The sequence below is a fragment of the Geobacillus sp. YF-1 genome (assembly GCF_052692335.1).
Map to the genome: position 1 here is coordinate 2,797,785 of NZ_CP199850.1, position 54,716 is coordinate 2,852,500.

General features: G+C 51.8%; 50 protein-coding genes, 15 tRNA genes, 1 rRNA gene and 4 pseudogenes (2 of these 70 cut by a window edge). 23 read left to right on the forward strand and 47 right to left on the reverse strand.

What is annotated here, in order from left to right; all coding sequences use genetic code 11:
* A protein-coding gene (locus ACTVIM_RS13850) for an MFS transporter (RefSeq protein ID WP_033018136.1) crosses the window boundary here: on the forward strand, positions 1 to 686 show its 3' portion. It extends 562 nt beyond the left edge of the window; the window shows 686 of its 1,248 coding nt (coding positions 563-1,248); its start codon lies off the left edge, out of view; its stop codon occupies positions 684 to 686.
* 272 nt (positions 687 to 958) lie between these two features.
* Here the strand turns inward: ACTVIM_RS13850 and ACTVIM_RS13855 are convergent, their stop codons facing one another.
* The 3 genes from ACTVIM_RS13855 to ACTVIM_RS13865 form a co-directional block, all read right to left on the reverse strand.
* Positions 959 to 1,861, reverse strand: a complete 903-nt coding sequence (locus tag ACTVIM_RS13855) for an Rpn family recombination-promoting nuclease/putative transposase (RefSeq protein ID WP_445612933.1) — start codon at positions 1,859 to 1,861, stop codon at positions 959 to 961.
* 265 nt (positions 1,862 to 2,126) lie between these two features.
* Positions 2,127 to 2,369, reverse strand: coding sequence for a DUF2584 domain-containing protein (locus ACTVIM_RS13860; RefSeq protein WP_033018138.1), 243 nt, complete (start codon positions 2,367 to 2,369; stop codon positions 2,127 to 2,129).
* 214 nt (positions 2,370 to 2,583) lie between these two features.
* Entirely contained in the window at positions 2,584 to 3,372 is a 789-nt protein-coding gene (locus ACTVIM_RS13865) for an alpha/beta hydrolase family protein (protein WP_445612934.1), read from the reverse strand.
* A gap of 324 nt (positions 3,373 to 3,696) precedes the next feature.
* On the opposite strand from ACTVIM_RS13865, the gene ACTVIM_RS13870 reads away from it, so the two are divergent.
* The 3 genes from ACTVIM_RS13870 to ACTVIM_RS13880 are packed head-to-tail and all read left to right on the forward strand — an operon-like array spanning position 3,697 to position 6,334.
* A complete protein-coding gene (locus tag ACTVIM_RS13870; protein ID WP_445612935.1) occupies positions 3,697 to 4,701 on the forward strand; it encodes an ABC transporter substrate-binding protein in 1,005 nt (334 codons plus the stop codon).
* An 18-nt stretch (positions 4,702 to 4,719) separates the two neighbouring features.
* Positions 4,720 to 5,541 carry an ABC transporter ATP-binding protein gene (locus ACTVIM_RS13875; protein ID WP_445614367.1) on the forward strand — a complete coding sequence of 274 codons (822 nt, stop codon included), beginning with the start codon at positions 4,720 to 4,722 and terminating at the stop codon, positions 5,539 to 5,541.
* A complete protein-coding gene (locus ACTVIM_RS13880) occupies positions 5,525 to 6,334 on the forward strand; it encodes an ABC transporter permease (protein WP_445612936.1) in 810 nt (269 codons plus the stop codon). Before ACTVIM_RS13875 ends, ACTVIM_RS13880 begins: the two co-directional genes overlap by 17 nt.
* A gap of 224 nt (positions 6,335 to 6,558) precedes the next feature.
* Here the strand turns inward: ACTVIM_RS13880 and ACTVIM_RS13885 are convergent, their stop codons facing one another.
* From ACTVIM_RS13885 to ACTVIM_RS13905, 5 genes are all read right to left on the reverse strand, one after another.
* Positions 6,559 to 6,705, reverse strand: a complete 147-nt coding sequence (locus tag ACTVIM_RS13885; protein ID WP_165570904.1) for a hypothetical protein — start codon at positions 6,703 to 6,705, stop codon at positions 6,559 to 6,561.
* On the reverse strand, positions 6,702 to 7,169 hold the full coding sequence (ytkD, locus tag ACTVIM_RS13890) for an RNA deprotection pyrophosphohydrolase (RefSeq protein ID WP_033018287.1): 468 nt from the start codon (positions 7,167 to 7,169) through the stop codon (positions 6,702 to 6,704). Before ytkD ends, ACTVIM_RS13885 begins: the two co-directional genes overlap by 4 nt.
* A gap of 60 nt (positions 7,170 to 7,229) precedes the next feature.
* The gene (locus ACTVIM_RS13895; RefSeq protein WP_445612937.1) at positions 7,230 to 7,568 is read right to left on the reverse strand and encodes a hydrolase; all 339 of its coding nucleotides are present in this window, start codon (positions 7,566 to 7,568) and stop codon (positions 7,230 to 7,232) included.
* A gap of 302 nt (positions 7,569 to 7,870) precedes the next feature.
* Positions 7,871 to 8,266, reverse strand: a complete 396-nt coding sequence (locus ACTVIM_RS13900; protein ID WP_033018291.1) for a phage holin family protein — start codon at positions 8,264 to 8,266, stop codon at positions 7,871 to 7,873.
* Between the two features lie 566 nt (positions 8,267 to 8,832).
* A complete protein-coding gene (locus tag ACTVIM_RS13905; protein ID WP_144976022.1) occupies positions 8,833 to 9,273 on the reverse strand; it encodes a Dps family protein in 441 nt (146 codons plus the stop codon).
* Between the two features lie 149 nt (positions 9,274 to 9,422).
* On the opposite strand from ACTVIM_RS13905, the gene ytzI reads away from it, so the two are divergent.
* Positions 9,423 to 9,581 carry a YtzI protein gene (gene ytzI / locus ACTVIM_RS13910; RefSeq protein ID WP_445612938.1) on the forward strand — a complete coding sequence of 53 codons (159 nt, stop codon included), beginning with the start codon at positions 9,423 to 9,425 and terminating at the stop codon, positions 9,579 to 9,581.
* A gap of 21 nt (positions 9,582 to 9,602) precedes the next feature.
* Here the strand turns inward: ytzI and ACTVIM_RS13915 are convergent, their stop codons facing one another.
* Entirely contained in the window at positions 9,603 to 10,079 is a 477-nt protein-coding gene (locus ACTVIM_RS13915) for an S-ribosylhomocysteine lyase (RefSeq protein WP_033018295.1), read from the reverse strand.
* A 259-nt stretch (positions 10,080 to 10,338) separates the two neighbouring features.
* Here ACTVIM_RS13915 and yidD point away from each other — a divergent pair, with 259 nt between their 5' ends.
* From yidD to ACTVIM_RS13940, 5 genes and pseudogenes are all read left to right on the forward strand, one after another.
* Positions 10,339 to 10,560 carry a membrane protein insertion efficiency factor YidD gene (gene yidD / locus ACTVIM_RS13920; RefSeq protein ID WP_407652269.1) on the forward strand — a complete coding sequence of 74 codons (222 nt, stop codon included), beginning with the start codon at positions 10,339 to 10,341 and terminating at the stop codon, positions 10,558 to 10,560.
* 273 nt (positions 10,561 to 10,833) lie between these two features.
* Positions 10,834 to 10,878, forward strand: a pseudogene (locus ACTVIM_RS13925) (hypothetical protein); the annotation flags it as partial.
* Positions 10,879 to 11,012: 134 nt separating this feature from the next.
* On the forward strand, positions 11,013 to 12,035 hold the full coding sequence (locus ACTVIM_RS13930; RefSeq protein ID WP_445612939.1) for a metal ABC transporter substrate-binding protein: 1,023 nt from the start codon (positions 11,013 to 11,015) through the stop codon (positions 12,033 to 12,035).
* A gap of 418 nt (positions 12,036 to 12,453) precedes the next feature.
* Entirely contained in the window at positions 12,454 to 13,803 is a 1,350-nt protein-coding gene (locus tag ACTVIM_RS13935) for a cytochrome ubiquinol oxidase subunit I (protein ID WP_445612940.1), read from the forward strand.
* A 269-nt stretch (positions 13,804 to 14,072) separates the two neighbouring features.
* Positions 14,073 to 15,104, forward strand: coding sequence for a cytochrome d ubiquinol oxidase subunit II (locus ACTVIM_RS13940; protein ID WP_445612941.1), 1,032 nt, complete (start codon positions 14,073 to 14,075; stop codon positions 15,102 to 15,104).
* 342 nt (positions 15,105 to 15,446) lie between these two features.
* Here ACTVIM_RS13940 and ACTVIM_RS13945 read toward each other — a convergent pair whose 3' ends face one another.
* From ACTVIM_RS13945 to ACTVIM_RS13965, 5 genes are all read right to left on the reverse strand, one after another.
* Positions 15,447 to 17,405, reverse strand: a complete 1,959-nt coding sequence (locus tag ACTVIM_RS13945) for a beta-propeller fold lactonase family protein (protein WP_445612942.1) — start codon at positions 17,403 to 17,405, stop codon at positions 15,447 to 15,449.
* Between the two features lie 96 nt (positions 17,406 to 17,501).
* Positions 17,502 to 19,580 carry a hypothetical protein gene (locus ACTVIM_RS13950; protein WP_445612943.1) on the reverse strand — a complete coding sequence of 693 codons (2,079 nt, stop codon included), beginning with the start codon at positions 19,578 to 19,580 and terminating at the stop codon, positions 17,502 to 17,504.
* 32 nt (positions 19,581 to 19,612) lie between these two features.
* Positions 19,613 to 19,882 carry a hypothetical protein gene (locus ACTVIM_RS13955; RefSeq protein WP_445612944.1) on the reverse strand — a complete coding sequence of 90 codons (270 nt, stop codon included), beginning with the start codon at positions 19,880 to 19,882 and terminating at the stop codon, positions 19,613 to 19,615.
* Between the two features lie 187 nt (positions 19,883 to 20,069).
* Entirely contained in the window at positions 20,070 to 20,543 is a 474-nt protein-coding gene (locus ACTVIM_RS13960) for a hypothetical protein (RefSeq protein ID WP_033018306.1), read from the reverse strand.
* Between the two features lie 273 nt (positions 20,544 to 20,816).
* Positions 20,817 to 21,107, reverse strand: a complete 291-nt coding sequence (locus tag ACTVIM_RS13965; protein ID WP_033018307.1) for a DUF2325 domain-containing protein — start codon at positions 21,105 to 21,107, stop codon at positions 20,817 to 20,819.
* A 165-nt stretch (positions 21,108 to 21,272) separates the two neighbouring features.
* Between ACTVIM_RS13965 and ACTVIM_RS13970 the strand changes: the two genes are divergently transcribed.
* On the forward strand, positions 21,273 to 21,434 hold the full coding sequence (locus ACTVIM_RS13970; RefSeq protein ID WP_081897246.1) for a DUF1540 domain-containing protein: 162 nt from the start codon (positions 21,273 to 21,275) through the stop codon (positions 21,432 to 21,434).
* A gap of 66 nt (positions 21,435 to 21,500) precedes the next feature.
* Positions 21,501 to 21,695 carry a hypothetical protein gene (locus ACTVIM_RS13975; protein ID WP_033018309.1) on the forward strand — a complete coding sequence of 65 codons (195 nt, stop codon included), beginning with the start codon at positions 21,501 to 21,503 and terminating at the stop codon, positions 21,693 to 21,695.
* A 239-nt stretch (positions 21,696 to 21,934) separates the two neighbouring features.
* Here the strand turns inward: ACTVIM_RS13975 and ACTVIM_RS13980 are convergent, their stop codons facing one another.
* From ACTVIM_RS13980 to ACTVIM_RS14000, 5 genes are all read right to left on the reverse strand, one after another.
* Entirely contained in the window at positions 21,935 to 23,416 is a 1,482-nt protein-coding gene (locus tag ACTVIM_RS13980) for an o-succinylbenzoate--CoA ligase (RefSeq protein WP_033018310.1), read from the reverse strand.
* A gap of 95 nt (positions 23,417 to 23,511) precedes the next feature.
* On the reverse strand, positions 23,512 to 24,330 hold the full coding sequence (gene menB, locus ACTVIM_RS13985; protein ID WP_033018311.1) for a 1,4-dihydroxy-2-naphthoyl-CoA synthase: 819 nt from the start codon (positions 24,328 to 24,330) through the stop codon (positions 23,512 to 23,514).
* Entirely contained in the window at positions 24,312 to 25,142 is an 831-nt protein-coding gene (gene menH / locus ACTVIM_RS13990) for a 2-succinyl-6-hydroxy-2,4-cyclohexadiene-1-carboxylate synthase (RefSeq protein WP_445614368.1), read from the reverse strand. The genes menB and menH overlap by 19 nt, the downstream gene beginning before the upstream one ends.
* Positions 25,133 to 26,887: a 2-succinyl-5-enolpyruvyl-6-hydroxy-3-cyclohexene-1-carboxylic-acid synthase gene (gene menD, locus ACTVIM_RS13995; RefSeq protein ID WP_445612945.1), complete on the reverse strand. Its 1,755-nt coding sequence runs from the start codon at positions 26,885 to 26,887 to the stop codon at positions 25,133 to 25,135. Before menD ends, menH begins: the two co-directional genes overlap by 10 nt.
* Positions 26,880 to 28,259, reverse strand: a complete 1,380-nt coding sequence (locus ACTVIM_RS14000) for an isochorismate synthase (RefSeq protein ID WP_445612946.1) — start codon at positions 28,257 to 28,259, stop codon at positions 26,880 to 26,882. Before ACTVIM_RS14000 ends, menD begins: the two co-directional genes overlap by 8 nt.
* Positions 28,260 to 28,428: 169 nt before the next feature.
* Here ACTVIM_RS14000 and ACTVIM_RS14005 point away from each other — a divergent pair, with 169 nt between their 5' ends.
* Together ACTVIM_RS14005 and ACTVIM_RS14010 are read left to right on the forward strand one after the other, a co-directional pair.
* A complete protein-coding gene (locus ACTVIM_RS14005) occupies positions 28,429 to 29,355 on the forward strand; it encodes a 1,4-dihydroxy-2-naphthoate polyprenyltransferase (RefSeq protein ID WP_445612947.1) in 927 nt (308 codons plus the stop codon).
* Between the two features lie 331 nt (positions 29,356 to 29,686).
* Positions 29,687 to 30,496, forward strand: coding sequence for a yteA family sporulation protein (locus ACTVIM_RS14010; protein WP_445612948.1), 810 nt, complete (start codon positions 29,687 to 29,689; stop codon positions 30,494 to 30,496).
* 440 nt (positions 30,497 to 30,936) lie between these two features.
* Here the strand turns inward: ACTVIM_RS14010 and ACTVIM_RS14015 are convergent, their stop codons facing one another.
* Together ACTVIM_RS14015 and ACTVIM_RS14020 are read right to left on the reverse strand one after the other, a co-directional pair.
* The gene (locus tag ACTVIM_RS14015; protein WP_445612949.1) at positions 30,937 to 31,176 is read right to left on the reverse strand and encodes a hypothetical protein; all 240 of its coding nucleotides are present in this window, start codon (positions 31,174 to 31,176) and stop codon (positions 30,937 to 30,939) included.
* Positions 31,177 to 31,411: 235 nt separating this feature from the next.
* Complete coding sequence (locus ACTVIM_RS14020; RefSeq protein ID WP_445612950.1) at positions 31,412 to 31,594, reverse strand: hypothetical protein; 183 nt, start codon at positions 31,592 to 31,594, stop codon at positions 31,412 to 31,414.
* Between the two features lie 63 nt (positions 31,595 to 31,657).
* On the opposite strand from ACTVIM_RS14020, the gene ACTVIM_RS14025 reads away from it, so the two are divergent.
* Positions 31,658 to 32,608 carry a cation diffusion facilitator family transporter gene (locus ACTVIM_RS14025; RefSeq protein ID WP_445612951.1) on the forward strand — a complete coding sequence of 317 codons (951 nt, stop codon included), beginning with the start codon at positions 31,658 to 31,660 and terminating at the stop codon, positions 32,606 to 32,608.
* A gap of 140 nt (positions 32,609 to 32,748) precedes the next feature.
* Positions 32,749 to 33,375 carry a LysE family translocator gene (locus tag ACTVIM_RS14030; protein WP_445612952.1) on the forward strand — a complete coding sequence of 209 codons (627 nt, stop codon included), beginning with the start codon at positions 32,749 to 32,751 and terminating at the stop codon, positions 33,373 to 33,375.
* Between the two features lie 65 nt (positions 33,376 to 33,440).
* On the opposite strand, the gene ACTVIM_RS14035 is transcribed toward ACTVIM_RS14030, so the two are convergent.
* Positions 33,441 to 33,686, reverse strand: coding sequence for a GNAT family N-acetyltransferase (locus tag ACTVIM_RS14035; RefSeq protein ID WP_445612953.1), 246 nt, complete (start codon positions 33,684 to 33,686; stop codon positions 33,441 to 33,443).
* 152 nt (positions 33,687 to 33,838) lie between these two features.
* Between ACTVIM_RS14035 and ACTVIM_RS14040 the strand changes: the two genes are divergently transcribed.
* Positions 33,839 to 35,065, forward strand: a complete 1,227-nt coding sequence (locus tag ACTVIM_RS14040; protein ID WP_445612954.1) for an NAD(P)/FAD-dependent oxidoreductase — start codon at positions 33,839 to 33,841, stop codon at positions 35,063 to 35,065.
* A 786-nt stretch (positions 35,066 to 35,851) separates the two neighbouring features.
* Here ACTVIM_RS14040 and ACTVIM_RS14045 read toward each other — a convergent pair.
* The 3 genes and pseudogenes from ACTVIM_RS14045 to ACTVIM_RS14055 all read right to left on the reverse strand — a co-directional run bounded on the left by ACTVIM_RS14045 (position 35,852) and on the right by ACTVIM_RS14055 (position 37,697).
* A pseudogene (locus ACTVIM_RS14045) lies at positions 35,852 to 36,434 on the reverse strand (nucleotidyltransferase family protein).
* A 188-nt stretch (positions 36,435 to 36,622) separates the two neighbouring features.
* Positions 36,623 to 37,324: an IS256 family transposase gene (locus tag ACTVIM_RS14050; RefSeq protein ID WP_445614369.1), complete on the reverse strand. Its 702-nt coding sequence runs from the start codon at positions 37,322 to 37,324 to the stop codon at positions 36,623 to 36,625.
* On the reverse strand, positions 37,305 to 37,697 hold the full coding sequence (locus tag ACTVIM_RS14055) for a transposase (protein WP_445612955.1): 393 nt from the start codon (positions 37,695 to 37,697) through the stop codon (positions 37,305 to 37,307). The genes ACTVIM_RS14050 and ACTVIM_RS14055 overlap by 20 nt, the downstream gene beginning before the upstream one ends.
* 104 nt (positions 37,698 to 37,801) lie before the next feature.
* On the opposite strand from ACTVIM_RS14055, the pseudogene ACTVIM_RS14060 reads away from it, so the two are divergent.
* Positions 37,802 to 39,152 (forward strand): annotated as a pseudogene (locus ACTVIM_RS14060) (transposase); the annotation flags it as partial.
* Between the two features lie 416 nt (positions 39,153 to 39,568).
* On the opposite strand, the gene ACTVIM_RS14065 reads toward ACTVIM_RS14060, so the two are convergent.
* Positions 39,569 to 41,005, reverse strand: a complete 1,437-nt coding sequence (locus ACTVIM_RS14065; protein WP_445612449.1) for a DDE-type integrase/transposase/recombinase — start codon at positions 41,003 to 41,005, stop codon at positions 39,569 to 39,571.
* Positions 41,006 to 41,172: 167 nt separating this feature from the next.
* Here ACTVIM_RS14065 and ACTVIM_RS14070 point away from each other — a divergent pair, with 167 nt between their 5' ends.
* From ACTVIM_RS14070 to ACTVIM_RS14090, 5 genes and pseudogenes are all read left to right on the forward strand, one after another.
* A complete protein-coding gene (locus tag ACTVIM_RS14070) occupies positions 41,173 to 41,592 on the forward strand; it encodes a GNAT family N-acetyltransferase (RefSeq protein ID WP_445612956.1) in 420 nt (139 codons plus the stop codon).
* Positions 41,593 to 41,756: 164 nt separating this feature from the next.
* On the forward strand, positions 41,757 to 42,902 hold the full coding sequence (locus ACTVIM_RS14075; protein ID WP_445612957.1) for an IS701 family transposase: 1,146 nt from the start codon (positions 41,757 to 41,759) through the stop codon (positions 42,900 to 42,902).
* A gap of 71 nt (positions 42,903 to 42,973) precedes the next feature.
* Positions 42,974 to 43,090, forward strand: a pseudogene (locus ACTVIM_RS14080) (GNAT family N-acetyltransferase); the annotation flags it as partial.
* 637 nt (positions 43,091 to 43,727) lie between these two features.
* A complete protein-coding gene (locus ACTVIM_RS14085) occupies positions 43,728 to 45,011 on the forward strand; it encodes an IS110 family transposase (protein ID WP_445612958.1) in 1,284 nt (427 codons plus the stop codon).
* 469 nt (positions 45,012 to 45,480) lie between these two features.
* Positions 45,481 to 46,515, forward strand: a complete 1,035-nt coding sequence (locus ACTVIM_RS14090; protein ID WP_445612959.1) for a DUF262 domain-containing protein — start codon at positions 45,481 to 45,483, stop codon at positions 46,513 to 46,515.
* Here ACTVIM_RS14090 and ACTVIM_RS14095 read toward each other — a convergent pair whose 3' ends face one another.
* The 21 genes from ACTVIM_RS14095 to ACTVIM_RS14195 all read right to left on the reverse strand — a co-directional run.
* On the reverse strand, positions 46,516 to 47,649 hold the full coding sequence (locus ACTVIM_RS14095; RefSeq protein ID WP_445612960.1) for an IS4-like element IS5377 family transposase: 1,134 nt from the start codon (positions 47,647 to 47,649) through the stop codon (positions 46,516 to 46,518).
* Positions 47,650 to 48,131: 482 nt separating this feature from the next.
* Positions 48,132 to 48,281 (reverse strand): hypothetical protein, encoded by a 150-nt coding sequence (locus ACTVIM_RS14100; protein WP_285755348.1) that lies wholly within the window; start codon positions 48,279 to 48,281, stop codon positions 48,132 to 48,134.
* 23 nt (positions 48,282 to 48,304) lie between these two features.
* Entirely contained in the window at positions 48,305 to 48,499 is a 195-nt protein-coding gene (locus ACTVIM_RS14105; RefSeq protein ID WP_445612961.1) for a hypothetical protein, read from the reverse strand.
* A gap of 284 nt (positions 48,500 to 48,783) precedes the next feature.
* Positions 48,784 to 49,662: an IS982 family transposase gene (locus tag ACTVIM_RS14110; protein ID WP_445612932.1), complete on the reverse strand. Its 879-nt coding sequence runs from the start codon at positions 49,660 to 49,662 to the stop codon at positions 48,784 to 48,786.
* 181 nt (positions 49,663 to 49,843) lie between these two features.
* Complete coding sequence (locus ACTVIM_RS14115) at positions 49,844 to 50,857, reverse strand: tyrosine-type recombinase/integrase (RefSeq protein ID WP_050772229.1); 1,014 nt, start codon at positions 50,855 to 50,857, stop codon at positions 49,844 to 49,846.
* 134 nt (positions 50,858 to 50,991) lie between these two features.
* Positions 50,992 to 51,076, reverse strand: a tRNA-Leu gene (locus ACTVIM_RS14120).
* Positions 51,077 to 51,136: 60 nt separating this feature from the next.
* A tRNA-Cys gene (locus ACTVIM_RS14125) sits at positions 51,137 to 51,210 on the reverse strand.
* Positions 51,211 to 51,219: 9 nt separating this feature from the next.
* Positions 51,220 to 51,291, reverse strand: a tRNA-Gly gene (locus ACTVIM_RS14130).
* A 5-nt stretch (positions 51,292 to 51,296) separates the two neighbouring features.
* Positions 51,297 to 51,371 (reverse strand) — tRNA-Gln (locus ACTVIM_RS14135).
* A 15-nt stretch (positions 51,372 to 51,386) separates the two neighbouring features.
* Positions 51,387 to 51,459: transfer RNA gene (locus ACTVIM_RS14140), tRNA-His, on the reverse strand.
* An 11-nt stretch (positions 51,460 to 51,470) separates the two neighbouring features.
* A tRNA-Trp gene (locus ACTVIM_RS14145) sits at positions 51,471 to 51,544 on the reverse strand.
* A gap of 9 nt (positions 51,545 to 51,553) precedes the next feature.
* Positions 51,554 to 51,638, reverse strand: a tRNA-Tyr gene (locus ACTVIM_RS14150).
* Between the two features lie 5 nt (positions 51,639 to 51,643).
* A tRNA-Thr gene (locus ACTVIM_RS14155) sits at positions 51,644 to 51,719 on the reverse strand.
* Between the two features lie 44 nt (positions 51,720 to 51,763).
* Positions 51,764 to 51,839: transfer RNA gene (locus ACTVIM_RS14160), tRNA-Phe, on the reverse strand.
* A gap of 163 nt (positions 51,840 to 52,002) precedes the next feature.
* Positions 52,003 to 52,078: transfer RNA gene (locus ACTVIM_RS14165), tRNA-Asp, on the reverse strand.
* 4 nt (positions 52,079 to 52,082) lie between these two features.
* Positions 52,083 to 52,159: transfer RNA gene (locus tag ACTVIM_RS14170), tRNA-Met, on the reverse strand.
* A 191-nt stretch (positions 52,160 to 52,350) separates the two neighbouring features.
* Positions 52,351 to 52,426, reverse strand: a tRNA-Val gene (locus ACTVIM_RS14175).
* 9 nt (positions 52,427 to 52,435) lie between these two features.
* Positions 52,436 to 52,507: transfer RNA gene (locus tag ACTVIM_RS14180), tRNA-Glu, on the reverse strand.
* A gap of 14 nt (positions 52,508 to 52,521) precedes the next feature.
* Positions 52,522 to 52,612 (reverse strand) — tRNA-Ser (locus tag ACTVIM_RS14185).
* Positions 52,613 to 52,616: 4 nt separating this feature from the next.
* Positions 52,617 to 52,691, reverse strand: a tRNA-Asn gene (locus tag ACTVIM_RS14190).
* 288 nt (positions 52,692 to 52,979) lie between these two features.
* Positions 52,980 to 54,716 (reverse strand): 23S ribosomal RNA (locus ACTVIM_RS14195); it runs 1,190 nt beyond the window's last position.

A 54,716-nucleotide genomic window follows, 5' to 3' on the forward strand; every position in this document is an offset into this window, starting at 1 on the left:
AACATACAAAGAAGAATACGGTCCAAGACAAAGGCCTAAAGAACTTTCTCCTTTCGATCCGTCTAGGATGGGAATACACGTGGAGAAATGTGCACGCAAAATCGATTAGCTTCATGTCATTTTTTGAAGGAATCGGAAATGGCGTCTGGATTTCGGCCATCCTTTATATGTATGTGAAAGAACAATTACATGTAGGAGAGGAATGGTGGGGATATATTAACTCTGTTTTCTTTGGCGGCATGGTGATAGGGGGATTGTTAAGCGTTAAGTTTAGTCAATCGGTTGAAAAAAACCAGCAATTTTTTGTATTGTTTGGCCCGTTTTGTATCGCTATTGTCACACTGTTATTTGGCACAACGACGCACGGTGCGCTGGCGCTTCTGTATTCCGCCCTGTACGGGATCATCGAACAATGGAAGCTGATCTGTCTTCAGACGATTCTTCAAAAAAATGCCCGGATGGACGCTCTGCCTCATGTTTTTGCCGTGCAGGGAGTCATTAGTTCCGTAACATTCGGAATTTCCACATTGTTAATGAGCTTTATCGCCGATGTTTACGGGATTCGTTTTTCATTTTATTTGTCTGTTTGCTGCTTTTTGATCAGCGGCTGGATCAGTTATCGTCAGCGGAAAATCTGGAGTTATAAGGAGAACCAAAAAGGAGAAATCACGGGAACTATTTTGTGAGCTCCCTCTGTAAATGATCACTTTATTTCAGAACAAAGCAAAGGAATCAGTCTTGCTTCATCATATGGCAGAGTGCAAACCGAAGGATTGTTTGCGCCCCTGCCTTTTCAACATTAGAATCAAAACGCCAATCGGGACGATGAACGTCGCCGACAAATTCTGTCAATAGACTTTACCCTCGATGGCCGTAAGGTTCGAACGCATAAAATGATTGTCGTCGATCCCCCGGGATTTTTGCACGATTGGAGGTCGACGACAATGCGAAGGCGGGTTTACTTCTTCAGCTGTTCAATCTTTTCCGCCGGCAGCCCGGTCAACTCGTGGATCGTGTCGACATCATATCCTTTAGCGAGCATGCGCTTCACCACCTCAAGCTTCCCTTCCTCGATCCCTTGTTGGCGCCCTTGTTTCATGCCTTGTTTGATCCCTTGTTCGATTCCCTTTTCCATTCCCCGCTGTTCATACGAAATGATGAGTTCCATGACTTGCTTCGCCTCCTTTGTCTCCATTTGGCTCACCTCGTTTCGCAGTTTCGCTTCCTCTTCTGCAGACAACCGCAAATATGTTTCAAAAAAGCCGAACAACAACCGCTGTTTTGCCTCATCGAGCTCAAGGCGGACGAGCATGCGCAAAAACTCTTTTTTCACTTCGACTTTCTCTTCTTTATTATACCCCATTTTGCTTATCAAGGCGGCGGCGACAGGGTTGTCATGGCGGATGTACGCGCGCCACGGCAGTTTGCGCAATTCCACCGTCAAGTAACGAAAATCGAGAACGGTCAAGAACGGAAACTGGATGCGCCACGAAGAAGGTTCATCGCGGGATTCGTCATAGCTGAAGATGGCAATTGGAACAATGCGGCGGCGGTATTTTTGAAATAGGCGGCTAAAGTAGAGGAACATTCGCTCAGGGAACGTCTGTTGGGCATAGCTTTGGTGTTCGACATGGACGATGATGAGCCCTTCCTCCCCCTTCATCTTCGTTTCGACCAATAAGTCGACGCGATGCTTCTCCCCCGCCGTGACGTCGGTAAACAGTTCTTCTGAGAGGAAAGAGAGGTGGCGAACGTCAATGTGCTCGTACACATCGGGAAAAAAGAGAAGCAAAAATTCTTCGAAGAACGTCGACAGCAACTCCTTGAACAACCGGTCGTGATCGATTCGCGGTTTGGTCACGTTTTCCCTCCTTGCGACATTGAATTCGCTGTATTTTATTCGCTCTTTGTGGCCGAATTCCTTCTTTAATCGATCCTGCTTTTCACGCGTTCCCCCATTGATGAAGGGAATCAGCGGTTTTTCACCAGCCTTGTCAGTCGCCCTGACGACACAGGCTAAAGACGGCAAGAACCGAAACTAAGGGCGCAAACGGCTTTTCCGTTTGCACCCCTGCCAAATGAATCCGCACTGATCAAACCGTCTCCTGTTGTCCGTCGCTTCGTGTTCAATTCGTTGAATACAGGCTGACGAGTTCGTACGTCACCGTCGTCCGGTTGTCTTCCCATTCCAGCTTTTTCACGACGGCGATGCCGCTCGCTTCGCTTTGCAGTGTCCGGCGCACTTCAAGCGGCACGTCGAGGGGATATAAGCGGTAGCCGTCTTTTTTCAGCACGAACAAATTGCCTTGGACGCGCTGTTCGTTTCCTTTGGTCACAATGAGCGTCTGCAGCTCCATCGGCATGCCCATCCTGTCCGACCTCCTTGCTTTTGATCGATTCCAATCGCGGTCTGCTAGAACCCTTCGCAACATCGGGCCGATTCCCGGCAACGGCTCGGTTCCGATTCTTGCCCAGCGAACGATCGGCCGCTCCGTCTCCGCCGGCCATGGCCGCAAGCTCCCGGCGGTCAAAGACCAAACTCGGCGAAAGCCGTTTCATTCACCCGTTTCCTCTTCTATCGTATCACACGGTCGGCTGTTGTTTCATCCAATCCGTAAGCCTTTTCACCGTCTCGCGGTTGGCGTGCGGTGGAAAATAGTGGTCGAACTCAGAAAAATACCATGCGGTCACTCGCTTGCCGAGCTCCTTCAGTCGCCGTTCCAGCCGCCAGGCGTGTTCGATCGAGACGTTGTCATCGCGCCCACCGTGGATGATGAGCACCGGCGCGCGGAGCCGCTCGAGATGATAAAGCGGGGTTCGATGCCGATAGCGCTCCGGGCATTTGTTCGGCGTGCCGCCGATGACACGCTTCATCATCCGCCGCAAATCCGGACGTTCCCAGTACGTCAGCGCCACATCCGTCACACCGCCCCAAACCGCGACGGAACAAACCCGTTCAGCGAGCATGGCGGCATGAAGCGCCATCGCTCCGCCGCGCGAGAAGCCAAACACGTGCACGCGCCCCGGATGGACGAGCGGGTGGCGGCGAAGAAGCTCAACTCCCGCGATGGCGTCACAGCGGTCATCACCGACAAAATCTTCGTTCCCTTCCCCGCCACCGTTGCCGCGATAGAGCGGGGCGAAGACGACAAAGCCGTGCGATGCGAATTGAATGAGGCGCGGCACCCGCACTTGCCCGACGTTTTTGATCCCGCCACGCAAATACAAAAACCCGTCATACACCTTGTTTTGGTTTGGCACAGCCAAAAATCCTTTCACCTTCAGCCCTTGGGACATATAGGTGACAAAGAACACCTCGATGCCCGGATGCGGCGACGGAAACCGATAGTGGTCGATGATATCCCCGTCCATCGCTCTCTCTCCTTTCCACGCAAATTCCCCTCGTCCGAAAGCCGACGGGTGCGCACAACGCGTCCCGGCCGCCGCCCGTTCTCGGCCGAACGCCCATTTTTTTCTAGGAAGGCGATGATTTAAGGGAGTAGGGCGCTTACCCGCCTCGTTTCGCAAATACAAAAAACCCCGCGGCAACAGTCCTGCTTTTCACACGTTCCCTCATCGAGCAAGGGAAACAGTTGTTTTTCATCAGCCTCCTAGGCATTCACACATTTTTCGCCCGCGCATACGATAAGGTGAAGCCAATGTTCACTACACGTGGACGAAAAGGGGGTAGGCTACATGAACAAATGGATGGTATGGTTGTGTTCGCTTCTTCTCCTTCTGCCGCTCGCTGCCTGCGGCAACGGCAACGGCCAAGGAGAAAAGCCGCTGAAAAAAGTCCGGCTCGCCGAAGTGACGCACTCGATTTTTTACGCGCCGCAGTACGTCGCCTTAGCGAAAGGCTTCTTTAAAGAAGAAGGGCTCGATGTCGAGCTGACGACGACATGGGGCGGCGACAAAACGATGACGACGCTGCTGTCCGGCGGCGCGGATATCGCCTTGGTCGGCTCGGAAACATCCATTTATGTCTATGCGCAAGGGACGGATGACCCGGTCATCAACTTTGCGCAACTCACGCAAACTGACGGCACGTTTCTCGTTTCTCGCCAAAAAATCGACCACTTTACGTGGGAGATGTTGAAAGGAAGTACGTTCCTCGGCCAGCGGAAAGGCGGCATGCCGCAGATGGTCGGCGAATTTGTGTTGAAACAACACGGCATCGACCCGCATCAAGACTTAAAGCTCATTCAAAACGTCGATTTCGCCAACATCGCCAACGCGTTTGCGAGCGGGACCGGCGATTTCGTCCAGCTGTTTGAACCGACCGCGAGCATTTTTGAGCAAGAAGGAAAAGGCTACATCGTCGCTTCCTTTGGCACGGAGTCCGGGCGCGTCCCGTACACATCGTACATGGCAAAGCAAAGCTATATAAAAGCGAACAAAGACGTCATTGAAAAATTTACGCGCGCCATCTACAAAGCCCAGCAATGGGTCGCATCGCACAGCGCCTCGGACATCGCGAAAGCCATTCAGCCATATTTCAAAGACACGGATTTGGCCCTCATCGAAAAAGTGGTTGATCGCTACAAAAGCCAAGGCACCTACGCGACCGATCCGATTTTGGATGAAGACGAATGGAACCACTTGCAAACGATCATGGATGAAGCCGGTGAGCTGCCAAAACGCATCGATCTCGAAACGCTGGTGGATTCATCGTTTGCCAAAAAAGCGATGAATGAGTAACGAAAGCGGGTGAATCGGATGTTTCTTGCCATCGACCGCCTCTCGCACACGTATTTTACGAAAACGACCGCCGTCACCGCGCTCGATCAAGTGTCGCTGTCCGTCGAGAAAGGAGAGTTCGTCTCCTTTCTCGGCCCCAGCGGCTGCGGCAAAACGACGTTGTTGTCGATCATCGCCGGACTGATTGAGCCGACGGAAGGATCGGTTCGCATCGACGGCGAGCCGCTTTGGCCGCGGGAAGCAAACGCCGCTATGGCGCGCCGGGCGGGCGGAGCGGATTCACCGATCCGCCGCGCGGTCGGCTACATGCTTCAGCAAGACTACTTGTTTCCGTGGAAAACGATCGAAGAAAACATCTTGCTCGGCCTCCACATCACGGGTACGTTGACGACGGAAACGAAAGAGCGCGCGCTCGCCCTGCTTACTGAGATCGGCCTTGGCGGTGTCGAATCGTATGATCCGAGCCAGCTGTCCGGCGGCATGCGCCAGCGCGCAGCGCTTGTGCGCACGTTGGCGACCGACCCGAAGCTGTTGCTGCTCGATGAGCCGTTTTCCGCCCTTGACCAACAGACGAAACTGAAACTGGAGGAACTTGTCTGGAAAACGTTGCAGCAATACGGAAAAACGGCGGTGCTCGTCACGCACGACATCGAGGAAGCCATCGCCATGAGCGACCGCATTTTCTTGTTTTCGCCGCGGCCAGGGCGCCTCGTGCGGACGTTTCTCATTCCTGATGAATTGCGGCGCTGCTCGCCGCTTTCCGCCCGCCAGCATCCGGCGTTTTCCGCGTTGTTTCAATCCATTTGGAAGGAGATGGAGTCGCTTGAATCCGGTCAATAATCGCATCAACGCATTGCATGACGCCTATCTGGCCGCGCTCCGCAAAGAGCGGCGCGTGATCCGCCTTTGGCAAGCCGCGCTCCTTGTCGCCTTTTTCGCCGTCTGGGAAGCGGCGAGCCGCTTTCATTGGGTCGATCCGCTCTTGTTCAGCTCTCCGTCCTCCATTTTCAAGCTGTTCTTGGAAAAAATCGGCGATCACTCTCTTCTCACGCATACGTGGGCGACTTTGTTTGAAACGATGCTCGGGTTTGTCATCGGCACGGCCGGCGGCGCGCTGATCGGCGCGTTGCTTTGGTGGTTTCCGCGCCTCGCCAAAACGCTCGACCCGTATTTAGTCGTCTTTAACGCCATGCCGAAAGTCGCACTTGGGCCGATGTTGATCGTCGCCCTCGGGCCGGGGTTTACCTCGATTATCGCCATGGGGGTCGTCATTTCGATCATCATTACGACGATTGTCGTTTATGCGTCGTTTCAAGAAGTCGACCCGAACTATATGAAAGTGTTGCGGACGTTCGGCGCCACCCGCTACCAATGTTTCAAAGAAGCGGTGCTGCCGGCGTCGTTTCCGGCCATCATTTCCACGTTGAAAGTGAACGTCGGCCTCGCTTGGGTCGGCGTCATCACCGGCGAATTTCTCGTCTCGAAACAAGGGCTCGGGTATTTGATCATTTACGGGTTTCAAGTGTTCAATTTCACCCTCGTCCTCATGAGCCTGCTCATTGTCGCCTTGCTGTCGACCGTAATGTACCAGCTTGTCGCCTTGATCGAGAAAAAATGGGGCAGCCGCCGCTAGCGGGAGGCGCACGCCAAGGCTTGGCGCCTCTTTCATCGGCGGCGCGCCTAACAAGCTGGTGAAAAACCGCTGTTTTCCATTGAGCAATAGGTGAACGTGTGAAAATGCTAAAGGATTCTCTGTTTGAGAAACGAGACGGAGAAGCGCCCTTCTTCCATCACAGAGATCTTAACGCCGCCTCGGCGTGTCGTTGTTTTTGTGATTCCCAGTACCCTTCAGAGCTCCTAACGCCGCAAAGCGAGCGTTCGCTCGGCATTGGCGGTGTCGCTCGACTCGGTCCGCCAGCGTGCGGCAACAGAACCGGTTTCGCTGGCGCTTGAAACGCGGGACGGCAACATCCCGTTCGCCGGCGACGGATCGGCCGCCCTCAACCAATCCACCCGCGCCGGTTAATTTCCGCAAGCGCCAACGGAAGCACCTCATCCTTCATAAGATAGCTAAACCGCTGATCGGCGCGGATCGGATCCGGCAGCGCCTCAAGCAACACCGGGCCGTTCGTCTCCGCATAGGACCTCCGCTCCGCAAGGCTGGCGATCTCAGCGAAATAAATGTTTTTCACGATATCTGGCTCGACCTCGTATTGACCGATGTATTCGAGCCGACCGACGATTCCGCCCGTTTCTTCCTTCACCTCGCGAACCGCGGCGGCCGCGGCGGTTTCCCCGCGTTCCACTTTGCCTCCGGGAAACTCAAGCCCCCGGCGCGGATGATCCGTCAGCAACCACTGGCCTTGGTAGCGGCAAATGACCCACACATGCCCGGGGGCCGAGGAAAACGGATGGTCCGCAAAGGCCAGCCGGACGCGATACCCGTAATAATCGCGAAATTCATGCATCGGACTCGCCCCTTTCCCCTCCCCATTATACCGAAAAAAGCCGCCCCGTCTGCGGCTTTTTTACTCGTTCGTTTCGTTTTCAGCGGGAAGAATGCCAAGCGAGCGGATGTGCGCCTTCGCCTCCTCATTGCCGAGCCGATAGATCTGCTCGTAAATCTTTGTCAGCGTCCGATCATAGGCGTCGTTTTCCCGATCATAATGGTATTGGACGTACGGCACATGGGCGCGCCAAAACGCCTGCCAATCCGTCGAATAGTTTTGGTCGAAATACTCGCGCAGCTCAGCGATTTCCCGATCGGTCGCTTGAATTTCAAAATCCCATGACGATGCCGTCTTCAGCTGCGAAATTTCCCCCGTGGCCATGGAAACGTAGTACGTCTTCTTCCGTTCGTCTACCATACTCGTTCACTCCTTCTGCTCTTTTTGTTTAGTGTGGGGGGATCAAGAAAAAATATGCACCGTTCAATCGCGAAACCGTTTCTGTTGCATTGGGTTTGGCCGTACTGATTGAGAAAACGATGCGGCCGAAAGCTGTCTCGCAGTCTGCAACCGGGGCGGTTCGCCAGCGCGGAAAACACCGCGCCGGCGGCCGCGTTTTCAACGCCGATACGGCAGAAAAGCGCGCTCATTCTCCTTTCGCTCCCGGCATCGCCCTGCCAAAACGGGTCATTCCCTTCCAACCAAGGCGAGCAATACGCGGTTCATTTGATCTCGTCTTTCAATAGCTCGATCGCTTTGCGCAGCACGGCTGGAATCGGAACGCCGGCCCGACCGGCGTTTTCGACAATCGAGATAAATTCGTTGGCGATATAGAAAAAGACAATGGCATCGCGTATGATGTGCATATTCCAGCCGATGGCCAAATCGACGAGATGTGCAGCGGCCACCAAAACAAAAATCAACAGCTTGCGGATGATGCCGCGAAACCCGACTTGGCTTGACAACTTCCCTTCCAGCGCGCTAGCAATCATGCCGGTCATATAGTCAACGACAACAAGCGCCACCAAAACGACGACAAATGAATCCACGCTGCCGACGAATATCGACAGAAGCGAACCGAATAGAGAGATTCCCATCATAGGCGCCGATTTATTCACATGCCTCCCCCTCTTCCTCAAGGTGCGCTTCACTATCTTATGCAGACGGAAGCGGGGCGGCCGCGGCGTTTTTCTTATCCATTCCTTTATTCGACAAAATGACAGAGGGTGCCCGAAAAGGATCGGGACACCCTCCATCATCGCTATATCATATAGACTTCCATGACGAAACATTTTCGTCTCCATCGGAAGGATAAAAATGTCCTTACGTTGAATGCTGGAACTTTACGCATTTTCGAATTCGGGTATTTTCAGGATAGATACTAAACGGCTTCCTTTCCACACGATATGCTCTGTCTTACTTGAGGGGAGATCGCCTTTTGGATCAGCCCCTCTGTCGCCGCTACTTATATACGTAATGACCGTGTTTGGCGCACGATCTGTCGCGCCATCTTGGAGGCCGGTGATTTAAGGGGAAATTCTGCTCTCCAACAGTGTTTCTTAAATTAAAAAACGTTGCAACGTCATCATTTCGTTCGTTGTGATTTCTCACCCATCGAACGAATCTGCTGTTTTTTTACCAGCCATCTTGAAAATCACCGGCCGTTTTGGTCAACCTCTACCGTTTATCGTCCCAAAAACGATTTCAGCATCCAAACATGCTTTTCCAAGCTGCGGTGAATCCCAAGCAGCATGTCTCCCGTTGTTTCATCGCCGACTTCGTCTGCGACTTGCATCCCTTCTTTCAATTCTCCAATCATCGTTTCAAAATCGCCGACAATGGCGGCGACCATTTGCTCGGCCGTTTCCGTCCCGGATGCTTCCTTGACCGATGCCTGCTCCAGCGCGCCTTTCATCGTCGCCACCGGCTTGCCGCCGAGCGCCAACAGTCGCTCAGCCAGCGCGTCAATGTGAACGGCCGCTTCATTGTACAGCTGTTCAAACTTCTCATGCAAAGTGAAAAACTGCGGCCCGGTGACGTACCAATGGTAGTTGTGCAGCTTCACATACAGCACAGTCCAGTTTGCGATTTGCTTGTTGACGATGTCTGTTAACGGTTTTGCCATACTCATTCCTCCCTATGGTTTTTTTACCCAGACTCCCCGCTGTTGAAACAACCGAATCTTGCCGATGAATAGGTTGCCCGATTCTAGCGGAAATATGAATGCGGGCGCCGGTGCATGGTATCATGGAAAGAAAAAAGGCAGGCGCTGTTATGTACTGGACACTCGCGATTGGTTTGCTCATCATGGCAGTCATTCTGTTCTTGGCAGCCGTCACCACTTCGACAGCGTATAGGTATAAACATCCCATCGACCCAATGTCCGACAAACGGATCGACCAACAACAAACCGGCCCAAAGCAGCCGCAGTAGCGGCGCGGGCCGGCTTGTTCATCAGCCAAACACCTTTTTTAGCTCTTCTTTTTCCTGCGACAGCCAAAAGCGCAGCAACTGTTTGGCCGCCTCAAGGTCATGCAGCTTCGCTTGGCCGCATTGCCGCTCGGTCGCCGCCGGCACTTCCGCCGCCTCGAGCGCGTCCTTCATCGCTTCTTCCAGCAAATCGATGACGTCGTCCACGGTCGGCGATCCGCTGACGACAAGGTAAAACCCGGTCTGGCAGCCCATCGGCGAGATGTCGATAATATCGAAATGATCGTATTTCGCCGCATGTTTGCGCAGCGTATACGCCAATAAATGTTCGAGCGTATGAATCGCCGCCGGATCCATCGCCTCTTTGTTCGGTTGGCAAAAACGAATGTCAAACTTATTCACAACGCCGTCGCTGCCGACTTTGTGAACGCCGCAGTGCCGCACGTACGGCGCTTTGACCGCGCAATGATCGAGCTCAAAGCTTTCCACTGGTGAAGGCATGTTCCATCACTCCTGACCATTTAGTTTCGTTTTTATCATAACCAAAACGGTGCCCGTCCCGCACCTTTTTTGCCTGCTTCCGCTCCCCGCTTTCCCTGCGCGCGTCTTTTCTTGAATATCGAACCCATTTGTCCTATGCTAAAGATAGTGAAACACGGAAAAGTTCCATGGGCAGCGTGATCTGCCCTCCACCCGGGGATGAAAATCCGCGTCAGTCCTGCATTTTCACGGAAAGGAATGGTGTCGGTTGGCCCAACTCATGATCGCGCTCATCCGCTTTTACCAGCGGTTTCTCTCCCCGCTCAAACCGCCGACATGCCGCTTTTACCCGACCTGCTCGAACTACGGGATCGAAGCCATCCGCCGCTTTGGCGCGCTCCGAGGAGGATGGCTGACGACAAAGCGCATTTTGAAGTGCCATCCGTTCCATCCGGGCGGTTTTGACCCCGTTCCTGAACCTTCTCAACGTCTGAAAAAATAAAATAGTCGTCTCTTTGCCATAATTGTCTTTGACCGATCACGCCCCAAATCAACAGTGGCTGCTTTCCTTGATCCTCGCCGTTTGCTCAATACGGCGATCATATTTGTCTTTACAAGTCGAACGCCTCTTTTGATGAGGAGCCACAAAATCACTTCCCTCTTGCCATTTAGTTCATTTTTTTATATGATCGATCTTGTTAAATCGTAATGATTACTATTTTCGAGAGGGAGCGGGACGGATGAACAAAATTTCTGCGGTTATTTAGGGGCTGGAAAAACAACTTTGCTTCATCATATTTTGCACATGGCTGACCGATGAGAAGATGAAGGAAGAGTGGGCTTTGTTTCCGAATCCATTTCCTTTAACCTAAACAGCAATCGATCATTTTCAAATCGTAATCATTACGATAAAATAAAACACACACATCTGTCAGTATAAGAAAGGAGTTCCCTATGAGAACAACGTCCATCCTTTTGTCTCTCCTTTTGACGCTGAGCGTTTTGCTGTACGGCTGTCAATCGAATCCGGAGACAAACGAAGCGCAACCATCGAAAGACCGGCTAACGATTTACACGACGGTATATCCGCTCGAAGACTTTGCGAAGAAGATCGGCGGCGACGCGGTAATCGTAAAAAGCGTATATCCGCCGGGGGCGGAAGCTCATACGTTCGAACCGACGACGAAAACCGTGCAGCAAATTGCCGAGGGGGACGCTTTCATTTACATCGGCCAAGGAATGGAACCGTTCGCCGAAAAGCTGAAAGAAACGTTGCAACATGAGCATGTCCGATTTTTCGTGGCCACCGAAGGCATTGAATGGCTTGAAGCCAACGATGAACACGAACATGAGCATGACGAAGCGCACAAAGACGAACAAAGCGAAAACGATCAGGCAGACCATAACCACGGACACAGCGAAGGCGATGAGACAGACCATAACCCCGGACACGGTGACCGAGACCCCCACGTGTGGCTTGATCCGATCCGCTCGATCGTGATCGCCGAGAACATTCGCGATCTGCTGACGGAACTGAAGCCGGAAAAAAAAGCGCAGTTTCAGAAAAACTTCGAAACCGTAAAAACAAAGCTCGAGCATCTTGACGCCCAGTTCCGATCGGTCATCGAAAAAGCGCCGAAAAAAGAAATTCTTGTCTCCCACCAAGCGTATGGATATTGGGAAGACCGCTACGGCCTCAAGCAGCTGAGCGTTTCCGGGCTGTCGCCAAGCAACGAACCATCGCAAAAAGCGCTGGCGCAGCTGATCGAAACGGCGAAACAACATCAGATCCGCTATATGATTTTTGAGCAAAACGTTCATCCGAAAACAGCGGAAGTGATTCAAAACGAACTCGGCGCCAAACCGCTCCGTCTTCATAACTTAGAATCGCTGACCGCTGAAGATCGAAAAGCGGGGCGCGATTATTTTTCCATCATGGAGGAAAATATTCGCACATTGCAAACAGCGCTTCAATAACCACATCCCGAAGGCGTCTCAACCAGCGATGAGACGCCTTTTTTTCTCGCCGCATGGCCTCGCGCTTGCCCCCAACAGGCCGGTAAAAAACCGCTAATTCCCTTCAGCAATGGGGGCAGGACTGATGCAACAAGGTTTTTCTCGTTGAAAAATGAGATGGCAAAGCCGGATCTACGAGTAAATCACTGACCCTCCAAGCCAGCGCGGTTAAGAACGAACGCTTGACGCCCCGCTCAACATCACGCCTATTTCAAGCCCCAAGCTAGCGCATTAAGGACGTCCCCCTTTTTGCACCTGTGACTAGCGAGAACTTCCTTCTTCTTGCTCTTTTCTTTCGCGGAAACAGAAAAGACAACATTCGGAATAACTTACGAAACATTGGCAAACCATAAAGAAAAAAAGAAAGGAATGGCTGAACGTGGATGATTTGGTGATTGCCCGCAGCTTATTCGGGACGACGATGGCTTTTCATATCATTTTTGCCACGCTAGGCGTCGGAATTCCGCTGTTGATTTTATTGGCGGAGCTTCTGTACCAGAAGACAAAAGACCGCGATTACGCCGTTATGGCGAAACGGTGGACGAAAGGATTGGCGGTTTTGCTTGGGGTCGCCATTCCGTCCGGCACCATCGCCGGGGTGCAGCTGTCGCTCTTATGGCCGGGGTTTATGGAAGTGATCGGAAAGGTGATGTCGCTTCCGTTTCAAATTGAGATTTACGCCTTTTTTATTGAAGCGCTGTTCATGTCGATTTATGTGTACGCCGCTGACCGCATCTCTCCATGGATGCGGATTGTCAGCGTCTGTTTTGTCGCCCTCGGCGCCAGCGCTTCCGCCATTTTGATTACGAATGTCCATGCGTTTGAAGGCACACCGGCGGGATTTCGGATCGAAAACGGCGAAATCGTCGATGTCGACCCGTGGGCGGCCTTTTTCAACCCAAGCTTTTTCGTCACGGCCGGACACGTCGTTTTGTCCGCTTATATGACCGGGGCGTTCGTGTTGGCTTCCATCGCCGCTTATCAGTTATTGCGCGCCCGACAGGACGAACGAGTGCGCCGGTTTCACCAAAAGGCGCTCAAGCTCTCGTTGACCATCGGCGGCGTCTTCTCGCTGCTGACCGCGATCAACGGCCATGAATCCGCCCAGCTTTTGCACGAGTACCAGCCGGAAAAACTGGCCGCCGCTGAAGGGCTGTTTGACACCCAATCCCATGCCCCGCTGGCCATCGGCGGATGGACCGATCCGAAAACGCAATCGGTCAAATGGGCGATCGAAATTCCATGGGCGCTCAGCTTTTTAGCCGGCAACCGTTTCGACACGGTCGTCAAAGGGCTGAACGACTTTCCAAAAGAATGGTGGCCACCGCTGTTTGTCCACACACTGTTCAACGCCATGGTAGGGATCGGCATGTTTCTTTTGGTTTTATCCATCGCGGCTTGGATTTGGCAAAAGCGGCGAGCTTCTCTCGATTTTCCGCGCTCGTTTCTCTACAGTTTCGTCGCCGCTGGGCCGCTGGCAGTAATCGGCATTGAATGCGGCTGGATTTTCGCCTGCACCGGAAGACAGCCATGGGTCATTTATCGGATGATGAAAACAGAAGACGCCGTCACGCAAACGGAAAATTTAGCGCTCCTGTTCGCGTTGTTCGTGGCCATTTACGTTTTGTTGAGCATCGCTGTCGTGCTCGTGCTTCGCTACTATTTCCGCCGCCATCCGGTGGCGGATGACCTGCAACCATCGCCTAGCGAAGACACGTTGTCCGTCTAGAAGGCTGGTGAAAAACGGCTGAGCCCCTTCATCAATGGGAGAATGTGCGGAAAGAAGGACCGATACAACAAGGTTTTTCTCATTGTAAAGGCATATCCACGATGACATCACCAGCCTCCTAGAAGGCTGGTGAAAAAACGCTGTTTGCCTTGATCGATGATGGAACGCGTGAACATAGAAGCTGATGCAACCGGTTTTTCTATTTGAGAAACGATTGCGAGAAGCGGTTGCGTGAGTAAATCACCGCCCCCCTAGAAAGGAGAACGTTGATGACAAACGAGTTGATCGCTGTTTCGGTGCTGTGGGGATTTATTTTCATCTATGCGGTCATGGCGACGATGGATTTTGGCGCCGGGTTTTGGTCGATGATCTACATCCATCGCGCCAGAGCGAACGCCACGAAAATTGCCAACCGCTATTTATCGCCCACTTGGGAGGTGACCAATGTCTTTATCGTCGCGATTGTCGTCGCCTTGTTCAGCTTTTTTCCCGGCGCCGCTTTTCTGCTTGGGACGGTGCTGCTTGTCCCCGGCAGCATCATTTTGATCTTGCTCGCCATCCGCAGCGCTTTCTTGGTCTTTGCCCACGTGGCGAAAGAATATGAAAAAGCGCTCACTTATATTTCCGGCCTCACCGGCATCATCATCCCGGCTCTGCTTATCAGCGTGCTGCCGATCACGCATGGAACGTTCATCGAGGTCGATGCGGGCGTTCCGACGCTCGATTTGAAACGCTTTTTTACGAGCGCCCATGCCTATTCCTTTATGGGCTTTGCGATTTCGAGCACGCTGTTTCTCTCCTCTCTCTTATTGGCGGATTATTCGCTTGAAGCCGGAGATCGGGAAGCCTACCGCCTATATCGGCGCGACGCTTGGATCACGGGGCCGATTTCGCTGCTGATGGCCGCAGGCATCATGTTGACGATGCGCAACGAAGCGGCATGGCTGTATGACAACATGATGAAGTATTGGCCTTGGCTCGCCGGCTCGGTAGCGATGTTCGCCGCCGCGGGCATGGCGTTGCTGCTGCCGTCGGCGAAGCATCCGGGCGTGCGGGGACGGCCGCGGTTGGCGGTCGTCGCGATTGTCATTCAATATTTTCTCGCCAGTTACGCCTATGGAAAAGCCCATCTGCCCTATATGGTGTATCCGGATGTGACGATCGAGTCGGCCTTTACCCATCCCGACACATTCCGGGCGCTGTTTGTCTCCTACATCGTCGGCTTCCTGATTTTGTTTCCGGGCTTCGTCTATTTCTGGCGGCTGTTTATGCACGACAAACGCTATGTGCGGCCAAAATAAACAGACAGAAAAATTCCATGGGCAGCGCGACCTGCCATCCACCCGGGGATGAAAATCCGCGTCAGGCCGGCATTTTCACGGGAAAGTTCCAGGGGCAGCGATCTGCCCTCCACCCGGGGATGAAAATCACCGCTCGCCGGCGTGGGATTTTCACAGAAACCTTCCATGGGCAGTGTGATCTTCCCTCCACCCGGGGATGAAAATCCGCGTCAGTTCGGCATTTTCACGGAAAACGCGCGGCCAAAATAAATGGGAAAAGGCGCTCCACACAGCTAGAGGCGCCTTTCCCCAGACCGCCGCGCGACAGGAACCCCGCAAGGCCTGTTTCACCGTCTCCCCTCGCTATTGCAACGAGCGGACGTAGGCGGCGATCGCCGCGATTTCCCCCGGCGTCAACGTCGACACTTCTTTCGTCCGATGGCGGCGGATCGCTTCCTCGATCGTTTTCGCGCTGCCGTCATGCAAATACGGAGCGGTCGCCCAGACGCCGCGCAGCGTTGGCGTATCCCACTGCTTCGGCGTCCGCGGGTTTGTGAACCGGGCGCGGGCGTCGCCTTGGGAGGCGCGGTCCTTCGGATTGGCCGTGCCGATATCATGCAAATAAGCGGTATTGGCGGTCGTCAATTTGCCGTCCGGCCCGACCGCTTTGCCGCTGTCGGTGAAATATTCGCCCCCATGGCAACGTAAGCAATTCCCTTTCCCGTTAAAGAGCCGCTCCCCTTCCTGCGCTTCTTCCGTCAAACGGCCGTCCGCCTTTCGGTACGGGCTTTTCGGCACTGGGAAGGAGCGGGGGTCATTCAAGTAGGCGAGCATGGCGTCAAACATATGCTGGACGTTCGGCGGCAGCGGCTTGGACGGGTCGATCGCCGTCATGCCGCCCATCTCACCTTGCACCGTATGAATATAGTCGGTAAAATCGTCGCGCGAGCCGTCCCACATAAACAACCCTGTTTTCGTCGCCAAAATGTTGCTCGGCACGTTGCGCGGCCCTTTCGCGGTCATGAGCGTCAAGCCGTTGATGTCGCCGTCGCTATGGCACGACGCGCAGCTCATCCAGTTATTCCCCGTTATATTGATGGCGAATTCGTCGCTGTTTGCGCTGTAAAAGATCGTTTTCCCTTCGCGCACGAGCGGAGAGAGAGAATCTTTGGCAATGAGGCGGATCGTGCCGTCTTCCTGCTTCGCTTTCGCATACGGGCTTTTTCCACCCGTATTGATCACCGCGACATCATGGCTCATGGCGTTGTGGACGTACAAGACGTTTCCTGTGGGCGAAATCGCCACCCCGCGCGGATTGTTGCCGTGGATGCGGCGCAAAATTTGTGTCGCCTTGCCGCCGCGGCGCAAGTCGAAGACGACGAGATCCTCGCTGCCGGACATGATCGCGTAAGCTTTGCCGCCGTCCGGCGAAAACGCCACATCGTACGGATTGGAGACGATGATCGTCTCGTTATGGACATCGGTGACATTGATGGCGGCAAACAGCTCTTTCCGCTCGTTCGTCAACTCAACGTCGTTCGTCACATCAATGACCGAAATGGCTGGAAACACCGTTTCCTCAAATTGAATCGGCGTGTCGACGTTCGTCAATAAATGCGGAACGTACGCCTTCTTCCCGTCCGGCGCGATGACGATTTGCTCGAGTGTGTTCGGGAGGCCTTGGCTTTTTTTCCGGTCGACTTGATCCGGCGACGGGGCGAGGGCGATTTCCTTGATGACCTTCCGTTTTTTCGCGTCAATCACGGTGATTTTCGCGGCCAAATATTGCGTCACGTACAGCTTCCTTCCGTCCGCTGTCAGCGCCAGTGCCCGCGGACGGTCCCCTGCTCGGATGTCTTTGATTCGCTTCCCGTTCTCGGCGTCAAACACCGAGACCGTGCCTGAGCGGTAGTTGGCTACGTAGACTTCTGTCCCATCGGGGCTCGTGACGATACCGAACGGCTCGATGCCCGTTTTCCAACGATCGATGACTTTCCGCTTGGCAAGCGACACTACGTCCACTTCATCATCATACATACAGGAAACATACAGCGTCCGGCCATCCGGGCTGAGTGCGAGCTGGCGCGGTTCGCGGCCGACGGGAATCTCCGCCTCCTTTTTCTTCGTTTTCGTGTTGACGATCGTTACCGTATCAACGTCAATGTTGGCGGTGTAGACATAGCGTCCGTCGCTGCTGATGGCGATATTGTCGCCGTGCGCCGGGGCGTGCCTTGTCGTTTTCGGCTTTTCTTGCCACGCTTTCTCGGCTTGGCAGCCGGCCAACAAGACGGCCGCCACCACGGCGAACCACCATGTGCGCATTTCCATTCCCCCGTCTTTTTACGAAAATGATAACCATCCTCAATTTTACAAAGAAAAGCGGCGAATCTCAATCCCATTCGCCGCTTTTCGTTCCTGTTAATTGCCGCCAGATCCGGTTTCGATTTTGACCGTCCGCAGCACCGGCGCGATGCCGTATTTGCCGCCGGCTGACTGCACTTGCGGCACATGGTCGCGGTCGGTGTTGCCCAATGTTTTCCCTTTGATGTACACATCCCCCGTATCCCAAAACTCGCTCGCCTGCATCCCTTCTGCAAGCGTCGGCCCGTCGACGATCCGGTCGTAAAAGTCGACGTAGCGGGAGATAATCGTTTCGCGTTCCAATGCTTTCGCCGTCTCACCGGCTTGGTCGTTGTTCAAGTTTTGCAGCGCGACGCGGAACACGCCCGACAACGCGCCGGCGAGCCATGGGGTGTACTCGTCCTCTTTTTCACCGGTATGGTACACATGCCATGTTTTATCCCAAAAATGGCGGTCCATCGCCTCGTAAACACGGCGCGCCGCATCGCGGTATGCTTCGTTTTTTGTCGCCAAAAACGCCGCCGTCAGCCCGCGGATGGCGCCAAGCTGGGCAAGCAGCGTCGGCTCCTCTTGATCCGGCCCTTGGCCGATCGTATAGCCGTTAGCCACCAACCCATCTTTTCGCATCAACTGTTTCAAAATAAAGTCCGCTTGCCGGCGGATCAGCTCAAGCGCCCGCTTTCCTTCCGGCGTGCCGAGCCCTTTGGCGCTCTCGCCGCTCGCATAGCCGACCGGCATCCCATCAATGGCGCGCTCAAAAATGCGGAGCGCTTCCATCGTATAACCGGCGTGGAACGTATCGACCCGCTTTCCTTGCGCATGGCCGTCATGTTCGGTCACAAACGCGCCCGCTTGTTCGTTGAAATGCATGGCATCGATGTTGCGAAACACTTGCAGCAGCACGTCGCGGTTGACGGAATACGGGTCGTCGGCCGTGCGGTCGTTGGCTCGATCGGCATCGACATTTTCCTTCGCCGCTTTCGGGAACGGGCTTCCGTCAAACACGGCTAAAAACGCCGGATTTTGGTTTTGGTTTTCCGGACGCTGATCCGTCATGCCGAAAAACTCCGCCGCCGGCCAAAGCATCAGCCATTGATCGGCAAGCAAGCTGCGAGGATCTTTGACGACCAGCTTCGCCGCATCCGGCGCCCGCTCGCTTCCCCCTTCGGCCACTTCCACGGCATGCGGCAAATAGACCAATCCGCCGCTTGGATTGTAGCGGCTGCCCGCTGCATTCGTCAACATTTGTCGCTTCGCATCATAAAACAAATGATCGCGGATAAAAGCGAGCTTGTTCCATATTTGTTCCGTCAAAATCATCCCTTGCAGCCCGTCGGCGGAGCTGACACCAAGAGCGACGTTCCCACTTCGGTCGTCGTTTGGCGTTTTCGCTTCCACTTCTTCGTCGCTGTCTTTTTGGTGGAAATTGCCCAAAAAGTCGCCGGCCCAAAGCGCCTGCTTCAAAAAGACGCCACCGTAAGCTGCCGGCGTGAGCACTTTCTCCATTTTTCCGCGATCCCAACGGAGCGATTGAAAATCGACTTGATAGACAGGAACGTATGTGCCGTCATCATTTTCCGCGTACACGTCCGTGTCGACCTTTTGCGCATAATGAGGGTCGCCGCCGGCATATTCAATGAACGTCGGAAACATGTTGCGGAAAATTTCCTCGCGCGGATAGCCGACGCTGTCAGCAAGTTCATAAAAACGGTCGGCAAGCGCCTGATCGGCAGGCTTTTGCTGTTGTTCCGCGCGCTTTTTGGCGATCGGGCCGTGAATGAGATGAAGTCCGAGCCCGGACTTTTCCACGACTTCGTACATCGCCTCTTCGGAATATTCGTACGACTCGATGCCGGCCGTATAGTCAAATTTCGTCGGCTTGTCAAGTTTCCTAGCATCGAGCGTATCCAAGTCCAGTCCGAGCCCTTCCGCCAGCGGTTCGCCGGAAAGCTCAAACTCCGAGTAGGCAAACATATTGCCGGCCGTATCAAACCGATCGTCCGCTACCGGCACGTGCAGACGCGGCGCTTCCGCTGAACGTTTGTCCTCTTTTTCCCCGACGCCGGAACAGCCGGACGCCAACAGCAGCGACACCGCCGCCGAGGTCGCCATCACTTTCCAAGGCATGCGTTTCATCGTTCGTTCCCCCAAACATCATTGATGATCGTTTAGCAGATCACAGCACGGTTGCTGTTGCGCCAGAAAAACCGCCGTTCCCGCCATGCCGGTCTGCCGCGATGGATCTGGATGGCCTTCCCCTTTTCCGTACCGCTTGAGAACCATGGCTGAACACCGTCGCTTTTTGCCGGAGACGCTAATGATTGAATCACGCAGACCGCTTTCCAGCCTAGTTTCTCAAACGGAAATCGCTTCTTCCCCTCCTCATCGGTCAGAGGAAAGGATCTTTTTTCAAGGCGGCTGATGATGTAATCGCGCAAACGGCTTTACCATGTCATGTCTTAATTCGAAAAACCTTGTTGCATCGGTCCTGCTTTCTGCTCATTCTCTCATTGGTTAAGGGAATGGGCGGCTTTTCACCAGCCTTCAAGAGAAAAGGGGGCCGCTTTATCAAATAACGATTTTCATTCTCACCAATGTCCATTATACGTCGTCATCTCTTCGTATTCAAGCGGAAATCCATTCGATGCGCCGTCCCCCTGTCCATAAAAAGCAGCATTCCAGCTCGCACGGGCAAAATCCAGCCGCTTTTTGACATACAGCCGGAGCCGTTTCTTTGCAGCGGCGAATCGCTTCCTCTTCTTCCTGCCATAACAGCACGCGGACGCGGTCGCGGTAAATGATGTACACTCGTTCCTCAGCTTCAGCAGCCATTCCGATCGGCCGGTACGCCGCTTCCTCGGCCGCGCCAAAAAACTGCAGCAAATGATCGGTCACTTTCGCCAACACAAGCCCGTAGTGCAGCGGGGTTGGAAACGCCGACAACGACAGGAGCGGGCGATACATCTCGATCAGCTTGAGCAACTCTAGCGGCGATCGCAAGGAAGGGGCGGTTTCGCAATACGCCTTGACGACGCAGCGGAGAAAACGGTGAACAGCGCCAATCCCAGCGCTTGGCAACTCCTGATGTCCCGTTGGCATCGCTGCCACCTCCTCGTATCTTTTATCACCGGTGAAAAGCAGCTTATCCATCTTTGCCTCCGTTCGCAGAAAGGGCTTCTCATCGTTGACCGAAGGAACAGAAAACGACACCTGATGCGATGCAGCCACGTCGTTTGCCAGCGATTCAGCCGCTCCTACTAGGCCGGTGAAAAAGGCTGTTTCGTTGCCCAATGAGAGCAGATGAAAAAAGAACTTGTGTTTTCAAGTGTGCCGATGCTTCGATCACCCTTTTTCCCGCTTGCCCGGAAACATTCATCGGTGCGCTTCCAACTGTTGAATGACTGAGTGAATCGAGCTCCATGACCGTCTGGCAAAATAAATAGGCTTGTCTTTGCTTTTCGCTTTTTCTTTCACTTTTTTCGCCAAATTGTGGTTCACGTAATCGATCATTACTAAAATGGCATCAACGTGCTCAGGAATGTCCTGTCTTACCATATTCACTTTTCGACCGCTAATATGAATGATCTCGCGAAATCCAGAATCGGCCAATTTATCGGAAATGTTGCCCAAATGATCAGCTCCAACGACAAGCAACGACGCCATAAACGCCATTCTCCTTTCCCAATCGTTTTGTTTTTATTTTAATTGAGAATGATTCTCTATGTCAATAAAAAACCTTCGTTTCAGCCAATGATTGCATTCATAAATTCTCCGGGAAGCGCCATACTATGGATGCAGGCGATTTCATGACAACAAGGGGGATGACTGATGGCGAAGGATGTTCTTTGTGAAGTGCGCAACTGCCACTATTGGGCGGAAGGAAATCGCTGCAGCGCTGAGGCCATTTATGTCGTCAGCCATACGGGAAAGATGGCATCGGATTCATCGGAAACAGACTGCAAAACCTTTATTCCTGCCGATGAAGCGTAACGCCCAGCCCATCGAGCGCTGCCTGTTCCAGCGGGCGGCGCTTGCCTCATGTAAGGGGGATTGACGATGAATAAGCGCCTAAGCCTCATTCAAGCGTTTCGATCGGAAATGAAGCGGGCTGCCCGCGGAACCGCTTTGCTCCACATCAACTCGTTCACTAATTTATGGGAATATGAAATTGGGGCATTTGATGGGTTGCCGAAGGATATCGAACGGCTTGTCGCCGACCGCGCCGCCGAGCTCGGGCTGATGGACGAGTAGGCCTGAACCATTGCACCATCGGTTCTTCTTTTTCACCCGTTCGCTCATGGATGAGGACAACTCCTGTTGTTCACCCACTTTCTAGAAGTCCGGTGAAAAACCGCGGTCGCACACCAATCGATGGCATTTTCATTCAGAAGAGAAAACTGGTTCTGCAGGTTTTTTCTAATTGAGAAATGAGTGGAATCAGTCGTTTTCGCACGAAATCACCAGCCTCCTAGAAAAAAAGCCGGCGCCCGCTACGGACGGGACGCTGGCTTTTCCTCTGCCGGAATGAGCGTTTTCAATTCGCGGCGCAGCAATTTTTGCGCGGCGTTGCGCGGCAGCCGGTTGACGAAGTAAATGCGGGCCGGCACTTTGTATTTTGCCAACCGCGCGCGACAGAACGCGCGCAACGCTTCTTCATCCGCTGCGGCGCCCGGTTTGAGGCGGACGAAGGCACACGGCACTTGCCCCCATGTTTCATCCTCGATACCGGTCACCCCCGCTTCCTCAACGTCCGGATGCGAAAGCAGGACGGCCTCGATTTCAGCCGGGTAGACGTTTTCTCCTCCGGAAATGATCAAATCGGAACGGCGGTCGAGAACGTACAAAAATCCGTCTTCATCCAAGTAACCGATATCGCCAGTGTACAGCCAGCCGTCGCGAATCGCGGCCGCTGTCGCCTCAGGGCGGCGCCAGTAACCTTTCGTCACGTTCGGCCCTTTGACGACAATTTCCCCCGCTTCGTACGGAGCGGCCGTCTTTCCGTCGTTCTCGATGCGAAGCTGAGCGGGAAAGAGCGGTTTGCCGGCCGAACCGAGCTTCGTCAAGCTGTATTCCGGGGCAAGAGTTACTATTTGCGATGCCGTTTCCGTCATGCCGTACGTTTGATACACCGGTATGCCCTTGTCTTTGCACGCCTCCAAAAGCGGCCGCGGCGCCGGCCCGCCCCCTAGCAGCAGACAGCGAAACGTGTCCGGATAACGCGCATCCCCAAGCGCCGCAAGCAACCGCTGCAACATCGCCGCCACGACCGACATGACTGTCACCTCGCCGCGCATGATCCAGTCGTTCGCCTCTTCCGGATCAAACGATGGCTGCAAGCGCATCGGCATGCCATAGATGACGCTGCGCATCACGATCGACAAACCGCTGATGTGAAAGAGCGGCACGGCGGCAAGCCAGCAATCGTTCTCGTGCACACCCAAATTAAGCGCTGATCCGACCGCGCTCCACCAATGGTTGCCGTACGTTTGCATTACTCCTTTCGGCGCTCCAGTGGTGCCGGATGTATACATGATCGTCGCCACATCGTCAAGATCACACGTCTCTTTCTCATCGACCTCCGCTTCCGGAAGCGCCGCTAGTTCTTCGACCGATAAAACGCGGCCGTCGCCACCCAATCGCCCCGCCAAATCATTATCGGCGATGACGAGCCGGGCGCCGCTGTCATCAAGTTGCCAACCGAGTTCGTAAGCCGTCAGGCGCACGTTCAGCAGCAACACCCGAGCCCCAAGGAAAAACAAGGCGTGAACGAGCTCCACCATTTCGATGCGATTTTTCATCAACAGCGCGACGATCTCGCCCTCTTTGACACCGGCCCGAGCGAGACGGCGCGCCCAAACGGCCGCCGCTTCATGAAGCGCCGCAAACGTTTTTGACCGCTTTCCATCGCTAACCGCGACTCGCTCCGGCGTCAAAAACGCCCGTTGCTTCAGCCAATTCGGCATCATCGTCATCGGCTTCCCTCCGTTTCTTCGTTTGTCAACTGTTTTTCATCGCCCTAATAGGGAAAAAGCAGCTCGACGCACGAGGTCGAGCTGCTTGGCAGCGCTCACGGGAAGCGCGGGAATTGGCCGAAATCCGGTTTCCGTTTTTCCTTGAACGCCCGCATTCCTTCCTTCGCCTCTTCGGTCGTGTAGAAAAGAAGGGTGGCGTCGCCAGCGAGCTGTTGGATGCCAGCCAACCCATCGGAATCGGCGTTGAACGCCGCCTTTAAGAAGCGAATGGCGGTCGGGCTTTTTTCCAAAATTTCCTTCGCCCATTTGACGGTCTCTTCCTCAAGCTGATCAAGCGGGACGACTTTGTTGACGAGCCCCATCTCGAGCGCCTCTTGAGCGTTGTACTGGCGGCACAAATACCAAATTTCGCGCGCTTTTTTATGGCCGACGATGCGCGCTAAATAGCCGGCGCCATAACCGCCGTCAAAGCTGCCAACTTTCGGGCCGGTTTGTCCGAAGATGGCGTTGTCAGCCGCAATCGTCAAATCGCAGACGACATGAAGCACGTGGCCGCCGCCGATCGCATAGCCAGCGACCATCGCGATGACCGGTTTCGGAATGACGCGGATGAGCCGCTGCAAATCGAGCACGTTCAAGCGCGGAATTTCGTCCTCGCCAACGTATCCGCCATGGCCGCGCACTTTTTGATCGCCGCCTGAACAAAACGCTTTGCCGCCGGCGCCGGTCAAAATGATGACACCGATGTCCGCATCATCGCGCGCCTTCGTGAACGCATCAATCATTTCGTTCACCGTTTTCGGCCGAAACGCGTTATGTACTTCCGGACGATTGATCGTAATTTTGGCGATGCCGTCGTACGTTTCATAAATAATGTCTTCATACTCATACTGCTTCACCCATGGAAACGGCATTCACAATTCCCCCTTGTCATGAATTCACTTACTATTTTAGCAAAAATCTCGGGCTGTTCCACGTGAATTGCATGTCCGGCTTGACTCACGGACATCCGTTCGCTATTTGGCAACCGCTCTCGCATTTGGGTCGCAAGGCGACAAAACTTCTCATCTTCTTCCCCACATAGGAGAAGAACGGGCTGCTGCACCCCGCCAAGCTGCTCCCAAAACGACGGCTGCACGCCGGTGCCCATTCCGCGCAAGCTGTTGGCCAGCCCCACCGCCGTATGGCGAAGCCGCTCACGGCGAAGCGCCGCCCGCACTGGCGCCGGCAACCGCCGTTGTGTCGCAAACAATGGAATCTGCTCCCAATAGTCGACAAACGCGCGCACGCCCTCCTGTTCAATCCGGCGCGCCAACGCCTCGTCCGCTTCTCGCCGCGCGCGCCGTTCCGCTTCTGTTTTCAGCCCCGGTGAACTGCTTTCAAGAATGAGACGGCGGACGCGGTGCGGATAAAAAATAGTAAACGCCAAAGCTAGACGTCCTCCCATCGAATACCCGAGCACGTTCACCTGTTTGAGGCCGAGCTGATCAAGAAGCGCAGCCAAATCAGCCGCGGCCCGCTCGATTCGATAGCGCATAGCAGCGGCCGGTGCTTCGGTCCGCCCATGCCCCAACAGATCGACGGTGATACAGCGCCAACTCGACCAATGCGACAGTAGCGGACGCCATGTGTCAGCGCTGCCGGTAAACCCGTGAAGCAACAACAGCGGTTCCCCTTCCCCATATTGTTCCACATGGTAATCAATCCCATTCAGCTTCATATCGATTCCGTTCCTCTTTGTTCGAGAAATTTCGCAATTTCCTGGGAAACCTCATCCCATAGCTGTCGATGCATGCGGACGTTTTCCGCCCGCGACGTCCGCACTTCGACAACATTCAGGCCGCCGCTGTGGAGCGCTGCTGAGACATGGCGGCGAAATTCCTCCCATGTATGAGGCTGGGCATAGCGGCCTCCGTATAGATGAACCGCATGGTGAAACGATAGATCGGTCGGCGTGCCAAACAGCGTTTCGAACGCTCCTTCATAGCGAGCCTGCGGCAAAAAGGAGAAAATACCCCCACCGTTGTTGTTCAACAAAATGATCGTTGCCGACAGCCGATGCATGGCGGCGGCCAACAGCCCATTGACATCATGGTAAAACGACAAATCGCCGATCACGAGCACAAGCGGATCCGTGACCACACTGGCACCTAGCGCGCTCGAGACGACACCGTCGATACCGTTGGCACCGCGATTGGCCAACAGGCGAATCGATTTGTCGGTGGTCCAAAAAAACGTATCGGCATCGCGAATTGGCATGCTGTTGCCGACAAAGAGCGCCGCACCGGGCGGCAGCAGCTCAGCGAGTTCCGCGAACACTTTTCCTTCAAACCATTCGTCAGACGGCAGACGCTCCCGCAGCACGGTGCGGGCAAGGGCGTTGATCTCCCTCCAAACAGTCGACCAAGCGCCAGCGCGCGGCTTCGGTTCAGCCATGCCAAGCAGCTGGCGACAAAACGCCGCGGCATCGCTATGGATGAAGCACGAAGCCGCCAGCGTCGGATCGCGAAAGCCGCCGTCATCGACGACAATTTGCCGGATAGTGCGGTGTTGTTTCAGCCATAAAAAGAGCGGTTTCGACACCGGCATGGCGCCAAAGCGAAGCACCACGTCCGGGACAAGGTGGGAAGCGGCCGCTTCCTGCCGCAATATGGCGTCGTAGCTGTCAATCACATACGTTTTGTCATGCGAGCCGGCGCGTAGCTGGGAAAGCGGATCGGCGAGAATCGGGAAATCCAGCGCGCGCGCAAGCTCCGTCACCGCTTCAGCAAAACCGGGCTGATCAAGCGGTCCGCAAACAATCAGCCCACGCTCGGCCGCCGCTAACTGCTCGTAAACCATCGCCGCACTGTCGTCCGCCAGCATCGAACGACCGCTCAGAACTTGCGGCGCTTTGGAAACGGACCGCACGCTCTCCCAAACGCCATCATCGATCTCCGGAACAAGCGGCTCGCGAAACGGGGCGTTGACATGGACGGGACCAGCCGGGGCGCTTGCCGCCATCGCCGCGGCCCGCGCCGCCATCGTCCGCGCATAGCCGATCATCGCATCGGTCTCTTCCGGCAGCGCCAAGTCGACAAACCATTTTGCATATCGTCCGTATAAATGCAGTTGGTCAATGGCTTGCGGCGCTCCGACATCGCGCAGTTCGTGCGGGCGATCAGCCGTCAGCACGACCAGCGGCACCCGCGAATAGTGCGCCTCCACGATGGCCGGCCAATAGTTGGCCGCCGCCGTCCCGGACGTGCATACGAGCACGATCGGCCGCTGCTTCGCTTTCGCCATGCCGAGGGCAAAAAACGCGGCGGACCGCTCATCAATGTGCATCCAAAAGCGAAACTTAGGATGAGCCGCGATCGCCATCGCCAACGGCGTCGAGCGCGACCCCGGACTGATGACCGCTTCGGTCACCCCAGCCTGCGCCAAGCCGTCGACCAACGCGGCCACGTACAACGATAACGCCTTAGTCATTATCCATCACCCCTAAAGCGGATCGCATCGGTCTCATTTTCACCGCTGTTTCCTCATACTCGCTGTCCGGGTCCGAATCAGCGACAATGCCGCAGCCGGCAAACAGAACAGCATCGTTGCCAGCGAGCAGCGCAGAGCGAATGGCGACCGCCCATTCCCCGTCACCTTCGCTGTTCACCCAACCGATCGGGGCAGCGTACCACCCGCGGTCTAGCGGCTCAAGGGAGCGAATCGCCGCCAACGCCCGTTCGCGCGGCGATCCGCCAAGCGCCGGTGTCGGGTGAAGCAACTCCACCAATCTGAGCACAGACGGCTCGCGGCAACCACGGCCGACGACCGGAGTGCACAAATGCTGAATGTGCGGCAGCTTCAGGAGCTGCGGCTGTGCGGGCATTTCCACCGCCTCACAGACCGAGGAAAAAAGGCGGTGAATCATGCGCACGACGAATTGATGCTCCTCACGATTTTTCGCATCCGCCTGCAACCACGCGCCAAGCCGCTCGTCCTCATTCGGAGTGGCGCCGCGGCGCACCGATCCGGCCAAGCATACAGAACGGCATGTCAGCCCAATCTTTTCGACAAGCTGCTCGGGAGAAGCGCCGATCAAACAGCGGCCATCTTGTTCAAAAGCAAACAAATAGGCAAACGGCTGCTGCTCGCGCAGGCGGAGAAGCACGGCGGCCGGATCGGGCGATTCTGTGAACCGCAAGCGGCGGGCGCGGGCCAGCACCACCTTGTCCAATGAACCGGCGCGAATTTGCCCGATGGCTTCACGCACCGCGGCAAGCCAACGATCACTCGCTTCCTCAACATCGGAAACAAGCGCGGGCAGCGCCGCCGGAGCATCCGCGCGCAGTGAAGCGCGATCCAACAGCCGTCCGACCCGCTCCATCTCTCGCTCTCCTTTTCCGCCGACAGGCACCGTCACCGTCAGCTGTGCCCGCCCGTCGCGGACGGTAAGAAGCACCGCCGGAGCGATGAGCTTAGCGGCCGGAAAACGACTCCATAAACCGGTTCGCTCCCGATGCGGATCAAACGAAAACCCGCCGAACAAGAGCGGCGGCTGATGGACTTCGCCATAGCTGACGACACGCTCGCTCCATTCTTGACGCTTCGCCTCCATCTCGGCAAACCGGTCATCGCCGTTATCCGTCTCCAATGTGCACACCGAGCCGAGGCCGACTAGAACTGTAGTCCCGCTTGGATTCGACCAAAAAAACCGTTCGCGAAATCCGCACGCCGGCCCTTGCATAAAAAAAGAAACCGGATCGATGTGTTCCCACGGTTCCGTCCAGCTGACAAACGGCCTCGCTGCACGCGCCGTCCATTTATGCAATTGTTGCTGAAGCTGATGTCGAAATCCAATGGCCATTCATCCTCACGCTTTCTTTCGCAAAGTTCCTTCCCCATCCCAATTCCTATTATATATAGTAGGAAATAATTTATCTATCGGAAAGGGTTGACACGCTTTCACCGTTTTCCTACACTTATTTTGAACGTAAACGAACCGTACTTTCACGGAATATAAGGGGAATGGGGACATGCAACTGTTAACGATGGACCAACGCCCGCCAGCCCGCCGCGACTGGCGTGTCTTTTGGCGGCTGACGCGTCCGCACACGCTGACAGCGGCGTTTGTGCCCGTCTGCGTTGGCACGGTGCTGGCGCTTGGCGACACATCAGTCGACTGGCTGCTGTTTGCTGCGATGCTTTTGGCTTCGCTGCTCATCCAAGCGGCGACAAACATGTTCAACGAATATTATGACTACAAACGCGGTCTCGATTCACCTGAATCCGTCGGCATTGGTGGCGCCATCGTCCGCGATGGCCTCAAGCCAAAAACCGTGCTCGCCTTGGCGTTTAGCTGCCTAGGAGTGGCGATGCTGATCGGCGTCTATATCTGCATGGAAAGCAGCTGGTGGCTCGCCGCTGTCGGCACGATTTGCATGGCGGCCGGCTACTTTTACACCGGCGGACCGTTTCCGATCGCCTACACTCCGTTTGGCGAGCTGGCAGCTGGGTTTTTCATGGGCTGTTTGATCATCTTGATTTCGTATTTCATCCAAACCGGCGCCATTCACGCCGATGTCGTTTATGTCTCGATCCCGGTGGCGATTTTCGTCGGTGCCATTTTGCTGGCCAACAACATCCGTGACTTAGAGGGCGACCGCGAAAAAGGGAGAAAGACGCTCGCCATTTTGGTCGGGCGCGTTTGGGCGGTACGCTTGCTCGCCCTCATGTTTGTCGCCGCCTTTCTTTGGACGGTCGGACTTGTGATGATTGGCACCGTTCCTCCTTGGGCGCTGCTCGCCTTAGTCAGCGTTCGAAAGGCGGTGGCGGCGACGCGGGGATTTATCGGCAAAATCAAACCGCTGGAAATGATGCCAGCCATGAAAGCGACAGCGGAGACGAATACGCAATTCGGCTTTTTGCTCACCATCGGCTTGTTGATCAGCCATTGGCTGTAACACGGTCACCATGTGGCCGTGTTTTTTTATGCTGACAAACATAAACCAGTTGGTTGCCGCCTTTATCCTCTGACCGTGTTTTTTATGCTGACAAACATAAACCGGCTGGCTGTCGGCTTCATCCTCTGACCGTGTTTTTTTTTCGTTTTCGCCCATACTAACCTTATAAAGGGCTGACGGAACGCCGCGGGCGCCCCGCCGGGAAGTGTTTCTCCCACGGAAGCGCGCCTTGATTCCGATGGGCTCCGTTTCTCGCAAGCGGTTGAGAAAACGCGGCCGGATGCCACGTCAGCCTGAACAACGCGAATGGCGAAGGAAGGAGTTGCAACCGATGTTGACGAACGAACAGCTGGCCGCCCTCCGCTCCACCTTGCTCGCGATGAAACAGGACATCGAAGAGCGGCTGAAACAAAACGACCATTTCGGCCTCATGCGCAGCCATGCCCACGATGCCACCGGCGAGCTAGCCAGTTATGACAATCATCCGGCCGACGAGGCGACTGAGCTGTATGAACGGGAAAAAGATTTGGCGTTGGATGAACATACCGAGCGAGAATGGCGCAGCATCGAGCGGGCGCTCCAAGCCATGGACGAGGGAACATATGGAACGTGCCGCGTCTGCGCTCAGCCGATCCCGTACGAACGACTGGAAGCGCTGCCGACCACCCTTTATTGCCGGGAGCACAGCCCGGACCAAACCGTCTCACAAAAACGGCCGCTGGAGGAAGGAGTGCTCATGCCGCCGTTTGGCAAATTTGATTTTGACGGCCGCGATGAGTCGGTCGCTTACGATGCCGAGGATGCGTGGCAGGAGGTCGCCCGTTACGGCACGTCCGATACCCCGTCCGACCTTGGCAAAAACGTTGACTACTACGGCGAAGTGTACGCCGAGTCGGAAGAGAACGTCGGCTATGTCGAGGACTTGGAAAACTTCGCGGCTGTCGATTTGTACGAAAAAAACGTTCACGTGTACCCGACAAGAGAACACGAACAGCTCGAACAGCAATTGGATGATGAAGGCATCATGTCCAATCTCGGCGATTTGCCGGCGTACGAAAAAGACCCGTATACGTCCGCAGGCAGTTACCGCCGTTATGACGAAAGGCCATCCGAACAACGTTTTGATGAACCCACTCCTTAAACGATCCGGGAACAATGAACTTCACACAAAGGATCATCGGCACTTTGGTCTTTTTTGAAACGGAGGAAGTGCGTGTTCCGTACTACATACTGCAACGGAACGAAACGATAAACCTACACGAAATTGAGTACCAGCTGAACGCCGATGATTGACCTAAACAAGGGTGTCTTGAGCTAAGCAGGGCACCCTTGTTCCACCTTCAACCTTTTCAGGTGGGTCCGGACCATCGGTGAATGTCGACTGTTTTCACCTTCCGTTTTGACCTAACGTTCTGCGCGAGAAGGGGAACGCGACATCTTTCTCGATTGAGGACCCTTAACTAAACGTACTTTTCTCTCAGCATCCTCGCGAGCGAATTACCGCCTTGACCGACGAGTCAAACGCGTTTTTCCGTTCGGTCAGTTCGGCCAACGGGGTCGTTTGATCCATGAACCGACGAGTCAAACGCGTTTTTCCTGGTCGCCCAGCCCATCGATTTCCCCATTTGTCTCGTTGACCCCCGCCCCTTTAAAAGGCCGGTGAAACACCGCTGTCACACACCAATCGGCGGCATTTTCATTCAGAAAAGAAAGCGGATTTTGCAAGTTTTTTCTAAGAGACCGGTGATTTAAGGGGACAAGTCGCTTATCAAGCCCGTTTCTCAAATAGATAATCCTTGTCGCATCAAGATCGCCTTTCAAGCGTTCCCCCATTGCTCAAGAGAAACAACCGTTTTTCACCAGCCTCCTAAAAGGTCGGTGAAAAACCGCTGTCTCACACCAATCGATGGCATTTTCATTCTGAAGAGAAAGCTGGTTCTGCAAGGTTTTTCTAATTGAGAAACAGGTGGAATCAGTCGTTTTTGCACTAAATCACCAGCCTCCTAAATGAGAAATGCGTGAGATCAGTAACAGTTTACCCGAAATCGCCAGTCTTTTAGAAGGTTGGTGAAACGCCGCTGTTTGCCTTGATTGACGGTTGAACGGTGAACATAGCAGCTGCTGCCACCAGTTTTTCCACTTGAAAAACGATTCGGAGAAGCGGTTGTGTGAGCCAATCACCGCCCTTTTCCACAAATATCCCCATCACCACCCGGATGTCGATAAATTTTGGTTGCACATCGCTTCTTATTATATTATAATATATATAAATTAATAATTATTATAAAAAAGGAGGCTGCCTATGGCTTCTGCATCGTACGACTTTCACCATCTTCCGCATGTCAAAACGCAGAGTGAATCGAAGAAAGCGCTCTGGGTGACGCTGGCGCTGACGATATTGTTTACCGCTGTGGAGATCGCCGGGGGGATTCTTTCAAACTCGCTCGCCTTACTGTCCGATTCTGCTCATATGGCTTCCGACGTATTAGCGCTCGGGCTGAGCATGATCGCTCTTTACTTGGCGACACGTCCGCCCAATCCTCGCTTTACATTCGGCTTTTTGCGGTTTGAAATCATCACCTCGTTTTTGAACGGTCTGACGCTGGCCGTCATTGCGCTCTGGATCTTGTGGGAAGGCATTCAGCGCTTTCTCCATCCACAGCCGATCCAGTTTCGCCTCATGCTCGGGATCGCTGCGATTGGCCTCGTCGTCAACGCGACACTGACGATCGTCTTAAGCCGAAGCACAAAAGCGGAAGACAACTTGAACGTTCAGAGCGCCCTTTGGCATTTCATCGGCGACTTAATCAGCTCGATCGGTGTCATCGTTTCCGCGCTTCTTATTTATTGGACCGGTTGGACAGTATTCGACCCGATCATCAGCTTGGTGATCGCCGCCATCATTTTCACGGGCGGGGCAAAAATTATGCGCGAATCGTATCTCATCTTAATGGAAGCCGTGCCCGAACGATTTGACCTCGAACAAATCCGCGCCGACATTCGAACGATCGAAGGGGTCGAAGACGTGCATGATCTGCATTTATGGGCCATCTCGACCGACCATTACTCGCTGTCGGCTCACGTGTTTGTCAACGAACACATCCAACCGCTTTGCATCATCTTGGCGGTGAATGAACTGCTGAAGAAAAAATACGGCATCGAACATGCGACCATCCAGGTCGAACACGCCATGCTTCATGATCATGGCCGCTACGGGCGGACGTTTTTAGAGAAAAAGAAAATCCTACAATAAGAAAGGCCGCCTCTGCCGGGAGGGCATGGGCGGTCTTTTCTGTTTGTTTGTCCATTTTCCTTTTCAACTCAAAAGGAATCAAGACGATCCACGGCGAACATCAAGATACAGACATCAGCTGCCAAAGGAAGGGAAGGCTTATGGAAATCGAAACGATCTTCTCATTTTTCGGCGTCGCTGTTTTGCTTACGTTAGCCCCGGGCCCGGACATTTTGTTCGTCATTGCCCAAAGCCTGTCCCAAGGCAAACAGGCGGGCATCACCACCGCACTCGGGCTGTGCACCGGCCTGCTTGTCCATATCAGTGCCGCCACGTTTGGTGTCTCAGCCATCATTTATCAGTCAGCCTTGGCCTTTGCCGTCGTCAAATACGCAGGGGCCGGGTATTTGCTGTACTTGGCATGGCAGGCGTTCCACGAAAAAGACGCTGGCTTGGCACCCAGGCGTCAAGAGCAGCTCGCCTTGAGATCGCTGTACAAAAAAGGCATTTTGATGAACGTGCTCAATCCGAAAGTGTCGCTCTTCTTTTTGGCGCTCCTGCCGCAGTTCGTTGATCCATCAGCGGGCCGCGTGCCGCAACAGATGTTGCTTCTTGGCGCCGTCTTCCTCATTCAGGCGCTCGCCGTGTTCACCTTGGTGAGCATCGGCGCGGAAAAACTGCGCCACTGGCTGCTGTCGAACGAACAAATCGCTCGGCGGATCCACTGGCTCAAAGGCGCCCTTTTCGCCGCCATCGGCATCCAAATCGCCTTCAGCGAGCGTTCGTAGCGGCCGAAAACGAAACGAGCGGGCTGTTTTTTCAGCCTGCTTAAGATTTTTTAGCAGCTGCACACCTAGTTGACAAAGCGGGCCATCAAAAGCAAATCCCAATACGTCTTGTCATCGATTTTCGCCGCGTTTTTCTTCACCCCTTCTTCCACAAATCCAAACTTTTGATACAATCGAATCGCGTTCGTGTTGTCAGCGACGACTTCGAGGCAAACTTTTTCAATAAACGGATGTTCCGTTGCCCACTCAAGAAGCGTCGCAAGCAGCGCCTTGCCGACCCCTTGGCCCCGAAAGCTGTTTTTCACGCTCATACCAAAAGCCCCTTGCTGCTTTGTCCGTTGCCTCTATGACACCGCGTTTCTTCATCAATGGGCTAGTCGATGTTGACTTGGTCGCAACGAATAAACAAAATGATTCCGGTCATGCTAAAAGCGAACCATGGTGTGGAAGGAGTCGAACAAACATGAACTTACAATCCGGCAAATTGTACTGGCCCACCACCTTGCCAGCCCCGCCGAGCTACCCGGTCTTGGAGGAAGATATTGACTGCGATGTACTCATTATTGGCGCAGGTACCTCGGGCGCCCAATGCGCCTACTTCCTGAGCGACACCGACCTTGACATCGTCGTCGTCGACAAGCGAAAAGCGGGACAGGGGAGCACGGCTGTCAACACCGCCCTCATTCAATACTTGGGGGAAAAAATGTTTTTCGAGCTGATCAACAGTTTTGGCGAAGCATACGCAGCCCGGCATCTCAAGCTTTGCGAACAGGCCATCCGCGATCTCGCTCAGGCTGCCGGAAAGCTGCCGCTCGATTGCGAATTTGTCACCCGCGACAGTTTGTATTACGCCAGCTCTTCTGAAGATGTAAGCAAGTTGGAAAAAGAATACGCCGCTCTCCAGAAACACGGCTTTGCCGTCGAATGGTGGACGGAAGAGCAAATCGCCCGCCACTACCCGTTCCGCAAGCCCGCGGCGATGCTGACGAAAAACGATGGCGAAGTCAATCCATACAAACTGACGATCGGCTTGCTTGAATACGCCAAAAACCGCGGTGTCCGCCTGTTCGAACAAACCGAAATCAATGGAAAAAAACTAGAAAAAGACAAAGCGATTTTTTATACGAAAACGGGAGCGGTCATCCAAGCAAAATCCGTCATCATCGCCGCGGGATATGAAACGTTAGATTTCAAAAAGGACCGGAACGCTGTGTTGACGAGCACGTACGCGGTAGTCACCAATCCGGTCGATGATTTCTCAGGCTGGTACAACCGGACGCTCATCTGGGAAACCGCCCGTCCCTACATTTACATGCGGACGACCGCTGACAACCGCGTGATCATTGGCGGGTTGGATGAAGATACGACCTACGCCGATGAACGCGACGCGAAACTCATCCATAAGCGCGACCAGTTGATCGCCGAATTCAACCAACGCTTCCCCACCATCAACGTGCAGCCGGAATTTTACCTCGGAGCCTACTACGCCGGCACGCATGACGGCCTGCCGATCATCGGGGTGTATGACGAATATCCCAACTGCTATTTCGTCTATGCTTACGGGGACAACGGGGCGGTCTACAGCATGGTGCTTGCCAAATGCCTGCGCGATTGGATCGCAGCCGGCCAAAGCGATGACGCCCAACTCTATCTGCCCGAACGCCCCTTGGCCTCCACGCTGCGGCCGTGATTATGCCTTTTCGCGCACACGGACGGTCACAAAACGATCATTCCTCATGGGCTGGGGCAAAAACCAAAGGCTGGCAACAGAGATGGGGATCGAAAAGGGCCCTTGGCCTCAAGGCGAGCACAAGATGTCCAACCAATGTTTCAGCGCATAGGCAGGGAGAAAAGGGGGCAACACACGCGGAGCCCCCTCCCTCTCCCCAGCCAAATTCGCCGACTTCACTCCTCCACTTGTCCTTTGAGACCAACTTTTGCGCCTAATTCCGCAAGCCGTATACCAATCTATGGTGAATAGCGCCCCTGCTAACACCATCTTTTTCTATCAGCCGTCTTCAATACGAAGGCTCTTTTTAAGCCATTGAGTATATGAGATCATAGAATTGTTTAAAGAGAAAATACAATTGATATCAGTGGAATCCAAGGAATGTGATGTTGATTACTTGATAATTGTCCCCAATGAGCGCCGACCATTCATAGGAAATCGTTTTCGGAGGATCCATCTGCATATAATCGACATAGGTGCCTCCAAAAAACAATTGCAGCCCCCTTAGGAGGTCGGTGATTTCGTGCAAAATACTGCAACATGCGGAAACAAAGGCACTTTGAAAATATGCCATTTGGAACCGACTCATATTTTAGTCGCTTGGACAAACTCTTCCCTAAATAGCACGAGCTTGTATGCTCGTGCTGTAGAAACTCCTTTGCTTTCCTTGTGTTTCAAGGTTTTTGCCTTGAAGACAAAAAACCTCCCGATTTTTGTCGAGAGGATGCGAAGTGTGAGTTAGAAAATTTACTCATCTACAGTATGAAAAACTTTAACCTTATACCAAATATTTTTCCAGTTCTTTTTCGTTATCCGTTCTTCGTAAATCTTTGATAATTCTTTTGATTCTTTAAAATAGGGTGTCGGTTTTACTTCCAAGTTAATCACATCATCTACTCCCCAAGGAGCAATCAAGATGATGTCATTCTTTTCAGCTAATTTTACACCTAAAGATGTTGCTGTTTCTGGAAACTTTGATATAGCATCTACGGAAGATGAATAAGGAGAAATATTATTAACAATGTGCATTCTTGCCTCATTTTTCACTGACCAAGGAATGTTAGGAAGGATATTTCTCAACCTCATTTCGAACTTCTTTTCTTCTAATTCGTCCATATTGGTATCATCAAAATAAATAACGTCAATATCTGGAATAGGTGTTCTTTCTTTAAAGCCATGTAACATATCCCATATTTATTTTCGAACGAACAAATCCAGCACAGACCCACCAATCAGGTAAATTTAATGATTTTACTGCTCTTAATATATCCATCATCCACTCGTCTTCTTTAATCAGTTGAATGATATCTTTATCATTTTTGATAATCATCAGTTAATTTCCTCCAATCGGTAACGTCAAGAATTTTGTGTAATGCAAGATAGGGTATCTCTGAAATAGATTTGGAATGGATATGGGATTAGTTTCCCTTGTGTAATAGGCTGAATATTCGGTTTCTTGTGTAAAAAGGGAGAATCCCCTGATCTTATTGGTTTTATATTTACATTATTTGGTTAAATTTAACCTTCTTCAAACATTCGTTGAAGGGCTTCATGCGCTTCGGCAAATCCTCGTAACTTTCTCCCTGCCCATTTCTCGTTAAAGTCTTGAATCGTCAAATACACGATTTTTTTCGCGGCTTCTAAACTGCTCAAACGGTTCATCGGCTTGAGACGTTTCCGAATCTCCTTGATCGTTCGTTCAATGACATTCGTCGTGTAAATCACACTTCGAATACTGCTTAGATCATCCATAAATGTTAGGAAGACATCCAACTCATTGGCCCAAGATTGAACTTCTCTCGAATACTTGCTGGACCATTTTGATTCAAACTGTTGAAACATCTGGAACACCATCTCCTTATTCGGCGCGCGATCAATCAGTTTAAGGTCCTCTGCCACTTCAAATTGATCTTTTTTCCGAACACATTGTAAGGTATTGCGTACTTTGTGAACGAAACAACGCTGCACATCGGCTTTCGGATACACCACCTCAAAGGCTTCCTCCAACCCCGGTAGTCCATCGAATACGCCCAGAAGTACTTCCTTTACGCCCCTGTTGTATAGTTGTTGAAGAATCTCCTGCCATACATAGGCGCTTTCCTGTCCTCCCACAAAGAAATCAAGAATTTCACGATGCCCTCTTCGTTTACACCTAACACAACATAAATGACCTCTTTTTCTACCGTATCTCGACGAAGTTTCACGTACAACCCATCCCAGATATAAGACCGAATATCGCTTTTGTAAAGGACGTGTGTGCCATTTCGCAAATGTCTTCCTTTACCACATCCGTGATATGACTAATCGTTGTTGGTGAGTAGGCATTTCCTAAAATTCGTTCAATAAACTTGCCAATTTCCCGTGTACTCATGCCGCTTTGATACATCTTGATGATGGCTTCCTCAAGCCAGCCGGTGTGGCGTTGGTAAGGTGCAAACAGCTGCGTTTGAAATTCTCCGTTTCGGTCTCTTGGGACCAAAAGATCTTCAATTCGACCATATTGTGTATCTAGATTTCGTTGATAATAGCCGTTTCTCATGTTTGGCGTTCCAGCCTGTTCGATTTCGAGGAAATGTTTGATTTCTTCCCGCATGATCCGTTCTCATTTTTCTTTCACAAACTGACGAATGGCGTTTTCCAGTTGATTGACCCAGTCTACATTCGGTATACTTTTAGACATAGGTAGGGTTCTCCGTTTCCGTCATTCACGATTGGGTGGCTCCCCCTGTATACGGAAAAAACGGGTCATCCAGCAGCGGATCCGGAACGGCTGCTTCGCCTGATGCTGCTATCGTATTTGTTCAACCACTCCGAGCGGGAGTTGTATGAGATCCTCCCCATGCATGCCGGATACTTGTGGTTTTGCGGTCTCGACGTTGAATCCGTACTCCATCCAGATCCTCATCACCCCACACTGCCGGATCCAACGACGCTCGTCAAAACACGGAAGCGCTGGCGCCAACACGGAATCTTTGATCGGCTGATGACCTATGTGGTGGATCCGTGCATCGCAGCGGGACTGGTCTCGCCGGATGTGCATGCGGCGGCCGATGGCACTCAAGTGCGGGCGAATGCTTCGATCCACCGCTTGCGGGAAGTCAAGCTCGCTCCGGTGGAACCGTTGGAGGACTACCTCGCCCGCACCGCCCGGGAAGATGAACAGGCCGAGTCCCCAGAGGCGGATCGGGATCCCGATGACGACCCGCCTTCTCCGTCTCCCCCATCAGGGGAACGCGTCCATGCCGAAGAACGAGGAAACTTCCGTGGAACTACGTTTTCCAACCAAACCCATCGAAGCGTGACGGATCCGGATGCCCGGTTGTACAAGAAAGGCAAAGGGCAGGAAGCGTATCCTCGATATTTGGTGCACGACGTCATCGACGTCCAGTCGCGCGTGATTTTGTCCAGACGGGCCAGCCTCGCCATTGGAACGGCGGAACGGGAGACGAGTTGGGAGCAGCTGGCTTCCATTCGGTTTCGCCACCCGTCGATCACGATTCGAACCTTATCCGCAGACAAAGCGTATGGCCCCACGTAGCATATGGGATCATTTTCTATCCAAGGCATCACGCTGCTCGTACCGCCGCGCCGCAAGGAGATGGAAGAAATTCCAACCTAGAAGCGCCGGGCGAAGGATCCCGCTCAGGAAGCACAACGCCAGGCGAACGTCCGGGAAGTTCAGATTCGCAACCAAGCGAGGCTCATTCAGCAACAGGGTGGTGATCGATCCATTCAAGCCCTTCGCACGCGTTGTGAGCATGTGTTTGCCGAAGGGAAGGAATGCCATGGGCTGGACCGGGCCCGAAGCCGAGGCCTTTACGTCATGGAAGAACAGGCGCTGTTGACCGCCGTCGTGCAAAATCTGAAGCGATGGTGCCGGTTTCGAAAAAAACGAGGGGAGACCGGCTCTTTGGCGTGCGCAAAAATGGAATTTGGAGCAGGAAGTCCTGTTCGTCCTCCCGTCCTTTGGCGCCAAATGGCGGGGAGAAGGGTCTCCAAAATTCGACATGAGGGAAGTCTATGCCCCATTCATTCACCGGCCTTTTAGAGGAGCAAAATGATTTTTATCATTTAAGCTGAGACTCTGTTAAATAATGTTGTTGATTTTCTTGTTCGACTAACAGACAGTAATGTTCAAAAAAGGATTTTTTCAACCACTTGCATAATATATAAAAAGTAGTTTGTTAATCTAACGACTCGGTAGCGTCAAAAGTTCTATGAAAACTCCACACAGACCATCCCATTGAGCATCGTGGGGCATGCAGAGAGCCGGATTCGCCCTTGACCAACACCCGCCAAAGGTGCGGAAGAGTCGTCAAGGGCGACGGGGACAAAAAAGAAGGCAATAGGAAAGCCGCCCTTGCCTTTACCGAATTTTACCTTTGGCGGTGTTCGGTTGGTCAAGGGTTCGCTTCGCCGAATCCGGCAGGAGTTCTGTTCAACGGGCTCTGGAGGACAAAAAAGTTAGGCTGCCTCGTTTTGAAGGAAGTCCTGAGCCATGGCGATCAGCTTCGTCCACCGGGCCGGCATATGCGGCAGCTCGGCGAGCTCCGGGATGACGACCGGCACCCGGCCTTCGAGCGCGCTATGCGGGCGCAGAAAGTTAAAATACGCCACAAACAGCGTCACAAAGGACACCGAGCCTTCCTCGGCGCCAAACCCATGGGTCGGGCGGTAGTTGCCTTTAAAGGTCCGGTTGAATCGCTCGATGATCTGCTTGAGAGGGCGAAATTCTTCCGAGACCGGATCTTCGTTGGTCAGGCCGATTACCTGGCGGACGTCAAACGAAATCCCGTGCTGGGCAAAGAAGTGTTGCGCCAACAGGTAAATCGGGTTGCCATCCACGACGAACGACAAGTCGTCTGGAAGGGACGGCAGCTTCCTGAGGACATCATTGATCGCCTTGATGGCCGAGAGCGTGTCCCGGTTGGGCGAGACGCGATAGGACAGCACGATCTTTTTCACCGCGTCGAACATAAAGAATAGGTAATGCCAACGGCCCTTCACACGAATATATGTCTCGTCCCCACAGAACGAACCGGACAGCTCATACGGAAATCGGTCGACAAAGGGCTTGATCCAAAGCGCGACGCTGTTGGCGTAGTTGAGCACCGTCTGATGAGAGATCGAGACGCCATGGATGTCCTTCAGGGCGGCGGCGGTTTCCCTCGAGGACATCCCAAAGTTGACGTAGTACGTCAACACGAGCCCCAACACGTGCGGCGACGCAGCCAGCCGGGACAAATCGACCTTCGGCTTGATGAGCGACGAGGAAGCCAACGGGAGAAAGTCAAACAAGAACTCCCGAAACAAATACCGCACCTTGAAGGCTTGAGGATTCTGTTGAAACTGTTGGCGCTCTTTCTTCGTCATCCGGCGAAGGTTGGCCTGGTAAAACGGGCAATCGTTGTTCTTGCACTTATAGATGTTGTATTCCTTGCGCTCCTTGATTTTTTCCAACGTCTTTTTGCAGTGCGGACAACGAAAGACCGCTTGCTTGGTGAACCGATTTCGGTGGTTGAACCGGCATTGGCACACTTTGCATTGGTATTGCCCTTTTCCGCCGTTATTGGCGTACAGGTAAGAAGAGGGAGCCTGGCAGCGAGGGCAGGTCAACGAATCCGGCACACGGTGTTTCGCATTCGCGCGGCGCTGGATGGGCCGTAAAGGACGTCTGTGCTGGGCTTCATAGTCTGCCAACAGCTTCCGGTAATCAAGGGTTTCCGGCACATCGATGATCGGAAGGTCATCGACCTGAAGTTTCCGGTACGGCTTTTGGATGGGTTCGTCCCAGTCCTCGAGATGCAAGGATTTCCCCAATATCACACCCATTAAATACACAATGATTTGATATTGGGTCTTGATAATTTCGAGCAAATAGGCTAATAATTGAGGTAACAAAGCTTGTCACTCCTTTGTTTTGGCTGTTGGGTGTCGTTACCTCAATGATGGCCGAAAACAATGGGGGTGGCAAGCTTTTTTTCGTTCAACCGTTGAAACTCAAGGGAAAACCGTGAGTGTGGAGGATAAACTTTTGACAATACCAACGACTCGGTAGGGGGAATATTATGGACATAAAAATACATAGTGGTTTTTCTAATGCAAATCTTGATGAAATGAGAGAAGTTTATTGTTCTGTCGGTTGGACAAAGCATACAAACGAGATTATTAAGCAGGTTTTTGAAGCAAGTAATGTTATAGCATTGGCTACTGTAAATGGTCGAATTATTGGATTTGGAAGAGCGATTTCAGATGGTGTTTTTAATGCTGCAATCTATGATGTTGTGGTCCATCGAGATTTTCAGAAGCAAGGGATAGCTAAAAAAATTATGGAGTTTTTGTTGGATAAACTAAGTAGTGTTTCTTGTGTGCATTTAATCTCAACAACTGGAAATGAAGAGTTTTATCGGAAACTTGGATTAAAAAGGGTTAAAACAGGAATGGCAAGGTATTTAAATCCTGAGCTAAGTAACGAGTATTTAGATTAAGAACTGTAGATGAGCAAATTCGCTAACATAAATTGACAACCCCAAAAAAAGGAGACATGAACCCAACTCCTTGAGTAAAATAGATGTGCTCAAACCCATTCACACAAGGAGGTTCATGTCTTAGGAATCGATGAGCACATCATCAACGAATCCACCAATTTTTCATGACGTTAGGGTTGGCGCTTGATTTCTCGAAACCGGTCATCAAGCCTCTCGTTCATCTTGTGGATGCCTTGACGACCAAGGGATTTTCAGGAACATTGACGGATGTCCGGTACTGGAGTTTTCACCCGAATCATCGAACCACGCTCAGCCACTTTTTCACGAAAAGCCCTTGGGATGAAGAGACGTTGCTTCGCAAACTCCAGCCATGGATCCTTCATCGCATCCAGCGAATCGCCAAACAGGAGAATCAACCCCTTTTTGTTTCGATGGATGATCCCATTTGCCAAAAAACGAAGCCTTCGTCACGGGCAACGCACGCCATTCAAGGGTGTGACTGGCCTTTCTCTCACAGCGATCATCAATGGGTCTGGGGGCATTCGCTTGTTTGGCTGATGGTGCATACTTTCTCGCAAGCGTTTCCGTTCGCCTTTCGTCTGTATGACAAGACGGCGGGAAGAAGCAAAATCGACCTGGCGATCGAGATGCTTTCCTCGCTCAAGGGGAAGCGGGCTCAGCCGGTGTATGTGCTCATGGATTCCTGGTATCCGTCCCAAGCGCTCATCGAAGCCTGCCTGAAACAAGGATTCCATGTCATCGCCATGCTCAAGACGAACCGGATTCTCTATCCGAAAGGTATCGCCATCCAAGCGAAGAAGTTCGCCCGCTATATCGAGCCCAACGACACCCACCTCGTCACGGTGGGGAAGGAGCGTTACCGCGTGTATCGCTACGAGGGAGCGATCCATGGCCTCGATGACGCGGTGGTGCTGCTGGCTTGGAAGGCGGATGAACCGATGACGCCAGATCATCTCCATGTCGTCTTGAGCACCGACCGGGAGCTAGGCGATGAAGAGATCTTGCGTTACTATGCCCAGCGCTGGACGATCGAATGCTTTTTCCGGCAGGCCAAAGACCAGCTGAAGCTCGATGGATACCGTGTTCGTCACATTCGGGCGGTGAAACGGTATTGGGCAGTGGTGCTCTTAGCCTGTGTATACAGCATCGCGGAATCTCAACAAGACCTCTCTTCCGGCCTAGAGCTTCTTCGTTCTCGGAAAGGGCACAGCATCGTCGAGTTCATCTACGATGCCGCGAAGCAAGAGATTCCCATTGATGTGATCAAAAAACAGCTCCATGTCGCCTAAGGGGTCCCCTGTTTGTCTCTTAGGGAATGGAAATTACTGTAATGAAAAATGCTCATCTACAGGCTTTTGAAAAAGGGTGTATTGGAACTTGGTTGGTTAGTGGCTTTGGTAGAGAGGAACAAGCTCATCAATTTTATAAAGAATTAGGTTATGAAATAACGGGATACCGTTTCGTGAAGCGCTTTTAAAAATATCGATTTGGTGAATCTCCTATAGAGGGCTTTTGTTGTTATATTATCGATATAGTCAAACAAAACATACAAAAAAGACCGGTATAAATCGGTCTTTTCTATCGACATACGTTAGTTGAACGAGATAGCTAAGTTCCAATAAGCTACATAAAAATCACTGACTTTTAAATAATTTCATTTCACTGTTTCTAAAGGTCAATCCCATTTTTTATATAATGGTATCCCATCATCAGACGCATGTAACCAAATTCGTTTTATCCCGATTTTTTTGCATTCCTCAATGCAATTTTCTAATAATTTCAGTTCATCACTACAACGTGTACTTGACAGACGGTATACCTATCTGAACAAGCGCGGGAAAAAAATGGTTGGTTTCCTGTTCTTTAGTGGATGCATAAGTAAGATGTGTGATGGAAAAATCAAGTGCAACTTTTGGTGAAGAGCTTTATGAAGAAACTGAAACCCTTTAATGGGTTAACTGTATGTAAAAATTGAAATGTTTGTTATAATATCCAAATAGGAGCATTCCTGTTAGAAGCTTTTCCGAGGACTTGAACAAAAAAAGCCCTCTTGGTATGATGCAGGGGTGTCAACCAACTAATGGACCCTGAATTCATGCCAAGGAGGACTTCAGATGAATTGTACACAAAATCACAAGATCGATCAAGTCACGGATGAAACACTCGTGGTAGGGATGGACATCGCCAAACGAAAGCACTACGCCTGCTTCGTTGATGCCCGGGGACGCGTGCTCCAGACATCGTTTCCCGTCATCCAGTCGAAACCAGGCTTTGAGCAGCTGGATCAGCGCATTCGACAAGCGATGAACGAGTTTGGAAAAACCAAGGTCATCGTGGCGATCGAGCCGACCGGGCACTACTGGTTGAACCTGGCCTATTTCCTTGAGGAAAAAGGGATCCCGTTGGTCATGGTCAATCCTGCGCATGTGCGCCGATCGAAAGAGCTCGATGACAATCTGCCGACGAAACACGATGCCAAAGACGCACTGGTCATTGCCAGACTGGCGAAAGACGGGCGGTTTAGCTTCCCTCGGCTCCTTCGCGACATCGAAGCGGATTTACGCGTGGGGAGCACGCTGCGGGAGAAGTTCATGAAAGAGCATACAGCCGTGCGCAACGCGATGATCCGTTGGACCGACCGGTATTTTCCTGAGTTCTCCGCCGTCTTCTCCAACTTTGGGAAAATGGCGCTGGCCGTGCTGGAACTCACCCCGTTTCCGGAGGAGATCACCGGCCGCACCGTGGAGGAGCTTGTGGAGATCTACCGGCAAAGTGAAGGGCTGAAAGCGCCCCAGAAACCGAAAATCCGGAAGCTGCTTGAGGCCGCGAGCCATTCCATTGGCGTGACGGAAGGACAGCAGATGGCCCGTTTGGAGATCGCCGCGCTCGTCCGCCGATATCGCCAATTGGAGGAGGAAATCGCCGCACTGGATGCGGAACTGACAGCATTGGCGCAAACGACCGTGGAATATCAGTGGTTGAAAACGGTGGATGGTCTGGGAGATGCCACGATCGTTGACCTGTTGGCCGAGATCGGGAGCTTTGCCCACTACCGGGACCCGCGGCAACTGATCAAATTAGCGGGCCTGACGCTCAAGGAGAACTCCTCCGGCCAGCACAAAGGGCAAAAACGGATCTCGAAACGGGGACGAAAACGGCTGCGTTCGGTTCTGTTTCGGACGATGATCCCCCTGATCCGCCATAATGAGGCGTTTCGCGAGTTGCATAATTATTACACGACCCGGGCGGTGAATCCACTGTCCAAAAAACAATCGATCGTGGTGTTGTGCGGCAAACTGCTCAAGGTGTTGTTGACCATCTGCACGAAGAAGCAAGCGTTTGATGGAGAACGAATGAGGCAAGATGTCTTCGCCCATGTTCAAGTCCGGGCCGCCTAGTGCCTGTCTTCTCGCGTAAAACGGAATTCTCTTGACAATAGGATGACACCGGAGAAGCTGGCGCGATATCATCCATTCGACCTTGAGTCCCTGTAGGAGCTTAGCCGGCCTCTGCCTGATGAAGAGACCGAACGAGGGAATGTTGGCGCGAAGACGCCCGGAGACATGGGAGGGTTCGTCCTCATCAGCCATGCAGAGATCCAAGGGTGCATCGAATACGCTTCTCCCCACTGCAGTAAAAAATACCCAGCAGTGGCCGCGAAGCGCACCCTAGATCTGTAAGATATCCACAAAACTGAAAAAGGATGTAATAGATTTTGTCGAAAAATATTTTTTTGACACCCCTGAGAGGCCGCAAAGCCTTGATACATCAATATTTATAGAGGGAGTGTATTGCTTGGTATAAGTATAATTTCAAACATTACAGGAACTGCGATTTTAATGCGTTTTATAAAAAGGGGAGATTTATATGAATAAGATAACTGGAAATGCAGTGATTGTTCGAACGCTTTTTAATAATCGTTATACCGTTCAATATTACCAAAGGGAATACAACTGGGGACGAAAACAGATTGAGGAATTGATAGAAGATTTAACAAATGAATTCTTTGAGTTTTATCAAGTGGGAGATTCTCAAAGGGATGTAATGAGATATGGGAATTATTTCTTAGGACCCATTATTTTGACAAATGATAATGCGATTATTGATGGTCAACAACGTCTCTCGTCTATAACACTGTTGCTTATCTATCTAAATAATTTGCAAAAAAATTCCACTTATTCAAAAGTAAACATTGATAACTTGATTTATTCTGAAATGTATGGGCAGAAAACTTTTTGTATTAATGTCCCAGAAAGGGAACCCTGTTTGGAAGGCTTATTCGATAATGGAGATTATGACATAACCAATGAAACATCAGAGAGCGTTATCAATTTATATAATCGCTATAAGGATATTGAAGAAATTTTTCCGGATGAGTTAAAAGGTGAAGCTCTTCCGGTCTTTATTGAGTGGTTGATAGACAATGTTGTTTTTATTGAGATAAGAACGGATTCAGAACAAGATGCTCATAAAGTGTTTGTCACTATGAATGATAGAGGATTAAGGCTTACTCCTACAGAAATGCTTAAAGGGTATCTACTATCTGAAATCGATGATGATAATACGCGAAACAAAGCAAACGACTTATGGAAAGCAAAAGTATTGAAATTAAAAGAGATTGAAAAAGACGGAGATGCTGACTTTATTAAAAACTGGCTAAGAGCACAGTATGCAGAATCTATAAGAGAAGGGAAAAGAGATGCGGAGAACAAGGATTTTGAGATAATCGGTACAACCTTTCATAAATGGGTTAGGGAAAATAAATCCATTATGCAATTAAATAAAAGTTCGGATTTTGAGAGGTTTGTATTAAAAGATTTCAATACTTTTTCGGATCTATATATTCGTTTAAAACAATACTCCAGTTCATTCGATAAAGAGTATGAATATCACGAGTGTTGATTATCCAAAATTATACATACGCCTTCCATAAATTTGGGCATACTCAAACAAAGCAGCGGCCATCCCGGATTTCCAATCGAGAGGAAGCTGCCCAGAGAAAAAACGGCGAACGAACGAAATGAAGGAAAGAGAGACGTTCGTCTGTTTTTTGGTTTGATCATACAGCCATCGCAGCAACACATACGCGATGAACGCCGCAAACAGTTGGTTGTATACCGCATTTTCCGTCGTGCCAAACAAGGTCGGGACATTCAGATATTGCTTCACCCAACGGAAAAAGACCTCAACAGTCCAACGTTGTTGGTACATGTCGGCAATGGTTTCCGCAGACGCATGGAAGAGGTTCGTCACGACCCGAATGTCGCGGCCATTCGCATCTCGAAAGATCACCACCCGGTGACGCTTGGTGGAGCGGCATTGTTTCGTCCCCAACTGGCACGTGAAGTCGGCTTGAACCGATGAGGATGTGCTGGAAAGGCGTTTCAAGCTTTTTTTCTGATGGAGTTCGATGTTGTCCTTCATCCGAATGACAAAGAGCTGATGTTGCTCCACAAATCGATCGAGGCGTTCGATTTTGAAATACGCCCGGTCTTCCACCAGCACTTGTTGAGCGTTCGTCAACTGTTCTCCCACCGGGCCATCATGACGCAGTCCGATGGTTTCCACCACGTCTGCCGGCAACGAGGATTCCGGCGAATACGCGACGTGCAGCTTCACCCCGGCGCGTTCGCCGTGATACGGCGCCCATGGCAGGCGGTTTTTCCCGACCGTGACGGTCGTCGAATCCACCACCCGAAGCGGTTTGAGAAACCGAAGCGAACGGCGGGTTTGGCGGTTGCACTTGGAAATGATCAACGCCAACAAGCGTTTCATGATGTCATAGGGAACTTCTTTCGCTTTCTTGGATACAGTTGAATAATGGAATCGCGGCAATCCATACAGAGGCCCCACATCGGCTCCGTGGCGAAAGCTTTTCCATTGATGCATGGCGGCCAGCAGGAAGAAGTGAATCAACTCGCGCAACGTAAAGGTTCGAGACGAATCACGATACCCAACCGCTTCGGCAATCAGTTGAATCTCTTCATCCGAAACAAGTTTTTGCATCAAATTCGGGAGTGTGGTATGCTTGTTCATAGAGAGCACCTCCTGGGTTTGTTTGTGTCGCTACTCACATTCTACAGGAAAGGTGCTCTTTTTTCTATACCCTTTGGATTTTATTGGATAATCAACACGCCTGGTTAAAGCTTCTAAAACAACTTCCAAAGATAATATGGTTGATTCGTTGTAAGTAGGAATAAGAAAAAATAGGAGGAATAAGAAAAAATGGGGTAAGTTTTGAACAGAAATGCAAAGAGTTATATGAAAAAGAAGTAGCTATTTATCGTGATGCAGAAATAACAATCAGGCATGACTACCTCGCACACGAAAACATTCGCATGCTTGATATATTTATCTTGATAGTCGCAATTGGTTAGATGATATTGATAAAATATAGATTAAATCAAGACAATGAAGTTGTAGGTCGTGAAGAATTCGTGCTGGGTCCTAGCTCTGCAGATGTTATTGTAGAATTACAAAACTGGTAAAACCCCTCAATATGAGGGGTTTTTTTAGAATTATTCTTCTTCTAATGCATCTAAGACGGAATAGAAGTCGTTAATCACGAATGTATGTTCGTTTCCATCATCAAAAAAAATTTCATTCTTGATACGGAAGCTGTCTTCTGTTTCCATTTCCGAACAGTATCTTCTTTCTTCACTTAACATCAGCCAACTCCCCCTCTTTATTTTCATTTTCTCTCCCATACACCTTTGCAAAAAGGACATTGCCAGTGCGTAATCATATCAAGTTTCCTGTTATAAATCCCAATTTTCAGCCTGGAAAAATAAGGCGGTGAATAACGTTCGCGCAAGCTGTAAGGAATTTTTTCTCCAATCAAGTCTGCCGTACAAAATGGACATTGCTCAACCGGTCTTTCTTCCATGCTCTCCCTCCTCAATAGATATTATATACCATATAAAGGAAATAAGAAAAGACTGTTTGGTTCATATTGTGAACTTAAATAGTGAAGTGATTGATTTTACCTCCTGTTGCTCAAAGGCTTTCATGTCAGCCAAATATTGAACTCTGACATGTTCGGCTTCTACAGCCTTTTGGCATGTTGTAACATTGGATTTAGCTTAATAAGGTATATGGAAAAGGACCCAATTTTGGCCCTTTTCCTTTTATACAAAAATATCAACATTAACCCGTGGTGCTAGTTGAGCGCTAGCGCTCAACTAGCCCGAGTGTTACAAGCGAATACACCAACAAGATGCCATCGAGTGCTACTTCAAATCCCGCAATCGAATTCGCACGAATGTCTGTCATACGATATTGGTCAACAAGGACGGAGAATACCGTTTCAATGACTTTCCGTTTTTGTTTGAGCCATGTCTCCCATGACTCAGATGGGCGGTGTTTCTGGTTTTTGCGAGATGGAGTCCAAAAAGCGATTTGGTACGCCTCATACAACTTTTTTTGCCATTCACTACTGATGAATCCTTTGTCACCCAAGTTATAGGGGTGAGGAATTTGAGTCATGACGGTTTCAGCTGCAGTTCGATCGTGACAGGACGCCTCGGTTACCACGTATCCCATAGGTAGCCCTTGATCTGTCACTTGAAGATGAAACGTAAACCCATAGTACCACTGCTTTTTCGATGCACAAAATCCAATGTCAGCGATGCCTTGAAATCGTTTGACACGGTACATTCTTGCGGCATGGCACCACTCGATTGGCATGCTATCTACGACCGCATAGGCATGGTGTTGCCCACGTTTCGCCAGTTCATGACGAATCCATTTGATCGCAAAGCGCAGCGATCGGCAACGGCGATTGTATCGAGAACGTTCGAGAAAACGTCCATCCGTGAACAAGTTCCCAGTAACAAAGCGATGCCATGCACGTTCGGAAGAGAAGCCAAGCAACTTTCCTAACAGATGAATGGCAATGATCACTGCGTCTTCTTGTTTCGCCAAATGACGATTGCGGCGTTGAAGATAGCATTGAATGTGTGACAGCTGGGCAGAAACAAAAAAGAACATGGCTGCATATTGTTTTTGAATTTTCGCCTTGTCTGTTGTAAAATGAAAGTGCTCTTGCATGGGGATTCTCCTTTCGAATGTTTGGTCGCACTTTCATTCTACAGGAGATCCGCAGGCAAGGGCTATTTTTATGCTTACTCGATTTTATCTAGCACCACGGGTCAACATTAACGTTTAAAAGAGTCTATTCTAAAATAAAATTATAGAACAACTTTCCACTACAAAATGTGGATACTGCAAATTATTTGAATAAGCTATTTATCGGACTAAATTTTGCATGTCCTTGCTGAACCTCGTTGCTGAAAAGATTTACATACACTTTTGTCATTTCCAATGACGTATGCCCCAGTATTGCCTGTAATTGAAATGCATTTGCCCCATTTAACACACATAATTTAGCAAATGTATGGCGAAACGTATGTGGAGAACAGCGAACGTTCTTGATTCCTGCCTTTTTCCCATACTCTTTAATTCTGTCCTGTACTTGCTTTTTGCTGAGTGGCGTATCGTCACGGGTAATAAATAAATAATCAGTATCCACACTCCCTCTAACAGCTATATATTTTTTCAACTGATTAATCATTTTATCTTGAATAGGAACAAAACGTTCGAAACCCCCTTTTGTATTTCGAATGCGGATGACTTTTTGTTCCCAAATGATATCCGTTGTTTTTATCCCTACCAATTCATTTACTCGAACTCCCGTTTCCAACAGCAACATCATAATCGTATAATCCCTTAAACCTACAAACGTGCGAAGGTCGCATGCTTTAAATAAAGCCTTTATCTGCTGATTATCAAATGTTTCTACAATCCTTTTTCTATCCTTCAGCAATTTGATGTCTTTCATCGGATTGCTTTTTATGAGATTCCGTCCTTCCAAAAAGTTAAAAAACGCCCTTAAAGCCCTCAAACGGGAATTGATACTGACTGTCTTAAGACCTTTTTCTTTCATGTACATAATGATATTTCGCTTAATGGTTTCTCCTGTCCATTCACTTACACGCAACTCGATTTCTTGCTCTTTCAGCAGTTTTATAAACGCATTTAACTCACTGCGGTAATATTTAATCGTATGTTCCCGCAAATTTCTTAGTTCGCAATCCTCAATAAATATCTCTAACAATTCCTCAAATGTGTATTCAATTTCTGTGTTGTCATCAGATATTAGCAATAACTCCTCACGACTTAGCTCTCCTCTTCTTCCTCTCTTGCTCTTTCTCTGCAATTTTCTCTCATTTTCTATTCTTTTCACTTTCCATTTCACCTCACCGAACACGATTATACGCACACGATTTTCTTTTCTGGAATCGTATTCGGTAAATAAAAAAACAAGGGATTCCACTTACGTGAAACCCCTTGTCCCTAAAGCCTTTTCCCTATTTTCGATGCCGATGGTGGGAGTCGAACCCACACGGGGGGCTACCCCACACGATTTTGAGTCGTGCGCGTCTGCCAGTTCCGCCACATCGGCGCGACATTTACTATTATATCTTCTCAAGTTTTGTTTGTCAATAAAATTTTATTCATTAGATGGAGGCGGCACCCGGATTCGAACCGGGGGTAAAGGTTTTGCAGACCTCTGCCTTACCACTTGGCTATGCCGCCTTAGTCAAAAGCGGAAGACGGGACTCGAACCCGCGACCCCCACCTTGGCAAGGTGGTGTTCTACCGCTGAACTACTTCCGCAACATTGGCTGGGGTAGCTGGATTCGAACCAACGCATCACGGAGTCAAAGTCCGTTGCCTTACCGCTTGGCTATACCCCAATGCCATTTTTCAAGGGCGACTAGTGGGAATCGAACCCACGCATGCCAGAGCCACAATCTGGTGCGTTAACCACTTCGCCATAGTCGCCATGATAAGAGTGGCAGGGGCAGTAGGAATCGAACCCACACCGGAGGTTTTGGAGACCTCTGTTCTACCATTAAACTATGCCCCTTTGTTTAAATGGTGGAGGGGGACGGATTCGAACCGCCGAACCCAAAGGGAGCGGATTTACAGTCCGCCGCGTTTAGCCACTTCGCTACCCCTCCAAGAATGGTGCCGACTGCAGGACTTGAACCCGCAACCTACTGATTACGATTCAGTTGCTCTACCAATTGAGCTAAGTCGGCATAATACGGATCAAAAAATGAACAGGCTCATTCTTAATATTTCATGGTGGCTCGGGACGGAATCGAACCGCCGACACAAGGATTTTCAGTCCTTTGCTCTACCGACTGAGCTACCGAGCCGTATGTTATTTTTTAACTCGCTCGTTGATTGCTCTATGCCTCTTCCTCTACCAGCTGATTCAAAGATGCTCGATGCGTCGAGGCAACTCGCAGCAAACTCGATGATGCCGATGCTCGTCTCTACCGACTGAACTGCCTTATCCTTACTTTACCTAATTAAAGATGGCGGTCCCGACGGGACTCGAACCCGCGATCTCCTGCGTGACAGGCAGGCATGTTAACCACTACACTACGGGACCTTATTGGTTGCGGGGGCAGGATTTGAACCTGCGACCTTCGGGTTATGAGCCCGACGAGCTACCGGACTGCTCCACCCCGCGATGATAAAAGATAAATTTGTTTCGACCATGTACTGAGCTTCGTTTAAATGTTTGTTGCCTCTTCCTCTACCAGCTGATTCAAACTGATTCAAAGATGCTCGATGCGTCGAGGCAACTCGCAGCGTATTCGATGAAGCAAATGCTCGTTGCTCCACCCCGCGACGATAATAGAAGATGAACTTGTTTGAAAGTGGTGGAGGATGACGGGATCGAACCGCCGACCCCTTGCTTGTAAGGCAAGTGCTCTCCCAGCTGAGCTAATCCTCCACGAAGAAGTGACCCGTACGGGATTCGAACCCGTGTTACCGCCGTGAAAGGGCGGTGTCTTAACCACTTGACCAACGGGCCATGCTGATGGATAATGGCGGAGAGCAAGGGATTCGAACCCTTGAGGCGCTATTCACGCCTACACGATTTCCAATCGTGCTCCTTCGACCACTCGGACAGCTCTCCACGATGGCTCCGCAGGCAGGATTCGAACCTGCGACCAATCGGTTAACAGCCGATTGCTCTACCACTGAGCTACTGCGGAATCATAATAATATCCTTATCAAAGTGTGATTTGATCACGTAACTGCCCATCGCTGAGCCATTACTGAGAGATATCGCTTTAGACATTTATTATTATAATGATTCGTGATGAGCTGTCAAGGCCTTTTTCATTCCTTCAAAACTAGATAACCGTCGGAAGAAGCCGCGTTTCGTCCGGTCTAGCTCCGGCTCGCCATCGGCTCACGACGCTTCGGTCCTGCTATGGCGGTATAGCCTCCTCGCAGGCCTCCAGCGCGTTTCGCCGATCGGCGGGCGGCCTCCGCTTTTCTAGGTTAAGCCCTCGATCGATTAGTATCCGTCAGCTCCACGTGTCGCCACGCTTCCACCTCGGACCTATCGACCTCGTCATCTTCGAGGGATCTTACTCGCCTAACGCGATGGGAAATCTCATCTTGAGGGGGGCTTCACGCTTAGATGCTTTCAGCGCTTATCCCGTCCGCACATAGCTACCCAGCGGTGCCCCTGGCGGGACAACTGGTACACCAGCGGTGCGTCCATCCCGGTCCTCTCGTACTAAGGACAGCTCCTCGCAAATTTCCTACGCCCGCGACGGATAGGGACCGAACTGTCTCACGACGTTCTGAACCCAGCTCGCGTACCGCTTTAATGGGCGAACAGCCCAACCCTTGGGACCGACTACAGCCCCAGGATGCGATGAGCCGACATCGAGGTGCCAAACCTCCCCGTCGATGTGGACTCTTGGGGGAGATCAGCCTGTTATCCCCGGGGTAGCTTTTATCCGTTGAGCGATGGCCCTTCCATGCGGAACCACCGGATCACTAAGCCCGACTTTCGTCCCTGCTCGACCTGTCCGTCTCGCAGTCAAGCTCCCTTGTGCCTTTGCACTCTCCGAATGATTTCCAACCATTCTGAGGGAACCTTTGGGCGCCTCCGTTACCTTTTGGGAGGCGACCGCCCCAGTCAAACTGCCCACCTGACACTGTCTCCCACCCCGCTAAGGGGTGCGGGTTAGAATTTCAATACCGCCAGGGTGGTATCCCACCGGCGCCTCCACCGAAGCTGGCGCTCCGGCTTCTTAGGCTCCCACCTATCCTGTACAAGCGATACCAAAATTCCATATCAGGCTGCAGTAAAGCTCCACGGGGTCTTTCCGTCCTGTCGCGGGAAACCTGCATCTTCACAGGTAGTATAATTTCACCGGGTCTCTCGTTGAGACAGCGCCCAAGTCGTTACACCTTTCGTGCGGGTCGGAACTTACCCGACAAGGAATTTCGCTACCTTAGGACCGTTATAGTTACGGCCGCCGTTTACTGGGGCTTCGGTTCGCACCTTCGCTTCCGCTAAGCGCTCCCCTTAACCTTCCAGCACCGGGCAGGTGTCAGCCCCTATACGTCGCCTTTCGGCTTCGCAGAGACCTGTGTTTTTGATAAACAGTCGCTTGGGCCTTTTCACTGCGGCTCTTCCAGGCTCTTCACCCGAAAGAGCACCCCTTCTCCCGAAGTTACGGGGTCATTTTGCCGAGTTCCTTAACGAGAGTTCTCCCGCGCGCCTTAGGATTCTCTCCTCGCCTACCTGTGTCGGTTTGCGGTACGGGCACCTCTTCCCTCGCTAGAGGCTTTTCTTGGCAGTGTGAAATCGGGGACTTCCGGATCACTCCGTCGCCATCACAGCTTGGCCTTCCGGCCAGCGGATTTGCCTACTGGCCAGCCTCACTGCTTGGACAGGCTCTTCCAGCCGCCTGCTCGCCCTATCCTCCTGCGTCCCCCCATCGCTCCAACGGGAAGGAGGTGGTACAGGAATCTCCACCTGTTGCCCATCACCTACGCCTTTCGGCCTCGGCTTAGGTCCCGACTAACCCTGAGCGGACGAACCTTCCTCAGGAACCCTTAGGCTTTCGGCGCAGAGGATTCTCACCTCTGTTTTCGCTACTCATACCGGCATTCTCACTTCTAAGCGCTCCACCAGTCCTTCCGGTCTGGCTTCTCTGCCCTTAGAACGCTCCCCTACCGATGACCAACGGTCATCCCGCAGCTTCGGCGGCACG

Bases quoted from the DNA above. Each gene is read 5' to 3' on its own strand.
- ACTVIM_RS13860 (WP_033018138.1), bottom strand. From the start codon at position 2,369: ATGGGCATGCCGATGGAGCTGCAGACGCTCATTGTGACCAAAGGAAAC.
- ACTVIM_RS13865 (WP_445612934.1), bottom strand. From the start codon at position 3,372: ATGGACGGGGATATCATCGACCACTATCGGTTTCCGTCGCCGCATCCG.
- ACTVIM_RS13870 (WP_445612935.1), top strand. From the start codon at position 3,697: ATGAACAAATGGATGGTATGGTTGTGTTCGCTTCTTCTCCTTCTGCCG.
- ACTVIM_RS13875 (WP_445614367.1), top strand. From the start codon at position 4,720: ATGTTTCTTGCCATCGACCGCCTCTCGCACACGTATTTTACGAAAACG.
- ytkD (WP_033018287.1), bottom strand. From the start codon at position 7,169: ATGCATGAATTTCGCGATTATTACGGGTATCGCGTCCGGCTGGCCTTT.
- ACTVIM_RS13895 (WP_445612937.1), bottom strand. From the start codon at position 7,568: ATGGTAGACGAACGGAAGAAGACGTACTACGTTTCCATGGCCACGGGG.
- ACTVIM_RS13905 (WP_144976022.1), bottom strand. From the start codon at position 9,273: ATGGCAAAACCGTTAACAGACATCGTCAACAAGCAAATCGCAAACTGG.
- ytzI (WP_445612938.1), top strand. From the start codon at position 9,423: ATGTACTGGACACTCGCGATTGGTTTGCTCATCATGGCAGTCATTCTG.
- ACTVIM_RS13915 (WP_033018295.1), bottom strand. From the start codon at position 10,079: ATGCCTTCACCAGTGGAAAGCTTTGAGCTCGATCATTGCGCGGTCAAA.
- yidD (WP_407652269.1), top strand. From the start codon at position 10,339: ATGATCGCGCTCATCCGCTTTTACCAGCGGTTTCTCTCCCCGCTCAAA.
- ACTVIM_RS13930 (WP_445612939.1), top strand. From the start codon at position 11,013: ATGAGAACAACGTCCATCCTTTTGTCTCTCCTTTTGACGCTGAGCGTT.
- ACTVIM_RS13940 (WP_445612941.1), top strand. From the start codon at position 14,073: ATGACAAACGAGTTGATCGCTGTTTCGGTGCTGTGGGGATTTATTTTC.
- ACTVIM_RS13945 (WP_445612942.1), bottom strand. From the start codon at position 17,405: ATGCGCACATGGTGGTTCGCCGTGGTGGCGGCCGTCTTGTTGGCCGGC.
- ACTVIM_RS13950 (WP_445612943.1), bottom strand. From the start codon at position 19,580: ATGAAACGCATGCCTTGGAAAGTGATGGCGACCTCGGCGGCGGTGTCG.
- ACTVIM_RS13960 (WP_033018306.1), bottom strand. From the start codon at position 20,543: ATGCCAACGGGACATCAGGAGTTGCCAAGCGCTGGGATTGGCGCTGTT.
- ACTVIM_RS13965 (WP_033018307.1), bottom strand. From the start codon at position 21,107: ATGGCGTCGTTGCTTGTCGTTGGAGCTGATCATTTGGGCAACATTTCC.
- ACTVIM_RS13970 (WP_081897246.1), top strand. From the start codon at position 21,273: ATGGCGAAGGATGTTCTTTGTGAAGTGCGCAACTGCCACTATTGGGCG.
- ACTVIM_RS13975 (WP_033018309.1), top strand. From the start codon at position 21,501: ATGAATAAGCGCCTAAGCCTCATTCAAGCGTTTCGATCGGAAATGAAG.
- ACTVIM_RS13980 (WP_033018310.1), bottom strand. From the start codon at position 23,416: ATGACGATGATGCCGAATTGGCTGAAGCAACGGGCGTTTTTGACGCCG.
- menB (WP_033018311.1), bottom strand. From the start codon at position 24,330: ATGCCGTTTCCATGGGTGAAGCAGTATGAGTATGAAGACATTATTTAT.
- menD (WP_445612945.1), bottom strand. From the start codon at position 26,887: ATGACTAAGGCGTTATCGTTGTACGTGGCCGCGTTGGTCGACGGCTTG.
- ACTVIM_RS14000 (WP_445612946.1), bottom strand. From the start codon at position 28,259: ATGGCCATTGGATTTCGACATCAGCTTCAGCAACAATTGCATAAATGG.
- ACTVIM_RS14005 (WP_445612947.1), top strand. From the start codon at position 28,429: ATGCAACTGTTAACGATGGACCAACGCCCGCCAGCCCGCCGCGACTGG.
- ACTVIM_RS14010 (WP_445612948.1), top strand. From the start codon at position 29,687: ATGTTGACGAACGAACAGCTGGCCGCCCTCCGCTCCACCTTGCTCGCG.
- ACTVIM_RS14025 (WP_445612951.1), top strand. From the start codon at position 31,658: ATGGCTTCTGCATCGTACGACTTTCACCATCTTCCGCATGTCAAAACG.
- ACTVIM_RS14030 (WP_445612952.1), top strand. From the start codon at position 32,749: ATGGAAATCGAAACGATCTTCTCATTTTTCGGCGTCGCTGTTTTGCTT.
- ACTVIM_RS14035 (WP_445612953.1), bottom strand. From the start codon at position 33,686: ATGAGCGTGAAAAACAGCTTTCGGGGCCAAGGGGTCGGCAAGGCGCTG.
- ACTVIM_RS14040 (WP_445612954.1), top strand. From the start codon at position 33,839: ATGAACTTACAATCCGGCAAATTGTACTGGCCCACCACCTTGCCAGCC.
- ACTVIM_RS14055 (WP_445612955.1), bottom strand. From the start codon at position 37,697: ATGCGGGAAGAAATCAAACATTTCCTCGAAATCGAACAGGCTGGAACG.
- ACTVIM_RS14070 (WP_445612956.1), top strand. From the start codon at position 41,173: ATGGACATAAAAATACATAGTGGTTTTTCTAATGCAAATCTTGATGAA.
- ACTVIM_RS14075 (WP_445612957.1), top strand. From the start codon at position 41,757: ATGACGTTAGGGTTGGCGCTTGATTTCTCGAAACCGGTCATCAAGCCT.
- ACTVIM_RS14085 (WP_445612958.1), top strand. From the start codon at position 43,728: ATGAATTGTACACAAAATCACAAGATCGATCAAGTCACGGATGAAACA.
- ACTVIM_RS14090 (WP_445612959.1), top strand. From the start codon at position 45,481: ATGAATAAGATAACTGGAAATGCAGTGATTGTTCGAACGCTTTTTAAT.
- ACTVIM_RS14095 (WP_445612960.1), bottom strand. From the start codon at position 47,649: ATGAACAAGCATACCACACTCCCGAATTTGATGCAAAAACTTGTTTCG.
- ACTVIM_RS14100 (WP_285755348.1), bottom strand. From the start codon at position 48,281: ATGTTAAGTGAAGAAAGAAGATACTGTTCGGAAATGGAAACAGAAGAC.
- ACTVIM_RS14105 (WP_445612961.1), bottom strand. From the start codon at position 48,499: ATGGAAGAAAGACCGGTTGAGCAATGTCCATTTTGTACGGCAGACTTG.
- ACTVIM_RS14110 (WP_445612932.1), bottom strand. From the start codon at position 49,662: ATGCAAGAGCACTTTCATTTTACAACAGACAAGGCGAAAATTCAAAAA.